General features: G+C 50.0%; 47 protein-coding genes, 1 tRNA gene and 3 pseudogenes (1 of these 51 running past the window's edge). 29 read left to right on the top strand and 22 right to left on the bottom strand.

From position 1 onward, the window contains the following. The 3 genes in view from NDA02_RS22795 to NDA02_RS22785 are tightly spaced (at most 38 nt apart) and all read left to right on the top strand, a layout consistent with a single transcriptional unit that may run on beyond the window. Positions 1-1070, top strand: the 3' portion of a protein-coding gene (locus NDA02_RS22795; protein WP_190792294.1) for an MFS transporter. The gene continues 1867 nt to the left of window position 1, outside the view; 1070 of the gene's 2937 nt are visible here — the last part of the coding sequence; its start codon lies beyond the left edge, outside the window; its stop codon occupies positions 1068-1070. A 33-nt stretch (positions 1071-1103) separates the two neighbouring features. After that, entirely contained in the window at positions 1104-1562 is a 459-nt protein-coding gene (locus NDA02_RS22790; RefSeq protein WP_190792295.1) for a cyclic nucleotide-binding domain-containing protein, read from the top strand. 38 nt (positions 1563-1600) lie between these two features. Beyond that, complete coding sequence (locus tag NDA02_RS22785) at positions 1601-2926, top strand: serine hydrolase (protein ID WP_190792296.1); 1326 nt, start codon at positions 1601-1603, stop codon at positions 2924-2926. A gap of 7 nt (positions 2927-2933) precedes the next feature. Here the strand turns inward: NDA02_RS22785 and NDA02_RS22780 are convergent, their stop codons facing one another. The 4 genes from NDA02_RS22780 to NDA02_RS22765 form a co-directional block, all read right to left on the bottom strand. After that, entirely contained in the window at positions 2934-4568 is a 1635-nt protein-coding gene (locus tag NDA02_RS22780) for a glycosyltransferase family 39 protein (RefSeq protein WP_190792297.1), read from the bottom strand. A 159-nt stretch (positions 4569-4727) separates the two neighbouring features. Further along, positions 4728-5429, bottom strand: a complete 702-nt coding sequence (locus NDA02_RS22775; protein ID WP_190792298.1) for a Crp/Fnr family transcriptional regulator — start codon at positions 5427-5429, stop codon at positions 4728-4730. A gap of 335 nt (positions 5430-5764) precedes the next feature. Continuing rightward, positions 5765-6205, bottom strand: a complete 441-nt coding sequence (locus NDA02_RS22770; RefSeq protein ID WP_190792299.1) for a pentapeptide repeat-containing protein — start codon at positions 6203-6205, stop codon at positions 5765-5767. A 338-nt stretch (positions 6206-6543) separates the two neighbouring features. Continuing rightward, a tRNA-Arg gene (locus NDA02_RS22765) sits at positions 6544-6617 on the bottom strand. Positions 6618-7056: 439 nt separating this feature from the next. Between NDA02_RS22765 and NDA02_RS22760 the strand changes: the two genes are divergently transcribed. The 3 genes from NDA02_RS22760 (at position 7057) to NDA02_RS22750 (ending at position 9997) form a co-directional block, all read left to right on the top strand. After that, positions 7057-7737: an Npun_F0813 family protein gene (locus NDA02_RS22760; RefSeq protein WP_190792300.1), complete on the top strand. Its 681-nt coding sequence runs from the start codon at positions 7057-7059 to the stop codon at positions 7735-7737. A 256-nt stretch (positions 7738-7993) separates the two neighbouring features. Then, on the top strand, positions 7994-8977 hold the full coding sequence (locus NDA02_RS22755; protein WP_190792301.1) for a hypothetical protein: 984 nt from the start codon (positions 7994-7996) through the stop codon (positions 8975-8977). A 39-nt stretch (positions 8978-9016) separates the two neighbouring features. Then, positions 9017-9997, top strand: a complete 981-nt coding sequence (locus NDA02_RS22750; RefSeq protein ID WP_348255977.1) for a hypothetical protein — start codon at positions 9017-9019, stop codon at positions 9995-9997. Between the two features lie 40 nt (positions 9998-10037). Here the strand turns inward: NDA02_RS22750 and NDA02_RS22745 are convergent, their stop codons facing one another. From NDA02_RS22745 to rsmI, 3 genes are all read right to left on the bottom strand, one after another. Then, positions 10038-10241 carry a DUF1049 domain-containing protein gene (locus NDA02_RS22745; RefSeq protein WP_190792303.1) on the bottom strand — a complete coding sequence of 68 codons (204 nt, stop codon included), beginning with the start codon at positions 10239-10241 and terminating at the stop codon, positions 10038-10040. Between the two features lie 27 nt (positions 10242-10268). Beyond that, entirely contained in the window at positions 10269-10994 is a 726-nt protein-coding gene (locus NDA02_RS22740; protein ID WP_348248652.1) for a hypothetical protein, read from the bottom strand. Between the two features lie 144 nt (positions 10995-11138). Then, positions 11139-12026: a 16S rRNA (cytidine(1402)-2'-O)-methyltransferase gene (gene rsmI, locus NDA02_RS22735; protein ID WP_190792305.1), complete on the bottom strand. Its 888-nt coding sequence runs from the start codon at positions 12024-12026 to the stop codon at positions 11139-11141. A 278-nt stretch (positions 12027-12304) separates the two neighbouring features. Between rsmI and NDA02_RS22730 the strand changes: the two genes are divergently transcribed. The 6 genes from NDA02_RS22730 (at position 12305) to NDA02_RS22705 (ending at position 17329) form a co-directional block, all read left to right on the top strand. Then, entirely contained in the window at positions 12305-12967 is a 663-nt protein-coding gene (locus NDA02_RS22730) for a sugar transferase (protein ID WP_190792306.1), read from the top strand. A 502-nt stretch (positions 12968-13469) separates the two neighbouring features. Next, positions 13470-14141: a global nitrogen regulator NtcA gene (ntcA, locus tag NDA02_RS22725; RefSeq protein ID WP_190792307.1), complete on the top strand. Its 672-nt coding sequence runs from the start codon at positions 13470-13472 to the stop codon at positions 14139-14141. Between the two features lie 320 nt (positions 14142-14461). After that, complete coding sequence (gene rseP / locus NDA02_RS22720) at positions 14462-15556, top strand: RIP metalloprotease RseP (protein WP_190792308.1); 1095 nt, start codon at positions 14462-14464, stop codon at positions 15554-15556. Positions 15557-15686: 130 nt separating this feature from the next. Then, on the top strand, positions 15687-16403 hold the full coding sequence (nth, locus tag NDA02_RS22715; protein ID WP_348255975.1) for an endonuclease III: 717 nt from the start codon (positions 15687-15689) through the stop codon (positions 16401-16403). 65 nt (positions 16404-16468) lie between these two features. Continuing rightward, positions 16469-16771: a 30S ribosomal protein S14 gene (gene rpsN / locus NDA02_RS22710; protein WP_190792309.1), complete on the top strand. Its 303-nt coding sequence runs from the start codon at positions 16469-16471 to the stop codon at positions 16769-16771. 186 nt (positions 16772-16957) lie between these two features. Then, positions 16958-17329 (top strand): hypothetical protein, encoded by a 372-nt coding sequence (locus NDA02_RS22705; protein ID WP_199296592.1) that lies wholly within the window; start codon positions 16958-16960, stop codon positions 17327-17329. Between the two features lie 255 nt (positions 17330-17584). Here NDA02_RS22705 and NDA02_RS22700 read toward each other — a convergent pair whose 3' ends face one another. Beyond that, the gene (locus tag NDA02_RS22700) at positions 17585-18949 is read right to left on the bottom strand and encodes an FAD-binding oxidoreductase (protein ID WP_190792311.1); all 1365 of its coding nucleotides are present in this window, start codon (positions 18947-18949) and stop codon (positions 17585-17587) included. A gap of 239 nt (positions 18950-19188) precedes the next feature. Here NDA02_RS22700 and bioF point away from each other — a divergent pair, with 239 nt between their 5' ends. The 5 genes from bioF to bioA are packed head-to-tail and all read left to right on the top strand — an operon-like array spanning position 19189 to position 23930. Beyond that, complete coding sequence (gene bioF, locus NDA02_RS22695; RefSeq protein ID WP_190791749.1) at positions 19189-20388, top strand: 8-amino-7-oxononanoate synthase; 1200 nt, start codon at positions 19189-19191, stop codon at positions 20386-20388. Positions 20389-20430: 42 nt separating this feature from the next. After that, positions 20431-21150 carry an alpha/beta hydrolase gene (locus NDA02_RS22690; protein ID WP_190791750.1) on the top strand — a complete coding sequence of 240 codons (720 nt, stop codon included), beginning with the start codon at positions 20431-20433 and terminating at the stop codon, positions 21148-21150. Further along, complete coding sequence (locus NDA02_RS22685) at positions 21150-21956, top strand: methyltransferase domain-containing protein (RefSeq protein ID WP_190791751.1); 807 nt, start codon at positions 21150-21152, stop codon at positions 21954-21956. The genes NDA02_RS22690 and NDA02_RS22685 overlap by 1 nt, the downstream gene beginning before the upstream one ends. 24 nt (positions 21957-21980) lie before the next feature. After that, entirely contained in the window at positions 21981-22616 is a 636-nt protein-coding gene (bioD, locus tag NDA02_RS22680) for a dethiobiotin synthase (protein ID WP_190791752.1), read from the top strand. Positions 22617-22643: 27 nt separating this feature from the next. Then, positions 22644-23930, top strand: coding sequence for an adenosylmethionine--8-amino-7-oxononanoate transaminase (gene bioA / locus NDA02_RS22675; protein WP_190791753.1), 1287 nt, complete (start codon positions 22644-22646; stop codon positions 23928-23930). A 128-nt stretch (positions 23931-24058) separates the two neighbouring features. On the opposite strand, the gene NDA02_RS22670 is transcribed toward bioA, so the two are convergent. The 4 genes from NDA02_RS22670 to NDA02_RS22655 all read right to left on the bottom strand — a co-directional run bounded on the left by NDA02_RS22670 (position 24059) and on the right by NDA02_RS22655 (position 27170). Beyond that, complete coding sequence (locus NDA02_RS22670; RefSeq protein ID WP_348255971.1) at positions 24059-24823, bottom strand: TIGR04283 family arsenosugar biosynthesis glycosyltransferase; 765 nt, start codon at positions 24821-24823, stop codon at positions 24059-24061. Between the two features lie 247 nt (positions 24824-25070). Next, complete coding sequence (locus NDA02_RS22665; RefSeq protein ID WP_348255969.1) at positions 25071-25721, bottom strand: LuxR C-terminal-related transcriptional regulator; 651 nt, start codon at positions 25719-25721, stop codon at positions 25071-25073. Between the two features lie 529 nt (positions 25722-26250). Continuing rightward, positions 26251-26814 carry a guanylate kinase gene (gene gmk / locus NDA02_RS22660; protein ID WP_190791755.1) on the bottom strand — a complete coding sequence of 188 codons (564 nt, stop codon included), beginning with the start codon at positions 26812-26814 and terminating at the stop codon, positions 26251-26253. 92 nt (positions 26815-26906) lie between these two features. Beyond that, positions 26907-27170, bottom strand: a complete 264-nt coding sequence (locus tag NDA02_RS22655) for a DUF370 domain-containing protein (RefSeq protein WP_190791756.1) — start codon at positions 27168-27170, stop codon at positions 26907-26909. Positions 27171-27423: 253 nt separating this feature from the next. On the opposite strand from NDA02_RS22655, the gene NDA02_RS22650 reads away from it, so the two are divergent. Further along, on the top strand, positions 27424-29172 hold the full coding sequence (locus NDA02_RS22650) for an NFACT RNA binding domain-containing protein (protein ID WP_348255967.1): 1749 nt from the start codon (positions 27424-27426) through the stop codon (positions 29170-29172). Here NDA02_RS22650 and NDA02_RS22645 read toward each other — a convergent pair. Continuing rightward, positions 29111-29950, bottom strand: coding sequence for a class I SAM-dependent methyltransferase (locus NDA02_RS22645; protein ID WP_190791548.1), 840 nt, complete (start codon positions 29948-29950; stop codon positions 29111-29113). The two genes, NDA02_RS22650 and NDA02_RS22645, sit on opposite strands and share 62 nt — an antisense overlap. A gap of 183 nt (positions 29951-30133) precedes the next feature. Here NDA02_RS22645 and sixA point away from each other — a divergent pair, with 183 nt between their 5' ends. The 5 genes from sixA to NDA02_RS22620 all read left to right on the top strand — a co-directional run bounded on the left by sixA (position 30134) and on the right by NDA02_RS22620 (position 33924). Next, entirely contained in the window at positions 30134-30664 is a 531-nt protein-coding gene (sixA, locus tag NDA02_RS22640; protein WP_190791541.1) for a phosphohistidine phosphatase SixA, read from the top strand. A 17-nt stretch (positions 30665-30681) separates the two neighbouring features. After that, positions 30682-32037, top strand: coding sequence for a Na+/H+ antiporter NhaC family protein (locus NDA02_RS22635; protein ID WP_190791542.1), 1356 nt, complete (start codon positions 30682-30684; stop codon positions 32035-32037). Positions 32038-32109: 72 nt separating this feature from the next. Beyond that, positions 32110-32481 (top strand): urease subunit beta, encoded by a 372-nt coding sequence (locus NDA02_RS22630; protein ID WP_190791543.1) that lies wholly within the window; start codon positions 32110-32112, stop codon positions 32479-32481. 14 nt (positions 32482-32495) lie between these two features. Further along, positions 32496-33170, top strand: a complete 675-nt coding sequence (locus NDA02_RS22625; protein WP_190791544.1) for a Coq4 family protein — start codon at positions 32496-32498, stop codon at positions 33168-33170. Between the two features lie 130 nt (positions 33171-33300). Continuing rightward, positions 33301-33924, top strand: coding sequence for a glutathione S-transferase family protein (locus tag NDA02_RS22620; RefSeq protein WP_190791545.1), 624 nt, complete (start codon positions 33301-33303; stop codon positions 33922-33924). On the opposite strand, the gene NDA02_RS22615 is transcribed toward NDA02_RS22620, so the two are convergent. Next, positions 33921-34700, bottom strand: a complete 780-nt coding sequence (locus NDA02_RS22615; RefSeq protein ID WP_190791546.1) for a glutathione S-transferase family protein — start codon at positions 34698-34700, stop codon at positions 33921-33923. The two genes, NDA02_RS22620 and NDA02_RS22615, sit on opposite strands and share 4 nt — an antisense overlap. A 379-nt stretch (positions 34701-35079) precedes the next feature. On the opposite strand from NDA02_RS22615, the gene ureC reads away from it, so the two are divergent. After that, positions 35080-36789 (top strand): urease subunit alpha, encoded by a 1710-nt coding sequence (ureC, locus tag NDA02_RS22610; RefSeq protein ID WP_190791547.1) that lies wholly within the window; start codon positions 35080-35082, stop codon positions 36787-36789. A 31-nt stretch (positions 36790-36820) separates the two neighbouring features. Here ureC and NDA02_RS22605 read toward each other — a convergent pair whose 3' ends face one another. The 3 genes from NDA02_RS22605 to NDA02_RS22595 form a co-directional block, all read right to left on the bottom strand. Next, positions 36821-38968, bottom strand: coding sequence for a glycosyltransferase 61 family protein (locus NDA02_RS22605; protein WP_348255963.1), 2148 nt, complete (start codon positions 38966-38968; stop codon positions 36821-36823). A 201-nt stretch (positions 38969-39169) separates the two neighbouring features. Then, complete coding sequence (locus NDA02_RS22600) at positions 39170-40807, bottom strand: acetolactate synthase large subunit (RefSeq protein WP_348255979.1); 1638 nt, start codon at positions 40805-40807, stop codon at positions 39170-39172. A gap of 41 nt (positions 40808-40848) precedes the next feature. Beyond that, positions 40849-42234, bottom strand: coding sequence for an NAD-dependent succinate-semialdehyde dehydrogenase (locus NDA02_RS22595; protein WP_348255961.1), 1386 nt, complete (start codon positions 42232-42234; stop codon positions 40849-40851). A 561-nt stretch (positions 42235-42795) separates the two neighbouring features. Here NDA02_RS22595 and NDA02_RS22590 point away from each other — a divergent pair. The 3 genes from NDA02_RS22590 to NDA02_RS22580 all read left to right on the top strand — a co-directional run bounded on the left by NDA02_RS22590 (position 42796) and on the right by NDA02_RS22580 (position 48755). Next, on the top strand, positions 42796-43272 hold the full coding sequence (locus NDA02_RS22590) for a tetratricopeptide repeat protein (RefSeq protein ID WP_348255959.1): 477 nt from the start codon (positions 42796-42798) through the stop codon (positions 43270-43272). A gap of 837 nt (positions 43273-44109) precedes the next feature. Further along, positions 44110-47484 (top strand): glycosyltransferase, encoded by a 3375-nt coding sequence (locus tag NDA02_RS22585; RefSeq protein WP_347277854.1) that lies wholly within the window; start codon positions 44110-44112, stop codon positions 47482-47484. A 131-nt stretch (positions 47485-47615) separates the two neighbouring features. Further along, complete coding sequence (locus tag NDA02_RS22580) at positions 47616-48755, top strand: FkbM family methyltransferase (protein WP_348255958.1); 1140 nt, start codon at positions 47616-47618, stop codon at positions 48753-48755. A gap of 26 nt (positions 48756-48781) precedes the next feature. Here NDA02_RS22580 and NDA02_RS22575 read toward each other — a convergent pair. The 4 genes and pseudogenes from NDA02_RS22575 to NDA02_RS22560 all read right to left on the bottom strand — a co-directional run bounded on the left by NDA02_RS22575 (position 48782) and on the right by NDA02_RS22560 (position 54039). Continuing rightward, positions 48782-49308: pseudogene (locus tag NDA02_RS22575) on the bottom strand (DUF29 family protein). 125 nt (positions 49309-49433) lie between these two features. Then, positions 49434-51737 carry an O-linked N-acetylglucosamine transferase, SPINDLY family protein gene (locus NDA02_RS22570; RefSeq protein WP_348255956.1) on the bottom strand — a complete coding sequence of 768 codons (2304 nt, stop codon included), beginning with the start codon at positions 51735-51737 and terminating at the stop codon, positions 49434-49436. A 301-nt stretch (positions 51738-52038) separates the two neighbouring features. Beyond that, entirely contained in the window at positions 52039-52530 is a 492-nt protein-coding gene (locus NDA02_RS22565) for a type IV pilin-like G/H family protein (protein ID WP_348255954.1), read from the bottom strand. Between the two features lie 132 nt (positions 52531-52662). After that, positions 52663-54039, bottom strand: a complete 1377-nt coding sequence (locus tag NDA02_RS22560) for a class I SAM-dependent methyltransferase (protein ID WP_348255952.1) — start codon at positions 54037-54039, stop codon at positions 52663-52665. A gap of 738 nt (positions 54040-54777) precedes the next feature. Between NDA02_RS22560 and NDA02_RS22555 the strand changes: the two are divergent. After that, a pseudogene (locus tag NDA02_RS22555) lies at positions 54778-55336 on the top strand (transposase). Between the two features lie 117 nt (positions 55337-55453). Beyond that, a pseudogene (locus tag NDA02_RS22550) lies at positions 55454-56820 on the top strand (IS701 family transposase). 136 nt (positions 56821-56956) lie between these two features. Here NDA02_RS22550 and NDA02_RS22545 read toward each other — a convergent pair. Continuing rightward, complete coding sequence (locus NDA02_RS22545) at positions 56957-57385, bottom strand: single-stranded DNA-binding protein (RefSeq protein ID WP_190793132.1); 429 nt, start codon at positions 57383-57385, stop codon at positions 56957-56959. Between the last annotated feature and the right edge of the window lie 286 nt (positions 57386-57671).

Genomic DNA, 57671 nt, shown 5'->3' with positions numbered 1-57671 from the left:
TGCGGCTCCATATTCGCTCACTGCTGCAAGATCGATCGCTGCGGGTGCGGTGTGCCATGATCGAGGCGATCGCCGCTACCCATTTAGAGGAATACTATCCCGTTCTGCTGCGCGGACTGCACTACAAATCCACCCGCGAGGCATCGATGCGGGCACTGGTGCGCTTGGAAGGTGAGGCACTGCCGCTGCTCATTAACGTCGCTGAAAACAGCTATAAGCCCGAGATTGTGCGAAGCCATGCCTGGAACGCGATCGGTCAAATCGGCACATCTGAAGCACTGGATATTCTCGTATCGCGACTCATGACTGCATGGGGGGCAACGCGGCAAACGATTCTCAAAATTTTGCTGAAACTGCCGCAGGAAAGGGGTATCGAAGCAGTCGCCGATCGACTGGGACGCAGCGGCATTGGGACTTTTATCGATCAGGAACTCCTGTTTTTAGCCCATCTTTATGCCAGCCTGCTTGATCTCAACGCCGATCGAGTTTCGGGAGAAGCTGCGACTCTGCTGCGCCGATCGTTGCGCGATGCTGAGCAAGACACCTTCGATCGCCTATTTCTGCTGATGCGGTTTCTCTACGATGGCAGCACGATTCAGGCAGCCGCTTCCAGCATTGACTTTGATACGCGAGACAGCGTTGCTAGAGGGCTAGAAATTCTCGATAATACGCTGGACTTGCCCAGCAAACGCGCCCTGCTTCAGGTGCTCGATCGCCAGTCCGACCCGGAAAAGCTCAAATCCCTTAGCGAGTTTCTGCCCCATCAGCCGATGTCTCCCAGTCAACGATTGCGCCATCTGGTCGAACTGCGCCATTTCTTGTCGGACTGGACGCTTGCCTGCTGTTTCCATCTCGCGCGTCAGCAGCGATGGAGCCTCACCGCCGAGCAAACCCTCTCTTGCTTGCGAGACCCTACCGGCTATGTGCGTGAAGCAGTGCTAGCATACCTGCAAACCGTTTCGCCCAAAACGCTGCACAACCTGCTGCCTCATCTTAAAGACGACCCCGATCGCCTGGTCAGATCCCAAATTCAAGACATCCTCACCCGTGGACTCACCCCCGAAAACTAGCTGTTTGCCGCCCGTATTTTTGGTGCTGAACCTATGCTCACAAGCGTCGATCGCCTACTGTTTGTTCGAAAAGTCCCTATCTTCCAGGAGTTGCGCGATGACTTCCTGATGCGGCTGGCGGCTTCAATGGAGGAGCTTTCTTTTCCGGCAAAGCAGTCTATCTTCCGGCAGGGCGAAGAAGGGCGATCGCTTTATGTGCTGGTGTCGGGTCGGGTGCGGGTGCATATCGGCGATCGCGAACTGGCGCGACTGGAGCAGGGAACCTGTTTTGGGGAAATGTCAGTGTTCGACGCAGAACCCCGATCGGCTTCGGTTACCACGCTGGAACCCTGCGACTGCCTCATGCTGAATCAGCAGCAGCTTTATGATGCGATCGAGGAAACGCCCGATATCGCGATTAATATTATTCGTTTGTTGTCGCGCCGCACTCGCGAATTGAACCAAAAGATCAATTTGTTGAGCCAACGAAACATAAGTGCTGCAAAGCGGTAGAAGTGCGATCGATTCCTCCTACTGATGGAGCCGAAATCATGACTCAACCTGTCCTATCTAATGCCGAGATCACGGCTATTTTGCAGCAGCGAATCGAACAGGAAAAACGAGGGGTTGGTATTGTCGTCGGAGTCATTGACCAAAACGGAAAGCGGATTATTTCATGGGGCAGCCTGGATCAAACCCAATCTTGTCCGGTTGATGAAAATACTCTGTTTGAAATTGGTTCGATTAGCAAAGCATTTACGGCTCTGGTACTAATGAACATGGCAGAGCGGGGGGATCTAAAACTGGACGATCCCATTTCCGTTTTTTTACCAAAGTCGGTGAAAACACCCACGCGAAACGGTCGGGAGATTTCCCTGCTCAATCTGGCAACGCATACGTCTGGGCTACCGAGATTACCCGATAACCTTGCTCCACAGGATAACCGTGATCCCTATGCAGATTACACTGTCGAAAATCTCTATTCCTTCCTATCCAGCTATGACCTACCACAAGACATTGGTAGCCAATACGAATACTCGAATCTCGGCACAGGCTTACTGGGACACATCCTCAGCCTTGAAGCAGGAATGGATTACGAAACCCTGGTCAAAACCCAGATTGCCCAGCCTTTGCAGATGAACGATACCTGTATTCACATCTCCCCAGAGCAGCAGACACGCTTTACAACCGGACATAATGCCTTGGGTGAACCCGTTTCCTACTGGAACATGCCAACCCTGGCAGGCGCAGGGGCACTACGATCAACCGCTAACGATCTCCTCAAGTTTCTGGCAGTCAACCTGCAAATTACGCCATCCCCGCTCACCCCAATCCTACAAAAAACCCACGAGGTGCAAGCGCAAACTGGTATTTCAGGAATCGCAATCGCGATCGGCTGGCACGTCCTGAATGACAACGGCACTGAAATTATCTTTCATGACGGCGGAACAGGCGGATTTCGCAGCTTTCTTGGTTTTGTGAAGCCGAAAGGTCTGGGCGTTGTGGTGCTCTCTAATTCAGAGAATGATGTGAACGACATTGGACTGCATTTGCTGAATCAGAGAATTCCCCTGACGAAATCTAGCCCACCCCAGCAGCGTCAGGCAATCTCGCTTGATCCTGCATTATTCAATGCTTACGTCGGGCAATATCAGATCGAGCCGGGCTTTCTTCTGACCATCACGAACGAGCAGGATCAGTTTTATGCTCAGGCAACGGGACAGCAAAAGTTCGAGCTATTTGCGGAAACAGAAATTCAGTTTTTCCCAAGAGAATTCGATGCTCTCATTACGTTTGTTCGAGATGAGCAGGGAAGGGTGACACACCTCGTTCTGCACCAGGGGGGGCAGGAAATAGCAGCCCAAAAATTGGACTGACAAACTGCTAAGAAGCAGATTTCGTCACAAGCTGCCAGCCTTCCGCAGTGCCCAGCACTTTTTCCGATCGCAGTTTCAATTCCTGTCGGGTCGCTTCATCTAACAATAAATAGGGCTGCCTTTCTCTGCGCCAGATGCGCTTCAGTCGGGGAGTGTCTACTGGGATGATTTGTCGATCGCTATAGAAATTGAGCGAGGGTCGATTGTAATCGTAGGACGTATAGAGTTTTTGGTTCGCGGGGGTAAACTGCTGAATCATGGCGGCAACGGGCTTCACCGGAAAGGAATTTGCCAGCTCCCAGTTCCAGTGATGGGAACCCATAAACAGCAGCAGCGCAACGTAGGTTCCCCAGCCTAAAACAGCTAAAAATTGTGCCTCTCCCCGTGCCATTAGCACCGCCACCGACAGCATCGTCATCCCGACTGCCGCAAACACCAGCAGCAAATCCAGGTCTGAGGGAGATTGCAGCATCCCAAACCAAACCGCACCTGCCCCAGCAACCAACCCCAGCAAAACAAATAGAATCATCCATTGACGCGAATAGGCAATCGGCTCGGACTGCAACACGCCCGGATGTCTGCCCTGTTCCCACCGTTCTGAGAGAGTTGCGCCGATCGCCAGAGCTAACGCCGGATAAAGCGGCAAAATGTACCAGGGTAGCTTGGTCACCATCAGGGAAATCGCTGCAAAGTAAACCCCGCCCCAAACGATCGCCAGCTTTGCCCAACCCAGATTTCGCTGATCCCAGGCAGTTCGATAGCCCAGCGGCAGAAATAGAATCCAGGGAACGCCGTATTTGAGCATTTCCAGTAGGTAATACCAGGGCGCACCGCGATTTTGCTCTACGTCTGTCCAGATGCGCTGAAGCGACTGATCGCCCAGATTATTGCTGAGAAACAACTGCCCGTAATGCACCCATTGCAGCCCATACCACAGCAAGGCGGGAATCATTCCCAGCAAAACGCCATACCACAAATAGCCCGATCGCAGCAGCCGTGGGGTATCCCAAGCCAAAAATCCCACACCGATCGCCCCCAGCAGCAACCCGATCATAATGCCTTTAGTGAGGCAAATTAGTCCCAGCCCAATCCCTACGCCCAGCGTATAGCTGTAGTTACGTCGCGATCGCAGCAGACAGAGCATCATCACGATCAGGAAGCAGAGAATTGCACCGTCCAGCATCGCTAAGCGACCTAGCCGCACGACCGGGAGGGAAGTCAGGTAAACCAGCGTGGCGCATACCGCAGGCGATCGGCGGTGAAACACTTCACGGCACAGCCTGTAAAACAGCGGCACCGACATTGCAGTTAGGAGTGCGCCTGGTAGCCGAGCTGTCCACTCATTCACCCCGGCGAGCGAATAGCTAAGGGCAATCAGCCAGTGAACCAGGGGCGGTTTATTGAGATAGGGTTCGCCCCACATCGTTGGATGCAGCCAGGTCAGGTCACTAGAAGGAGCCTGTGCAATTTCTCTTGCTACCTGAGCGACTAGCCCTTCGTCCCAGTCCCGCAGCGGCAATCCGCCCAAATCCCAGGTAAATAAAAGCAGGGCAGCAATCAAAAATCCGATAGTCCAAAAACGGTCGATCGGGCGTTTATCGCGCTGAAGCCAGAAGATAAAGTCGTCGAGTTTGCGGGTCATGCTGTCGCAGAGGCGATCGCTTCACTGTTCCCCAAAGGGGTAATCGTTCCCTTATGACTTTACGCCAAAAGCAGATGTTTCGCGTTGGGTGCAGCGTTGCTGAGTCCACTGCTTCTCCAAACATTCGCTCAGAGCAGGATGTGCCCCAGGCAGTGATGTCTAGATCAAGATTCGCTCCAGGGCAGTGATATCAGGGATCGACAGCGTATCGCGATCGCGATAAATTAATCCCTTCTTCTCCAGCTTGCTAAGAACGCGAGTCACCGTTTCTCGTGCCAATCCACTGAGGCTGCTCAGTTCACGATGAGGCAAATTGGGAATCTCGATCCCTTGATCGCCCTGCTTGCCTTGCCCATCTGCCAAAAACAGCAAAATATCCGCAACACGAGATACGCTGTCTGACTCTCGCAACCGCAGCCGTCGGTTGACCTGTCGCAGCCGTCGTGCCATGAGCTGAGCCAATCGCATTCCAGAAGCAGGCTCACTGCGAATCAAATCCACAAAATCTTGAGAAGGCATATTACCGATCAGCGTGGGAACCAGGGTAATCACGTCAGTCGATCGCGGCACTTCATCGAGCGGAGCCATTTCGCCAAACAGTTCTCCTTTGCCCAGAACGTTTAACGTCACCTCTTTGCCGTCAAGGTTATAAGTGCGAATTTTTACCCAGCCTTCCAGGATGAAATAAACCGAGGTGCCCCAGTCGTTTTCCAACAAAATTACTTGATTTGCAGGATGACTACGAACCACCACATGGGCAACGGCCTTTTCAACGATGTCTTCGGGGAGTCCTTCAAAAAAGGGGGTAGAGCGAATAAGTAACGCTTCGCGGGAGTCGCGTGGAGAAAACCGATCGTGCATGGAGCTACACTACTCTAACCAGTCTGTTAGAGGTCGAGGAAAGGAAAGGTATCAGAGGACTCGATCGTAGCCGAAAAGCCGATTATTTATCAGGTAACACACACAACAAACTCTTTGACTTTTGCCAATTCTGGCTTTTGCCAATATCGATTCGTCAAAGTTATCTAAATTAGCCTCGAAAGCATCCCTGATTCCATCCAACTCGGACAATCTGCGGAAACTAGAAAAATCCTAGCACGGGCACGTTCTGTCAGAATTTTGGTTTCAGCAAATCTACCGACCTAAGAGCGCAGCTTCTGTATTTTATACAAAACGCTCAGCAGGCCTCCACAAACTCATTCTCCACCAATACTGAGCCCGGTTCCCAATATTGCAGCATCTGTAAGATTAATATCTTGCATTAGTGCGCCTGATACATCAGCGTAGAACACTGTTGCACGGGTTAAATTGACATTGGTAAGGTTGGTGTCGTTGAGGCTGGCATTTGTGAGATACGCCTCGGTCAGGTCTGCGTCTTTCATGTTTGCGCTGGTCAGGTCAGCCCCTTCCAAATTTGCCTCGGTCAAATCTGCTCCCCGTAAATTAGCATCCCGGAGATCTGCACCAATCAAATGCGCCTGTCTCAGATCTGCCCCAGACAAATCACAGCCCTGACACACCCCTGTTTCTAAAAGCTGCCTGACCTGTGCCGGATCTGCTGCCTGAGCAGATAGACCTCCTCCTAGAACAGGTAGTGCGGTCAAGATTGCAGCGACCACAAAATATCGGGTTTGCATATCTTCCTCCCGGTTTAAGGCTAGTATCATTACAGCGAATCGAAGTCAGAAATCAACGATTTGCTTCCGCCGATTCTCCTGAGGGGAGAACTGCTTCACATCGCCAGTTGCTAATCACTACATTCGCGGTTCTTGCGATTTCGGAAAGAGCGGCAATTATTTTTGAATCTTTCTTCAGCAGTCCTGCTGCTGAGTTAAAGCCGCATCTAGCGGTGAAGCTCTCCACAAAGTTAATTACACGATAAGTCACACGAGCAGGCTTGACCTCACCCTTTTGGATCAGCTCATTGCCAGCCCAAGAGGTGATTCAGTTCTTTCATCTAACTTCATTCATTAAACGCCCCAGGCAGGACTCGAACCTGCGACCGATTGCTTAGAAGGCAATTGCTCTATCCAGCTGAGCTACTGGAGCCTATTGAGAAGCGGAAAGCTTCTTTTCTAAATCTTCCTAAGAAGTTACGTAATTCGTCAAGCCTGGGCAAACTAAAAACAGCTTGCTTCATGGGCTTGCTTCATGTCTGTTGAGCATCAATATAACATTCAATGCAGGAAGCGATCGATGCAGAGATCAGCCGGCTGGTGAATTCAGCAGTTTAATCGACCTGCATTTTTCTTTTCTAAGATTTCTAAACGCTTGCTAGCATTTCTGAACGTCACTATCCAGAGGTACACTTAGACCAATCTTTTCACGAATCAGCCCTTTCGCATAATCCACGGCGGCATTCGACGAACTCCAGTTCGCTTTCGATTGCAATGCGGAGCAGTTTCCTTAATAAGGTAATCGTGCCGCCTGCCGCAGGTTCATTACCTGGATTTCTGACCCCGACCTGTAGGAGTGCTCGAACTGCGTCATGTTTATCCTTAAGCGGCAGGATGTTGAAATTTCTAATATTCAGCACCCCAAGAAAGATCAGCAGATCCCGATTCTTCACTATCAAGGACAAACGTTTCGCTTAATCAGTGTCTTTAATGCGGCTCAGGAAGAGGACGCAAAAGCCTTTTGGCGCGATTTGACTGATAACCGGGGCAAAGCCTGTGTGTTGCTAGAAGAGCCAGAGCGATACAGCGTTTGGGGAAAAGTGCGGCTCGAACAACTTTCAGACGGAGCAGACGGGGCAGACGGGGCAGACGGGGCAGGATCAGAAACAGCACCAGCCTTAGTGCAAGCCAGCTTGCTGCTGCTGCAAGCTCTCTATATTGATATTGAGGATTTGCTGGGAGCACGTCAGGTCAACAATTTTCAAAAGGAGATTGCTGCCGTTTTTCAGCGAGGCAAGTTTCCCAAAACGGGTTCCCCCTCAGAAGTTCAGCAGTTGCTCACCGTTGATCCGCTACGGTTAGCCCTTCCTCCCTGGCAGGAAAATCATCTCAATTTGCTACTGCGGGAACTTTATCGCTTGGGAATGCAGTATTTTGGCAATACCAGCTTTACCGATCGCGTTCTGGATGCTCTGCAAGACATCCCCGACAAGGAGCGCAGTCAAGTTTTCAACTGGCTAAAACGATCGCCGGGCGGCAGGCTGTGGCAGTAAGCCATCTCAGATATCCCCTCAAGTCTACGGTCTACACGCCGCGGAGTTGAACTGAGACCATTGCCTGCCTACCAGTGACTTAATAACCAATGACCTTTGACCTTCTTCCCTTATATTGCTGCCCTCGGTTCATGATAACTACGCTGATATCGATCTGTAATTCATCTGCATCTTCATGCCAGAAGCTTAGTATGATCAAGTCCTCTTTCACTTTCTGCCTTCAATTGCCGTTCGCTATTGAGGAGCCGTTCCTTCCTTGAATACCAAAACTAAACTTGCGCTCTCGGCGCAAACTATCGTTCTCGCGGCGATCGCCTGGGCAGTCCTGGCACTTCTTTTCTTTCTGCTGTTTAGCGTTTCGCCCTCAGGAGAGGGACGCCCCGAATGGTACGGCGTGATCACCTATGTTTTTGAATCGCTTGCTTTTCTCGCAGCGGGCTTATTTTGCTTTCGCAACTGGCGCAGCCCTCAAATTGTGAGTGGTCGAACCGTCTGGCTGGCGATTGGGCTGGGCATGCTCACTTACTTCATCGGCAATTTGATTCTGGGCTACTGGGAAATCGGCTTGGGCAAATCGCCTGAAGTGTCTCCTGGAGATTTGTTTTATATTCTGACCTACCTCTTCCTGGGCTGGGGAATGCTGCGGGCAGTGCTCACTCGCCGCCTCAATCTCACTCCCATTCAGTGGGGCATCCTGGCAGCAATTACGATCGTGGGAATTACGATCGCGGCTTCCTTTGCTCCTTCCAGCACCACTGCTGCTGAATGGTCTGCTCCTGGCTCTGCTGAACAGCTCGTTGCTGCCGCACCCAGTCCAACCAATGCCAGCCCTACACCTACCGTTGATACGTTTCCTGCTATACCGAATCCGGCTTCTCCAGAAGTTGCAGATGTCCCAGCCTGGGCGATCGCAATGGAGTCGCAGCTTGAACCTCTTGCTGGAATCATTAGCTGGCTCTACATTATCGGCGATGTGATTTTGGTGGTGATGGCAACAATGCTGTTGCTTGCTTTCTGGGGTGGGCGGTTCTCGTTATCCTGGCGGTGTATTGCGGCGGCGGCTCTCTGCTTCTATATTGCAGACATCTGGTTTAACTATGCGGTGACCTATATTCCTGGGTATGAAACAGGGGCATTACCCGAAGTGTTCTGGGTTTTTAGCGGCTGCTTGTTTGCGATCGGGGCTGCTTTAGAATATGACCTATCGACTCGACGACAAACCCGACGACGACGCAGCTAAAATGAAAGACGCATCTCATTTTGGGTGAGAAAACCTGGCATGGCTCCGAAGAAACTGTCTGAATCTGACAAGCAGGATATTCTAAACCGCTATCGTCAATCCGAGGAGACGGCTGCGAGTTTGGCAACTCATTATGGGGTAAGTACCAGTACGGTGAGCCGTCTACTCAAGCAAAGCATTCCAGAACAGGAATATGAAGTTCTGGTGCAGCAAAAGCGATCGGGAGCCAGAACACTGGACACTAATGATTTGCCAGACCTGGAGGCAATCAGTGCCGCATTAGCCGTTGTGCTGAAAGCTGATCGTGCTGCACAAGACAAACCTGCAGAAGATTCCGCAGAAGCAGCAGAAACCCCAAAACCCGCGATTGAAATGCCTCGCCAGCGCAAGCGATCGCACTCGACTCTGACAGAGTCCGCTTCGGTGTCTATGCCAATTGTCGAAGCCCAGCTCGAGGTTCCGCTCACAATTCAGCAGGAACCAGAGTTCGACGACGAAGCTGAAGAAGCGGCAGTTATCCCGTCTGACGGTAGCCTGACGAGCCGACCGCTCAGTCCTGATACGCTCGACGAAGAGCTAGAAGACGACCTCGATGATGAGGACGATGACCTCGACGATCTCGATGATGACCTTGATGACGAAGACGACGATGAAGACGATGATCTGAGCGGTGATGTGCCGATCGAGATGGTTCACGTCCAGGGCAAGGGCATGGTAAATGTGTTGCCGCTCTCCGAGGCCCAGATTCCCCGCACTTGCTATGTAGTGGTCGATCGCTCCGCAGAGCTGATTACTCGTCCGCTCAAAGACTTTGCTGAGCTGGGACAAATTCCACCCGGAGAAGTTCAGGAGAAAACTCTACCTATTTTCGATAATCATCGCGTGGCGAAGCGGTTTCTCCGTCGAATGCAGCGTATTGTCAAAGTTCCAGACGGTCGAATGTTTCAAAAAGTGACCCCCTACCTTCAGGCAAAAGGCATTACGCGCCTGCTCATCGACGGGCAAATTTACTCAATCTAGTCTGTCCTACCCGCTCACTACTCACCCACCTACCGCTTCTCTAATCCCTGCCTCCCAACGGTAGAAAGAGGGCGGTCCCTGCCATGCCCAGAACAACGCTAAACGCCAGCACTAGTCCGATCGGAATTTGGATCGACTGAAAGCCCAAAAACTGAAAGGCGATCGGGGCTGCGTTTTGAATTGCAACAATCGCGATCACGCCAATCCAAACGGCGGTCAGCAGGGGAATCAGAACTTTTGCCATCGGGGCTCCAGAGAGTTATCAAGGGGGTCAGGGCGCAGAGCAGACATCGGTTAGACAGACCACCAGAACAGACTGAATCTTCGCATCCGGGCGAAAATTTCCGGTTTCATTGTATTCGCTGCTTGCAGCAGGATAAACTCCCGCAGTCTGCTGGTTGCCGTTCCCGGTCGCGAAGGAAATGTTGGGGACAGGCTGTCGCTCAAAGCGGGCATACTCTCTTGCTTCATTCTGCGTATTGTAAGACAGAGTTACTTTCCCATATGCCTGCTCTGCCTGGGCAATCGACGTTCCGGCTCCTACCCCTTCTGCGGTGCGGTATTTGGGATTGCGGGTGAGAATGCCCTGAATCAAATCGCTGTCCTTTAACGGTTGCTTTGCCAGATGCAGCAAGTAGAACTGCACCTCGCCGCCCTGGCTCACCTCGATCGCATCAAAATCCACCATAAACGGCGACTTTTCTGTAAACGTTGCGGTTGCTCCCAAGGTTTGCTTCAGTTCGCCCAGCCTGATTCCTAATTGAGCTGCCCCAACCCCTTTGTCAGAAATCGTTGTATTTTGAACCTCTCCGGTAGGAGCTACATCCGGGCTGGCACTGGCTGAAGGAGTTTCAGTTTGGGGAGAAGCAGCGATCGAAGGACTGGAATCGGGAGAGGCAGTAATCGATTGATTGCCAGAGCCATTACAGCTTGACACGAGCAGAACGGTGCTCAGCAGCACAAAGCCAAAGTTGAGCGGAGCAGAGCGGAAAGGCATAGGAATTCGAGACATTATCACTGGGTGAAACGACGGCATAGCATCAGGAACGAGGCATTTGGGGGAAGCGGTTTGCTGAGACAGAGTTACGATCGTCTTCATCCCCTTCCCGATCGGCGACCTCCCGAAAAGAGCTGCTTTCCATTATCGTGTCTTCTTCAAATCTTTTAGCGACATATCTTCCAGCGACACGTCTTCCAGCGACAGAGCAAGCTGATAGAGATCACGGCGAGGCAAATGGGTTTGACTGGCAAGCTGACGGCTCGCTTGAGAGCGAGACATTCCCTGCCGCAGCAGCTCTTGCAATTCAGTTTTAAGGGCACTTTCAGATAAAACCCGTGTGGCGGGCTGGCCTCCGGCAATCACCAGCGTAAATTCACCGTAGGCTTCCTGAGTCTGGTAGTGCTGCTCTGCCTCTGCCAGGGTTCCCCGCCAGAATTGCTCATGCAGTTTGGTAAGTTCTCTTGCCAGCACAATTTGCCGATCGCCTCCAAACTCTTCCCGCAAATCTTTCAAAGTCTGCCGCAGTCGGTGAGGAGCCTCGTAGCACACGATCGTGCGAGTTTCGCTCTGCAATGCGATGAGCCGCGCTTGACGCTCTGTGCCTTTTGTGGGCAAAAATCCTTCGAAGACAAAGCGATCGGTGGGAAGCCCAGCTGCGCTCAGGGCAGTGACCACAGCAGAAGCTCCCGGAATCGGTACGGCAGGGATTCCTTGCTCGATACAGGCTTTTACCAGCTCATAGCCGGGATCGGAAATGCCTGGCATTCCGGCATCGGTCACAAGCGCGATCGAATTGCCCTGTTGAAGGCGACGCAGTAGCTCATCCTGACGGCTACGGCGATTGTGGTCGTGATAGCTAATCTGCGGCGTTTTGATCTGGAAGTGCTGAAGCAGCTTTCCAGTGTGACGAGTGTCTTCTGCCGCAATAAAATCAACCTGACGTAAAACTTCGATCGCCCGGAAGGTCATGTCTTCCAGATTGCCGATCGGGGTTCCTACGATGTATAACGTTGCAGACTGAATCTCCATACCAGGATCTTAACCACGGAAGGCAAAACCTTGTGGAAATTGCCTGGTAATTTTCCCGGAGAAGCTCCCTATTTCTAAAGCTGTCCTTGAAGTGTTGATAAAGCGAAACCTTCGCTGTTGCTTGCCCCTGAATCAAAGCGCATTCTGGTTTCATCAGTTGCTTTTATCAGAGCGCAAAGCTGCCGAAATTGCGGTTTAAGGGCGCGCTCACTGCTCTGGTTCAATCAATTGTTCTTTGGTTTGCCTCTTTTGGGGCGTTGTCTAGAGGCTGCTGCGCTATGTCATTCACACATTCTGAATTTGTTACCCTACTGCCGTCATTTGCATCTGAGATTCATCCTTCGGTTCAGAGCAGAACTAAGCGATCGATCGATATTCTGGGCGCAGGGGTTGGCTTAACGCTGACCGCTCTGGTTTTGATCCCGATCGCAGTAGCAATCTATATCAGCGATCCCGGCCCCATTTTTTACAGCCAGGAGCGATGCGGGTTTCGCGGACAAACGTTCCGCATCTGGAAGTTTCGCTCGATGGTGGTGAATGCCGAGAAACTTCAGCATCAGGTTCAAAATCAGGCGCAAGGCTACATCTTTAAGAACGATTGCGATCCTCGTATTACGCGAGTAGGACGATTCCTGCGGCGTACTAGCCTAGACGAGCTGCCACAATTCTGGAACGTGCTACGCGGCGAGATGAGCCTGGTTGGAACCCGCCCGCCTACGCTAAATGAAGTGAGCCGCTACAAAGCTCACCACTGGCAGCGGCTAGAGGTAAAGCCAGGTATCACGGGAGAATGGCAGGCAAATGGTCGATCAACCGTAACCGATTTTGAGGAAATCGTGAAATTAGATTTGCGCTATCAGGAACGCTGGTCGATCGCTTATGATTTAGGGCTGATTTTCAAAACTATCCAGGTTGTGCTTAATCGTCGGGGAGCCTGTTAGCCAGGAGAAGACAACGTTTCGCCAGACAACAATGCGAAGCCGTTTCCCCTTCAGCAGAATCAATGGTGATATTTAATTGGGAAATAGAGCATTAGAAAACATCCTTCACAAAACTGGCACTGCTGACCCTCGCAAATCCAATTTTGGAAGCATTGTCTTGAGCTGCTGGAGCAATATCAGTCTCAGTCAGTCGGTTTTAACAGGAACTTTTTGCCCCTATTTCGCCTTAAAATCTGACTTTTTCAGCACTTAGACCAAGATTGGGCTAGATATGTATTACTTAATACAAAAAATCCGCTCAGAGTTAAGTTTAGTAATTTAAAGTCAGAAAGCTATCACAGAAGTTCCGATATCCCATTTGGCTTAACCCTACTTGCTCCACACCAGAGTGAAGGACAGGGGGTAAAAAGTCGGTTAGAACCAATTGGGCTAGAACGAATGATCTTATTGGTAGCAGGTGGCGGTAAGATGAAATCTTCAAAGGCGGGCTGGGGGAAGGGATATGGTAGCTGCACCAAATAAGCCATTGGCAAACGTCTTTCGTCAATTAAGCGGGAGTGCTTTTCCACCTGTTGTTGAAGCCTACGATCGTGGCAAAACAATCTTCTTTCCCGGCGACCCTGCCGAGCGAGTTTACTTCCTGCAAAAAGGGGCAGTCAAACTATCTCGCGTGTATGAAGCAGGTGAGGAAATTACGGTCGCGCTTCTCCGTGAAAACAGCGTGTTTGGCGTTCTGTCGCTCATCACCGGGCAACGTGCTGATCGCTTCTATCATGCCGTTGCCTTTACGCCCGTTGAGCTGCTGTCTGTGCCGATCGAGCAAGTCGAGAAAGCCCTGAAGGAAAACCCCGATCTCTGTATGCTGATGCTGCAAGGGTTATCCTCCCGAATTCTGCAAACCGAGATGATGATCGAAACGCTGGCGCATCGCGACATGGGATCACGTCTAGTCAGCTTCCTGCTGATTCTTTGCCGCGACTTCGGCATGCCCACCACCGAGGGCATTACGATCGACCTTAAACTATCTCATCAGGCAATTGCGGAAGCGATCGGCTCAACGCGGGTCACTGTGACTCGGCTGCTCGGCGATCTGCGTCAGGATCAAATGATTTCGATCCACAAGAAAAGAATTACCGTTCACAATCCAGTCACGCTCAGCCAGCAGTTCACTTAAAGTTAGCTGTGTCGCTGTTCAAAACACCCATGCCCCCAGAAGGACAGGAAGGACAAGGGATAGAACTTTCATTTCCCAAGTAACCTCATCCTAAGCGAATGCTTCTGGAGAAGAGGAACAGGAGGCTTGCGATCGGACGCGAACAAACGTTGCCGAACGGAGAAAGCTTGCGATTCCAACAAAACCTGAGTTAGCCAAATACACTGATAACCATTCACCCCTCATCTCCCCCTCCCCCACCCAACCCACAGGGTAGAAGTAGTAATCCTCACCGCCCTTTAGAATGGACTACAGATGGTTCTATTTATTAATCTGGGTCTATGTCAGTATTAGCGACAATCTCAGTTCTCGCCCTGTTAATTGTGGTTCACGAGCTGGGGCACTTTTTGGCAGCTCGTCTGCAAGGAATTCACGTCAATCGATTTTCGATCGGCTTTGGTCCGATTTTGCTGAAGTATCAGGGTGAGCGCACCGAATACGCGCTGCGAGCGATTCCGCTGGGTGGCTTTGTTGGCTTTCCCGACGATGACCCAGATAGTACAATTCCGCCCAACGATCCAAATCTGCTGAAAAACCGTCCGGTGCTCGATCGCGCCATTGTAATTAGTGCAGGCGTGATCGCCAATCTGATTTTTGCCTATCTGGTGTTTGTGGCGCAGTTCACAACGATCGGCATTCCTGAACAGTTTGATTATCAACCAGGCGTCGTAGTTCCAGAAATCATTTCTCAACAATCTCCGGCAGCACGGGCAGGGCTTCAGGCAGGAGACATTATCCTAGAAGTCAACGATCAGCCGCTGGGAGCCTCTCAGGACGCCGTTAAATCGCTAATGGAAACGATTCGCACCAGTCCGGATCAGCCTGTTGAATTTACCGTGCAGCGAGGCGATCAACAGCTTGATCTCAGCATTACCCCTAAAGCGGGAGAAGATGGCGTCGCAAAAATCGGCGTACAGCTTGCCCCCAATATCAATGCAACTCAGTATCGCCGCCCCAATGGCGTTTTTGAGGTGCTGGGACTGGCAGCAAAGCAGTTTCAGGGAATGTTTCTTGCCACTGTGAATGGATTTATTGGTCTAATCACCAACTTCTCCTCGATGGCAGGGCAGGTCGCCGGCCCCGTCAAAATTGTGGAGCAGGGCGCGGGCTTGGTTGCAGCGAACGCGGGAAGCCTGTTTCCCTTCACGGCAATCATCAGCATCAACCTAGCGATTATCAATATTCTGCCGCTTCCGGCTCTGGATGGCGGACAGCTTGTGTTTCTGTTGCTGGAAGGACTGCGCGGTAAGCCTTTGCCCAATCGGATTCAAGAGAACGTGATGCAAACCGGGCTGGTACTGCTGCTCGGATTAGGAATCTTCCTGATCGTTCGCGATACTACTCAGCTTGCGATTTTCCAGAGACTCTTCCAGTAGTCGCAGGGCAGCATGAACGTTAGGATGAGTTGGGCGTACAAGCTTGTCCAAGGGCTACGCGAACTGCCATCACTTTTGGTATGACGGTGTAGCCATCACCTCGTTTCCTTTTCTCTACTTCCTTTGTATCGTGAGACTTCGCAGCCTTTCTGCCCGAAAACAGCAGGCGTTAGAAATTCTGGTACGTCTGAAGCGGCTTTACCCGGAAGCTCCCTGCACGCTGGACTATGAGACGCCGGTGCAGCTTATGGTTGCTACGATTCTGTCTGCCCAATGTACCGATGAGCGGGTGAATCAGGTGACGCCTGCCCTTTTTCGCCGCCTTCCTGATGCTGAGGCGTTTGCCAATGCGGATGTTGCTGAAATTGAATCTTTGGTGCGATCGACTGGTTTTTATCGAAACAAAGCCAAAAATATCCAAGCTGCCTGCCGCCTGATCATGACCCAGTTTGGGGGTGAGGTTCCGCAACGGATGGAAGACCTGCTGACCCTGCCTGGCGTTGCCCGTAAAACGGCGAATGTAGTTTTAGCTCACGCCTTTGACATCCATGCAGGAGTCACAGTCGATACCCACGTTAAACGGCTGAGCGGACGACTGGGACTCACCAAAGAAACAGATCCGCTCAAGATCGAACGAGATTTGATGAAGCTGCTGCCCCAGCCCGACTGGGAAAACTGGTCGATTCGGCTGATTTATCATGGTCGTGCAGTTTGCAATGCCCGTAATCCTGCCTGTGATGTTTGTGCGTTAGCCGATTTGTGTCCCTCAGCCGATCGCTTCAAAATCACGCCGCCTCCTTTACCTGTTGTGGGGTTTGTGCCAGAAGGACGGATTGAGGTGAGGTAGTCAAGCTCTTACAACCTGCGGTAGTATAGTAAATGCTGTCTAAATAGGAACAACGTAATTCTTTCATGGCTAAGAAAGGCATGATCGAGCGTGAGAAAAAACGCCAAAAGCTCGTGGCGAAATACGCTCAAAAGCGCGAAGAACTGCTCGAACAATTTTCAAACACAACCTCTCAGCAGGAAAAGCTGGAAATCCATCGTCAGATTCAACAGCTTCCCCGCAACAGTGCGCCTGTGCGCCTCCACAATCGCTGCTGGCTCACAGGTCGTCCGAGAGGCTACTATCGAGATTTTGGTTTGTCTCGCCACGTTTTTCGGGAAATGGCGCATCAGGGCTTGCTTCCAGGTGTGGTCAAGTCAAGCTGGTAATCACTCCCAGAGTGTTCAGCCAGCCCAATTTAACCGATTTTATTTTGAGAGGAGGGCGATCGTGAAACACCGATCGCTCTTTTGCCATTTCTCAACTTTCGCAATTTTCCCGATCCTTTGCTACGCTATTAATCCAGAAAATGCCAGTGCAGTGTAGATTACAAGCCAGAAGCCTTAGCCTGTGAGATGATGCAGCATCCGTTTGAACATGGACAAATTTTTTACAGCTCCGGTGGACATTTCACCTACCGAGTGATTGGTCCCTGCTGTCGCCTGTTCGATCGTGAAGAGTTACCCTGGCCCTGCTGTCGGCTTCAGTGGCGCAGCAAGGAACCGAGCTGGCGGCGAATTGGCAAACGGTTTGTTCCTGATCTGGCAACAAAAAGTAGTCCATCCTACTCGGTTGAGGTGCTGGGGCAGGAGTATTCGGGGCGATCGATCATCACGCTCTATCCAGTAAAGCTGTCTCCTGAACTAAAGGAATGGTGGTACTCCAAACGAATTCAAGAAGAAAATACCCCCATCGATAGCCCGAAAGTGCTGACTGTAGAACCATAGGAGAACTGCAGGATCAGTGAGGCAAAGTATTAATTCTTAAAGCTCTGGGTCTAGCATCCCACTGCGCCAAGTCATCCTACAGTTTGCTCAATTAGGACAGCCATACCCGATAGGACAACCATATCCGTCCGAACAGGCAACAAAAAACGATCGCCGTGCAGGACGATCGTTGGCATGAATCAGGTTGCTCCTATTAAAAAAAATTGAATCCCGCTTTGTCACCCAACTTCATTCTTCAAAACAGAAAAATTACGTTTAGCCCTCTATCCGTTCATCCCAGGTTCGCATTTTGCCGGGATTTAATAGTCCGGCGGGATCAACCTGCTCTTTGAACTGAAGCTGCATGGGGTCGATCGTTTTTCTGCCACCGTCTTCAATGATGAAGGTATGGGGATTGGCAATAAATGCGCCGTGCTCCTCGTGGTAGCGCATGATTTCGTTGAGGCGATCGGGTGTAGTGTAGCGCACAAGCTGTAGAGCTGCCGGAACAACCGTGCCTTTGGCACGAATAAATTCTAAGTGCATCATCACCTCATCGCCGAAGTGGTGATACATGTGCTCCACCAGCTTCAGATCTTTGTCCGCGGGGAAGATGGTTTGCAGATAGGTAATCGATGAATCGATGCTGCGGGCATGTAACGTGGTGTGGTTCCACGTGAATTCTCCTAGAACGACGCCTTTAGTGGCTTCCTGCGCGGATTTTTGATAGACGATTGTTCCGCCAAACTCTTTCACGAGTTCGCCAAAGGATTCGAGGCAGGGTTCCGCAATCATCACAAACGCAGAGTGCTGTTCTGGCGTGAGGACGTTTCGCAGGGCGGCAAAATACTGAGGAATCGGAGCCGCGAAGATGGTGATTAGCTTTTTAATCATGCCGTCGGAGTCGCCCAGGGTCTGACCGAACCGGGCTGCCGTCATGAAGTCGGGGAAGGTGACAATCAGCTCTGACCAGGGATAAGCTGCCGTCAGGGGAATTTCCAGCTCTGTGATAATGCCGTTTGTGCCCCAGGCGTGGGCCACCTTGTACACATCGTCGCCCCGCAGCTCGATCACGCGCGGACTTTCTTCCATTGTTACCACCCGCAGAGCCAGCAAGTTTCCACGATCGGCAATCAACCCGTAGGTAATCGAGCCAATACCGCCACTGCCGCCACCAATGAATCCGCCGATCGAAGCTGTTCGATAAGTAGACGGAGCCATGCGAATTTCCCAGCCTGTTTCGCGGGTTTGTTTGTCGATCGCTGCCAGTTTTGCCCCCGCTTCAACGCAGGCGATTCCCGGTTTGACCCATTTCACCGCCTGCATTTTGGTCATGTCGAGAATCACCCCGCCCCGCATCGGCACACACTGACCATAGTTCCCCGTGCCTGCGCCCCGCACCGTGAGCGGAATCTGATGCTTGACACACAGGGCAGCCACCCGCATGACTTCTGCTTCATTTGCCGGACGAATTACAATTTCTCCAACCTTATTGTTAAGCTGCGCCTGGAGCAGGGGACTGTAGGTGTAATAGTCCTTGGAAAGCTTGGCAACCTGCACCGCGTCGCGAATGACCTCAATGCCCTCTAATTCAGCTACGATCGCATTCCAATCGATCGAACGTGCTTCCGCAACCGTCATGCTGGGATTCTCCGGGAGTAACGAAAAGTGTAACTGCCTTTCCCATATTAAAAACCGAATTTTCAATAATCCGTCAATCTGGATGCAGTCCAGGCTAAATTATCTGCCGCAAAGGGTGTTGGATAGCTTGGTCGTTAGTCATAAGGCAGTAGTCATGGGTAATGGTTCTCTTGCCTGCCCTTGGGGATGACCTATCTTGTTTAACGCTGTCCCCCCTGGCTCGTATGATGGAAAACGCTATGACAGTCAACAAAGCCAACAAATTTGATTTTATCGATCGCGCCCTGGCAGAACGGGTTGAGCAGCAGCGGTTGCGATCGCTTCAGCCGCTTGTTCCGGCTGCTTCGCCCTGTGGCGAGGGGGGGATGAATAGCGTATGGGTCCGGAAGCAGGGACGACCACTGCTCAACTTCAGCGCGAACGATTATCTGGGGCTGTCAAAGCATCCGGCACTGATCCAGGCAGCGCAAGACTATACAGGACGGTACGGGACAGGCGCAACGGCATCGCGGCTTGTAGCGGGCAACTACGACATTCATCATCAGCTTGAGGAAAAACTGGCAGCTGCCTGTGGACGAGAAGCTGCTTTGCTGTTTAACTCAGGCTTTCAAGCAAATATGACCCTGCTAGGGACACTGCTGACTGCTCAATCTTGTGTGCTGTGCGATCGGCTAATTCACAGCAGTTTGATTCAAGGCATTTTGGCAAGCGGGGCGAGGTTTTATCGCTATGCCCACAATGATTTGAATCAGCTTGAAACGCTGTGCAAAAAAGTCAGCTCGCAGTCCTACGATCGGCTCATGATTGTAACTGAAACTGTTTTTAGCATGGATGGCGATCGAAGCGATGTATCTGCCTTAATTCAGCTTGCAGATCAGTACAATACGATTTTATATCTAGATGATGCTCATGCGCTTGGTGTACTGGGAGAACAGGGAATGGGATTAGCTGCATTCCAGCCAGAAATTGATCTGGTCGTAGGGACATTGGGTAAAGCCTTCGGGGCGTTCGGGGCATTCGTTGCCTGCTCAAAAAAACTGCGCGACTATTTAATTAATTACTGCCCTGGATTTATTTATACGACGGCTCTGCCGCCCGGTATAATTGGGGCGATTGATGCTGCTCTGACATTAATTCCTGATCTTGATGATGAGCGACAGCATTTAATCAATCAGTCGAAGGAATTACGCGATCGGCTGCACAAAATAGGCTATAGCACACTCAATTCTGACTCTCAGATTGTTCCGATGATGGTGGGAGAGTCTGAAAAAACATTAGAGCTTTCACGGGCTTTAGAAACAGAAGGAATTTTAGCCGTTGCGATTCGTCCACCAACGGTTCCAGAAGGGTCTGCACGGATTCGGATCGCTCTTTCGAGTCAGCATCAGCCGGAGCATCTAGAAATGCTCATTCAAGCTTTATCAGCGATACCAGCGTGAATTTGAAGAAAAGAAATGTTTATAATAATCAAGTCGTGAGATATGTCCTACCTCAGCCCCCCAAATCCCCTAATCCTGGGGAACTTTAAGACTGAAGTAATTGCCTTTCACGGGTGGGGATTCGATCGCCAATGCTGGAAGTTTTGGCAGGAACAATTCACCCAGTTGGGCTGCAAGTTTCAGGCATTTGATCGCGGCTATTTTGGTAATTCGCTTCAGCCAAGCTTTACCAATTTTGATTCAAAAAAAATCATCCTCGTCCATTCCTACGGGCTGCATCTTTGCCCGCTCGAGTTACTGCAGCAAGCTGATTTTTTAATTGTGTTTAATAGTTTCCTCACGTTTCATCCTGAAGCGAGAGCAGAGAAAAGACGATCGCAGCTTGTATTGGGTGAAATGATTCGCCAATTTCAGGCAATGCCAGAAATTGTACTGCAAAACTTTTATCATCACTCTGGATATCCCCAACTTCAGCATGATTTTGACCACCTCAATCACTCGCTTCTGCTGCAAGATCTACATCAGTTAAATGATTCAAAGCTTGACGCATCTTATATGCAGTCGATCGCTAAAGTCCTTGTCTTTAGTAGCTCAAACGATCGCATCGTTGCTGCCTCCCAAACACAAGAATTTTTGATCGCCCTGCTCCATTCTTGTGAGTTGATTCGTATTCTGCGCGCCGGACACGCCCTTCCTTTTACTCACTTTGCTGAGTGCTGGTCGATACTGCAATCTGCTCTTTGCTTTTCTATAAATTTCTAATGTTGTCACCTCCTAGCTCCTTTGATAAATCTCAAATTGCCGATCGATTTGGTCGAGCCGCTGCGACTTATCATCAGTTTGCAACGGTACAGAAGGCAGGCGCAAGACATCTTATTGGCCTAACAGACGCAGATTGGTTTCAGCTTCCTGAAGGTGATGTTTTAGAAATTGGTTGCGGGACGGGATTTTTGACTCAAGAATTGGTAAATCGGTTGGGAGAGCGATCGATTCTAGCCACAGATTTATCGTTGGAAATGCTAGCGTTTTGTCAGTCTCATTTATGCCTTCCTTCAGAACAAAATCGAGTATTATTTCAGCAGCTTGACGGCGAACGGTTGCCTATTCCAGAAGAACCATACGCCATGATCGCCAGCGGATTTGCGTTGCAGTGGTTCGATCGTCCAATGCAGGCACTCGCTCGCTGGCTCAAAGCAGTCAAACCCGGTGGCTGGCTCTTAATTTCCTTTCCCACCGATCGCAGCTTTCCTGAATGGCGGCAAATCTGTCAGCAGTTCAATCTTCCTTTGACGCTGAATCCATTACCCAATACTGATGCTTTACTCGAAAAGGTTCAAACGCTTCCTGTTTGCTGTTTTACCCATGAGGTGGTGAGCCAGACAATCCATTTTGATGCGATCGATTTTCTCAGAAGTTTGAAGGCAATCGGAGCGGGTTTGAGTTTAACCCGAAAGCAGCTTTCGATCCAACAATTAAAACGGCTATCAGCCGCCTGGAAGTTGCAGAATTGTGACAAAATAATTGCCAGTCATTCGATCGCTTATTGGGCGATTCAGCGAATTGATTAATCATTATTGCAGTCAATCAAGCAAATGCCATTTCAATTTCCAGAACATTTTTTTGTGACCGGAACCGACACCAATGTTGGTAAAACTGTTACTTCTGCAATGCTCACGCTTGGCTTAGATGCCGCTTACTGGAAGCCGCTTCAGTCTGGTTTAGACACTATCACAGACACAGATTATGTTAAACAAGTGACTGGATTGAACGATGCTCATTTTCTGCCAGAACGGTTTCGATTAACAGAGCCACTTTCGCCTCATGCTTCTGCTGCGATCGACGGCCTTGAAATTCACCTTCATGATTTTGAGCTGCCTAAAACAATCGAGCAGCCTCATTTGATTGTTGAAGGAGCAGGCGGATTAATGGTTCCGATTAACGATCGCCACTACGTGATTGACCTGATTAAGCATTTAGAATTGCCCGTTTGTTTAGTGTCGAGAAGCGCATTGGGAACGATTAACCACACACTGCTATCGCTGGCACAACTTAGGCGGGAGAATATTCCAATTCTGGGGGTAATTATTAACGGTAAAAAGAATCCTGGTAATCGGGCGGCAATCGAGCATTATGGCCAGGTTCCAATTTTGGGTGAAGTTGATTTTCTGGAGGCGATCGATCCAGCAACGCTCAAAACTGCATACAATCAGCTTGAAATTCATGATTAAATCGCTCAACACTTAACAGTTTTATCAATGGCGCATCCTCATCTCTGGTATCCTTTCACGCAGGCAAAAACCGCACCCGAACCGCTGAAGGTAAAATCTGCCCAGGGGGTCTGGTTAGAGCTAGAAAACGGTCAGCGATTGCTCGACTGCATCTCAAGCTGGTGGGTAAATTTACACGGTCATGCTCATCCCAAAATTGCTGAAGCTATCTATCAGCAGGCGCAGCAGTTAGAGCAGGTGATTTTTGCAGGATTCACCCATGATCCGGCAGAGCAGATTGCAACGAAATTGATTGAAAAACTGCCTGCGAAATCAAACCGCGTCTTCTTTTCAGATAATGGCTCAACGGCGATCGAAGTTGCGCTGAAAATGGCGTATCAATACTGGACAAACCAACAGCAAAAGCGATCGACATTTATTGCCTTTGAGGGAGCCTATCATGGCGATACTTTTGGGGCAATGGCAGTCGGGACGCGATCGATTTTTACACAGCCGTTTGATGATTTGCTGTTTCGAGTGGAGTTTGTTTCCTATCCTGAAACTTATTGGGGAGACAATTCGATCGAGGAAAAAGAAGATGAGATTCTGTTTGCAATTCAGCAAAAACTTCAGCAGTCCGATCAATATGCCGGAATTTTAATCGAACCGCTGATTCAAGGCGCGGGCGGAATGCGGATGTGTCGATCGGTCTTTCTACAAAAACTAGCTCAACTGGCAAAAGATGCCAAAACCTTGCTCATTTTTGATGAGATTATGACTGGTTTTGGGCGCACGGGCGAATGGTTTAGCTGCGTCAAAGCAGGAGTGGAACCGGATCTTCTTTGTCTTTCAAAAGGCATTACCGGCGGTTTTTTGCCGCTCTCAGTGACGGTGAGTTCAGAAGCAATTTATCAGGCATTTTATAGTGATGATCTGACAAAAACCTTCTTCCACGGTCATAGCTATACTGCGAATCCTTTAGGCTGTGCAGCTGCTTTGGCTTCGCTGGAGTTGATGCAGGAAAATGAGTCAAAGTTTCGCGGGATGGAAGCCTTGCACTGGCAGAACCTGGAATCGTTGAAAGCATTGCCAAACGTGGAAAAGCTACGGGTTACAGGCACGATCGCTGCCTTTGACATTAAGACAAACGATCAGCCTGGATACTTAAATCAAATTGCGGGTAAAATTCGCACTCAGGCGATCGATCGAGGATTGCTGCTGCGTCCTTTGGGGAACGTTTTATACCTGATGCCGCCCTATTGTATTACCGAGGCAGAACTGGAGTGGGTTTATCAAAATCTGACAGCAATTTTAGCTGAGCTTCAGGGAATTTGAAAAGTGGCCAAGATCCTGCATTGTCCCTTAAATTCTCCAACACCGGGGAACTTTAAAGCGGGGAACTTTGAAGCCTGGAGAAAAAACCAGGTTTTCACAAATTTGGCATCTAGAAAGGCGGTTATTTTTTATCGCACATCCTCATAAAACTGCTTCAAGTAATCCGCAGAAACGCCAATGCCCCAGAGAAAACCGATGTAGAAATAAACCCAGTTCGCTTTCAAAAAACCCCATTTTGCCACCCGTCGATCGGAGGAAAACACAACTCGATCGACTAAACAAATTTGCCCGTAGCGCACCAGTTTCAAACATAAATCAGCTTCTTCCATAATGGGCAGCGCAGTATCAAATCCACCGCAGCGTTCAAAAACCAATCGCCTGCAAAACATCGCCTGATCCCCAAACAGCAACCGCAGTCCTTTGAAAAATAAATGGGGACGAAACAAGAGCGGGGCGTAGTAGGTTTTCAGATAGTTGTGCAGCGAAGTGAGCCAGCGCGTTTGGGTTTTGCCTGTCATCAGCGAAACAAATCCGCCGCCCACGATTTCTGGTTGAGCAAACGTCTCGTCGATCAGCGTGACCAAATCAGCAGGAACCAGCGTATCAGCATGAACAAAACAAAGCGCGTCTCCGGTCGCTGCCTCTGCCCCGTGATTCATCTGGATCGATCGCCCCGAAGTTGAGCATCGAATGACTGCAATCCCAGCCGCTTCTGCAATGGCAATCGTTCCATCCTGGCTGCCACCATCAACGACAAAAATTTCCCAGGCAGGCGGATCAAGTAACTCAAGGTGGCGCAGCGTTTGTTCTAGACAGGCAGACTCATTCAGAGTTGGAATAATTACCGAAACACGCATGGGCAAGGCAAAATCGAGCGGTTTGGCTTTTATCATAGACTTTGCGACAAAAGTTCTCTACTGCTTCCTGCCGCCCGCAAAAAAGGGAGGAAAACCTCCCAGGAGTGGAATGCTGTAATTGTGCGTGTAACTTTGTACGTGTAACTGTGCGCGTAACTGTTCGTCTAACTTGGGCCCGTGATTGGGTCTCTAACTGTGCATGTAATTATACGAAGCTGGCTTTTATTTCAGGTCGGTTGGTAATGGATTAGAGGGCTAAAGATGAATTGTTGCAATCATTCTTTTAGCTACTCAGACACTCGATCGCTTCCCGTCGAGCATAAATGTTTTTGATATGTTTCTTTACTGTGTCTTCTGCAATGTGCAGTTGGGCAGCAATTTGCTTATAAGTGCAGCCAATTCGCTTTAGCAGCCAGACTTCCGTTTCGCGGTTTGTGAGTCCGTATTTTAATGCTTCTGCGATCGCCCGATAGCGTGCCGACTCATACTGATCCTCCAGCGTAATCAGCAAACAGGGGCGAGTCACTTCTTGTAAATCCAGCCAGCGAACTCGCACACGAATAAGCGATTCATTCACATGCAGTTCTTCGTCTAGAATTACAGTACGCTGCGAAGCAGTTTCTTCTTCAGAGCAATCGGAAATAAAGTTTCGTTCTTTGATAAGTGCCTGGCAAATGCGCCAGATCGCGGGATGTAAAGTGAGCGTTGATCCAACATAGGAACCGATTCGGCAGCAAAGCTGCTGAGCATATCGATTCGCGTGAAGGACTTCACCCTGGTCAGTCGCAATGAGAATGCCATCTCCTAAACACTCTAAGATGCTCTGCAAAAGCGATAGCGGTTTAGCCGTCTGGGGCAAAGTATCAACGTGATTTACCGGGTTTTCTGATGAGCTAAGAAACAATCCAAACGAGTGACGACTTTTAGTATGCATATTGGGGTTCATTTTGGGGGCTATGAATGAACAACATAAGCCTCGAATGAAGATTCGTTTTTGAGTAAGTTTTTATGAATCCAACTGATTGAGGCTTGATTTAATCAAAAACGTCTGCTTCTCAATTCATGAGCTATGGTATGCCACTACAACAACTGCGACCCCCATTTCGGCCAGCCATCTAAGCCGGTCGTCCATCGTCAAGCATAAAAAAGCGACCAATTGATAAACTGGTCGAATCTAAACAAGTATTTAGACGGGCAATTTCTGGAGAAATCCGCTTCCTGCAAATACAGCTTAATTTTTGTGAATGATTCTCATCAGGCGAGCGATTAGGATTGGGGGGCTGAACAGGTGAGACTGCAACTGCTGCGCTTTTCCATCATTATCTTCCGTAATTACCTCTTCGCCCAATGAAGTGTTTGATCCGGATCTTTCTCAAATCAGACAAAACTTAGTCATTCCAATCTAAACGATCGCGTCAGAATCCCACATTGAAACTCAGAGCTTACATCAAGCATTGAATCAATTAAACGCCTGCCGGAGCAAAGAGAGCTGATTCAATCCGTTCCAGGGCTTTTTCCAGGTCGTCGTTAATCACTTGAATATCAAATTCATCTGCTGCGTTGATTTCCGATCGTGCCCGATCCAGTCGCCGGACGATCGCCTCTTCAGAATCCTGAGCGCGATGCCGCAGCCGATACTCCAGCTCAACCAGGGAAGGCGGCAGAATAAAGATTCGCAGGGCTTCGGGAAAGGTTTTGCGAATTTGCCGTGCGCCCTCTAGCTCAATTTCCAGGACAACCCATTTGCCCTGCCGAATTTTTTCTTCAACGGGGCGGCGAGGCGTGCCGTAATAGTTCCCCGCAAATTCTGCCCATTCCAGCAGTTCACCCTGAGCCACCATTCGCTCAAATTCGATGCGGCTGACGAACTGATAGTGTTGTCCGTCGATTTCGCCGGGGCGCGGTTGCCGAGTTGTAGCAGAAACAGACAGATAAAGGTCAGAATGCCGTTTGAGCAAGGCTCTCAGAAGTGTCCCTTTGCCGACACCGCTTGGTCCAGTTAGTACAATCAGTCTGCCAGTTCCCATGTCACTCACGCAGCTAGAGGATGATGATTAGTAAACTATCTTACTAAATCGCGAGGGTTTCATCAGGGAGGGTTGACCCTACTTAGCCTGATTTACGCTTCGAGCACTCCCTCTTTATGAATTACAAATCGATTGGCAACGGTTTCTGGCTGGATTGCCGAAAGCACGACATGACCATCATCCATAATGATCACAGCGCGAGTTCGCCGTCCATAGGTCGCATCCACCAGTTTGCCGCCGTCTTTCGCATCGCCAATGATTCGCTTAATGGGCGCAGATTCAGGACTGACGATCGCAATGACCCGGTTTGCAGAGACAATGTTGCCGAAGCCAATATTAATGAGCCGAATATCCATAATGAAAGTAGAAAGCTTGAACTTGACCAATATGATGCAAATTCACGAGACTGGATGCTAAAAATTCACCTACTACGGGAAAAACACTAAATTTCTGCTTGAATCTTGCTCTCGCGCAGGGTATTTCTATCTTAAGTCAGATGATTCAGTTCGAGTTAAAAAGTACCTCAGAATCGATCGCAACATAATAGCGTTAACCTGCACTTTAATGAAAGACCTAACCACTTTAGCCGAGCTTATATCCTAAACTGCTGTGCAACCTGTTGACTACACCACCTTTAAGGCGATCTGTGCTGAGTTGAGCAAAACCTGGCTTCCAGCGAGACTGGAGCAGGTCTATCAGCGCGACCGTCATACCATTGCCCTTGCCCTGCGAACCCTGAATCAGCGCGGCTGGCTTACCCTGTCCTGGCATCCTCAGGCAGCCCGAATGGGCATGGGTGAACCGCCGCCCCGTACTCCCGATACGTTTACCTTTAGCCAGCAATTGCGGCATCAGCTGGGCAATTTGGCACTGGTGGCGATCGAGCCGCTTTCCCCGTGGGAACGAGTAGCCGATTTGCAGTTTGCCCGTCGTCCGGGGGAGCCTGCCCTGTGGCATTTGTTCGTCGAGATTCAGGGAAACTACAGCAATGTAATTTTGACCAACCAGGACAAGATAATTGTGACGGCAGCGCATCAGGTAAGTTCCCAACAATCCAGCGTCCGTCCGATTCAAACGGGACAGCCTTACGAAGCACCGCCACCGCCCAACGGAGCAGTTCCTACGCAAGAGGAAGAATTCGATCGCTGGCAGGAACGGCTCAGCCTGATTCCCGATCCTTTACGGCGTGCATTGATTAAAACCTATCGTGGACTCAGTTCTGCCCTGGTGGTATCGATGCTTCAGACAGCCGACCTATCGCCGGATCAAACCACCGATACCCTCAGCTCCGAGCAGTGGGCGCGGCTATTTGATCGCTGGCAGGCATGGTTAAAAATATTGCAAACCGAGCAGTTTCAGCCGGGGTGGTTGGCGCAGGGCTATACGGTGCTGGGATGGGGAGCAGTACGTCCTGCCGAAAGCATGCAGCAGATGATCGATCGCTACTACACCGATCAGCTTAACCAGCAGGAGTTCGTTCAGCTTCGGCATCAGGTCAGCCAACGCATCAGCAATTTGCTCAAGAAACTGTCTCAAAAAGCGCAGGGATTTCGCGATCGATTGCAGCAGTCCGACCAGGCAGACGACTATCGGGAAAAAGCCGATTTATTAATGGCGCATCTGCACGAGTGGCAGCCCGGCATGAAGCAAATTCAGCTTGCCGACTTCCTCACCGGAAAACCTGTGACGATCGCCCTCGACCCCGAAAAGAATGCCGTTCAAAACGCTCAGGCACTCTATAAACGTCACCAAAAACTGAAACGATCGAGAGATGCGATCGAACCTTTGCTGGCAGAAGTGCAAACCGAAATTGACTATCTGGAACAGGTGGAAGTGGCGATCGCCCAGAGTGACTCCTACCGCACTGCTGATGACCTTGACTCGCTGGAGGAAATCCGCGAAGAGCTCATTCAGCAGGGCTATCTGGAAGATCCGGAGCAAAAGTATCGCAGCAGCTCGGCTCAAACCACCAACTTTCTGCGCTACCGCACCCCGAATCAGTTTGAAGTGCTGATCGGACGCAACAATCGTCAGAACGACCTGCTCACTTTCCGCACTGCTAACGACTACGATCTCTGGTTTCACACCCAGGAAATTCCTGGTAGCCATGTGCTGCTGCGCCTTGATCCCGGAGCCGTTCCCGATGAAGTCGATTTGCAGTTTACCGCCGATTTAGCTGCCTACTACAGCCGTGCCCGCCAGAGCGATCAGGCTCCCGTGGTTTACACCGAGCCGAGGCAGGTCTTCAAACCCAAAGGAGCAAAGCCGGGAATTGCAATTTATAAACAGGAGCGAATTATCTGGGGTCAGCCGCAGAAGGGGCGATCGATCGTAGAGCAGGCGGAGACGGCTTCTTAAAAATCATCAGGTGCTGCTGCGGCAAAAAGTCCTGCGTTTCCTGCCAGGTCAGGCCCACCGCCTGCATTTCTTTCCGCGCCTGTCGCTGACTCATTTTGTGCAGTCGCTTGATTGAAATAAACGGACTTTCGCCGCGATATTCCACTAGTGCGACTCGTCCCCCGGGTTTGAGCGATCGGACAATGCCCTGCATCATTTCATAGGGGTAGGCAAATTCGTGATAGGCATCGACCATCAGTGCCAGATCGATCGATTCTGGGGGCAAATGGGGGTCAGTTTCCTCGCCCAGCACCGGCTCCACGTTTTCTGCATCGTTTTCCTGCCTGAGGAATTCCAGCATGTCCAGCATTTCTGGCTGAATATCAACCGCATACACCTTGCCCTGCGGTACTTTTTCACTCAGGCGAAAGCTAAAATAGCCCGTTCCTGCCCCCACGTCTGCCACCACATCATCGGGTTTCAGGTTTAACGCTGCCACTACTGCGTTGGGCTGTTCTTCGATCAAGCGTCCGGGACGCTCCAACCATCCAGCTCCCTGATGCCCCATTACTTGAGCAATTTCCCGCTTGAAGTAAAACTTTCCGATACCGTCTGGGTCATGGATCAGTTTTTCCTGATAAATTTCTTCCTGAGCGATCGGAGACTGCTCAAAGGGATTATCCGCCCAGGCTGGATTGATCCCTAGGAGAACACCGCCCCAAACCCAAAATAGAGAAAAAGTCAGGCAAAATGCCAAACTCACGAGAAGAAGCCCAACGCCACGCCGCAGGTATCGCATCGATCGTATTCCGTGAACTGCTGTTTCTAAAGGCTGTTGAAGAAGTTGCAAATGCTTTGTAGCATCGTGATTCCTCAAACATCCTCTTAGAATATTGTGCTTTCAGTCTATGGTTTTAACCAGCAATCGACCGATGGTGTTACCGTGAGCAGATGGCATCTTGAAATCAGGTAGGTCTGCACCATGACTCAGCAGGCAATTGAACTCTATATCGTTCGGCATGGGCTGGCAGGAGAACACGGCAGCTATGCCAACGACAATGAGCGTCCGTTAACCGAAGAAGGGATTCGCAAAACACGCAAAGTGGCGAAACGACTGAAAGAACTGGGCTTGCAGTTTGATTTGATTCTGACGAGTCCTTTGGTGCGGGCAAAGCAAACCGCAGAAATTCTGCAATCGATCGGTTTAGGAAAATCGCTCGAAGAATCGACAGAACTTGCGCCCCAGGGTGATTTTCAGCAGTGGGTGAACTGGCTACAACAGTGGCAGCAGGAAAAGGGGCAGCAAGAAAAGCAGGGAAAATGTTTGGCGATCGTCGGGCATGAACCGGGATTGAGCGAGTGGGCGCAGCAACTGATTTGGGGTGAGGCACGGCAGCAAATTGTCCTGAAAAAAGCAGGCGTAATTGGGATTAATTTGCCTATAGAGGGTTCTCCGATCGGTCGCAGTGAGCTGTTCTGGCTGACCCCGCCCAAATTTTTAATTTCGGATTGAAATCCTGATTTGGTTTAATGGATATCTTGCTTGCGCTGGCTGGATCTTTTGCGCTGCTGGTGATCAGCGTGACGCACGGTGTTTTTGTTGCCTATCCGCTGCTGGCAACGCTGGGTTTGCTGATCGCCGTTCTGCATCGACGCGGGTTTTCGCTTCGCAGTCTGATGAAAATGTCGATCGCCGGAAGCCAAAAATCTTTTTCTGTAATTGGCATTTTGCTGATTATTGGAGCTGTCACTGCCGTTTGGATGGCTGCCGGAACCGTTCCAGCGATCGTTTATTACGGCATTCAGCTCATTAATCCCAATCTGTTTGTGCTCTGTGCTTTTTTGCTGACCAGCTTTGTTTCGTTTCTAATTGGCACGTCTTTTGGAGCTGCCAGCACGATCGGCACAGCCCTGATGATCATGGCGCGAGGGAGCAGCGTTGATCCGCATCTGGTGGCAGGCGCGATCATTGCCGGGGCATATTGGGGCGATCGATGTTCTCCGATGTCTTCCAGCGCAAATCTGGTTGCGATCGTCACTCAAACGGATTTGTACCAGAACATTAGAAATATGTTGACGACGGCATGGCTGCCGCTGGGGCTAAGCTGTTTGATTTATGGTGTCATTTCGTTCTTTTATCCTGTTCAAAATACGAGCAGTTCGCTCTCGATCGAATTAGCCAATTTATTTGATCTGAACCTGCTGACACTTTTGCCTGCGATCGTCATTCTCGTACTGGCATTGCTGAAGGTTGAAGTTAAACAAGCCATGTTGTGGAGTATTGCCGCAGGTGTTGTTTTATCCATTACGTTGCAACACGATACGATTCTACAAATTTTGCAATTTGCGTTTACCGGGTTTTATCTGGAGCAAGAGAGTCCTATTCGCTCGATTCTGGCGGGGGGTGGCATTGTTTCGATGATGCGAGTTTCTGCGATCGTAGTGATTTCGACGGCGATCGCGGGTGTGCTGACTGGAACAAACGCATTACAGCTTGTACAAAGATTTTTGCAATCGTTGCGGTCACAAAGTGGCTTGTTTGCAGGGACAACGCTAGTTAGCATTGCGGCTTCTGCGTTTGGCTGCACTCAGGCGATCGCGATTTTATTAACCGCAGAACTGGTCAAGCCGCAGTATGAAACCCACTATGAAGATAAGCAGATTTCTGCCGATCGGCTGGCGATCGATCTGGAAAATACAGCGGTTGTCATTGCGCCCCTGATTCCCTGGAATATCGCCGGACTGGTTCCTGCCACGGTTTTGATGAGCGATAGCGGCTTTATTCCGTTTGCGATTTATCTTTATCTAATTCCGCTTTGCTGCTGGCTGCTGCTGCGGTTTCGCGATCGACCCAGCGAGACGACTGAATTTCCTAAAAAATCCTAACAAACTATAAATGGAACCCAGCAGCACGAGTGAGTTGGGCTAGGATTCAGTCATTGTTACAGATGATTTATCATGATTCCCGGCGAAATTCTCACCGAAGCAGGCGAAATTGAACTGAATGCCGATCGTCCCACGGTTAGGCTCACGGTTGCGAATACGGGCGATCGGCCGATTCAAGTTGGCTCTCACTTTCATTTTTATGAGGTCAATCAGGCTTTATCCTTCGATCGAGAGCAAGCAAAGGGAATGCGGCTCGATATTCCAGCGGGAACGGCAGTGCGGTTTGAACCGGGAGACGAGCGAGAAGTTACGCTGGTTCCGTTTGTGGGCAGTCGTCAGGTTTATGGGTTTAATGGATTAGTGAACGGTGCATTAGATGGGGAAAAGCCGGAATCTAAGCACAAAGAAGCAAAGCATAAAAAAGATAAGAAAAAGAAAAAGTAGAAGGATTAGGCGATATGAAGCTGAAGGACTTGAATAAGCTGCAAGTGGACTGGCTCTCAACACTTAAAGGGGTAGCCAGTTTGCTGCGCGATCCGGGCAACACGGATTCGGTCTATGACGTTGAGGATGGCTTAAAAAATATCAAAGCGACTCAGCTTGCCGTGGATTTCGTCAAGTCTCAGCCGGGTGTCGCGGAGTTATTTGCAGAGCGTTATCTTGCTCCTTCGCCCGATCTGCAAGCCCTGCTGCAACTGCCGCCTGATTCCTTGGGCTACGCTTACGCCAAATACCTGACCGATTCAGGCTTTGACGCAGAGTTTTATCGCAAAGAAACCGTGAATAGTGACATTAACTACTTTTTCATGCGTGTTCGCCAAACTCACGACATCTGGCACATTCTCGGTGGATTTTCAACTGATCCGATCGGCGAACTTTCACTTAAAGCCTTTGAACTGGCTCAAATCCGTCGCCCGATCGCCGCAATTTTTGTTGCCGGAGGACTGCTGCAAACCCTTTTTAATACTCCGGAGCAGATGGGCAGGTTTTTAGAGCAAATGGCGATCGGTTATCGAATGGGCGCAAAAGCAAAGCCAATGCTGGCTCAAAGATGGGAAGAACAGTGGGAAAAGCCGTTGGCGCAGTGGCGATCGGAATTGAATGTGGAGCCGATGGCGGTTTATGTGCCTTAGTGAGTGTCGGGGAAGCCAGGGTTGCGACCTCTGAACTGCCCCCTGGATCCCCCATAGGTCGCTTACCGCTCCAAAGCAGCGGGAGGGACTTTGAAACGCTGATACAAAATATCGCCAGGGAAAAACGTGAATGTACAAGCTTTATGATTTTCTACCTTCTGGCAACGGCTACAAAGTGCGATTGCTGCTCACTCAGCTTGGCATTTCGTTTGAGCTGATTCTGCTGGATGTCCTCAAAAGTGAAACCCGCACGCCCGAATTTCTGGCAAAAAATCCCAACGGACGCATTCCGGTGCTAGAAATTACGCCTGGAGAGTTTCTGTCGGAGTCGAACGCGATTTTGATTTATCTCAGTCAGGGCACTGATTTCTTGCCGCTTTCCCCCCTCGAACATGCCAGAGTTATGCAGTGGCTCTTTTTTGAGCAGTATAGCCATGAACCGTTTATCGCTACGTCTCGCTTCTGGCTGCAGCACGACATGGCAGAAACGAAAAAGCAAGCCCTCGCCGAAAAACAGGCTCCCGGCTACGCGGCTCTAGGCGTCATGGAACAGCGACTTAAGGACCATCCATTTCTGGTGAACGATCGCTATACGATCGCTGACATTGCCCTCTTTGCCTACACTCACGTTGCTCACGAAGGTAATTTTGACTTGAGCAGCTTTCCGGGAATTTTGCAGTGGATCGATCGGGTTAAAAGCCAGCCGAATTATATTGAGATCACGGATGAGGCAATGCAAAGCAGTTCCGCCTAAGGGGTAATCAGTTTCTCCTGAACCGGACACCGCTCCTCTTCATAAAGGCGCAAAGCATATTTGCCTGCGATTGTTTCCCGCAGGATTTGAATTTGTTCCACCATTTCATCGGGAAGTTGGTTTAGTTCAGGAAAGCATCCACCATACTGAGGGGGAACCACGCTTGGAGCCGATAAACTAGCAAATGCCAAATCTGCTGCCGAAAAGCAATCTCCCACTAGATATCTCCGCCCATCTGAAAGACGATCGCTCACCCTTTCAAATATCCGTTGAATTTGACGATAGGCAGCAGATGCACTGTCACGATGAACGTTATAGCTGGAATGAATTAAACGGCACGTCAAGGGAAACATGATAGGAAACAGTAATTTCTCCCAGGTCGGTACTCCTTCGCACCAAAGTTCTTTCATCACACTTTGATTTTGCAGCGCATAGAAGTACCCCCACTGTCTTGTTAAAACACCCAGTTTGAGATTAAATTCCGCTTCTAACGCTTGAACTTCCTGCCGCAGCACGGGTAAATCTGGATACAGTTTTAGATGAGGGGGTGCTACTGTTTCTAGGTGTTTTAAGATGTCTGCTGAATCTTTCAATATCTCAGCTTTCGTCACGAGAACAGGAACACTGCTCCCACCAAGCGGAGTTGTTTTCAGCCGATGCAGCAGTGGCAAATGGCACTCTTCGACGTAGGGAAAACTGATGCGATCCAATGCCCATCGAACCTTCTCGCAGTAATGACTGATGCGAAATGTGATTAACCGAGACGTAAATTCCATCAATCCCCCGAAAATCTGCATCACATCATAACGCTACACCACGATGATAGCTAATTCAGCTTTTGTGGCTATTTTGTGTCTGACAGACTTCTGTCTAACAAACAACTTCCCCGCACAGTCCTAACCGACTGACTGCGCCAACCTGTCTTATGAAGCTTTGCAAAACTGATTATTTCGATCGCCAAACTCATATCATTAAGCTTCTCTTAAGTTTTATTCAGGAATCTAACAAACTATAATTCGATCGCTTCAAACCTTAATTTTTTAGCGGCTTCACTGCCGTTCAACGAACCAGCGTGGTACGCTTCACAATCAAGTAAAGGCTCTGGAAATCCGATTGAACCACCACTTCTTTGTCTAATTCCTGCGAGAGAGGCTTATGAGCTACAGAATGAATCGTCGTGCCTATGCTGAAACCTTTGGTCCCACCGTGGGCGATCGGGTGCGGCTGGCGGATACGAATCTGATTATTGAAGTCGAGCAGGATTTTACAACCTATGGCGATGAAGTGAAATTTGGCGGCGGCAAAGTGATTCGGGATGGCATGGGACAGTCGCCGATCAGTAATGAGAATGGGGCGGTCGATGCGGTGATTACCAATGCGCTGATTCTCGACTGGTGGGGCATTGTCAAAGCGGATATTGGCATCAAAGACGGCAAAATTGCGGCGATCGGCAAAGCGGGGAACCCCTACATTCAGGACAATGTAGATATCATCATTGGTCCGGGAACAGAAGCGATTGCCGGAGAAGGCATGATCCTGACCGCAGGCGGGATTGATACACACATTCACTTTATCTGTCCGCAGCAGATTGAAGTTGCCATTGCATCTGGGATTACCACGATGATCGGAGGCGGAACCGGGCCCGCCGCAGGCACAAATGCTACGACCTGCACTCCCGGACCCTGGAATATTTACCGGATGCTTCAGGCTGCTGATGCGTTTCCCATGAATCTGGGGTTTCTGGGCAAAGGGAACGCTTCCCAACCCGACGCACTCGAAGAACAGGTGGAAGCCGGGGCGATCGGCTTAAAGCTGCACGAAGACTGGGGCACAACTCCCGCCACGATCGATACCTGTCTTTCGGTTGCAGAAGACTACGATGTGCAGGTTGCCATCCACACCGACACACTCAACGAAGCCGGATTTGTCGAAGATACGATCGCGGCATTCAAAGGACGCTGCATTCACACCTATCACACCGAGGGCGCAGGCGGCGGACATGCACCGGACATCATCAAAGTGTGCGGCGAAGCGAACGTGTTGCCCTCTTCCACGAATCCTACCCGTCCCTACACGGTCAACACGCTCGAAGAACACCTGGATATGCTGATGGTCTGCCACCACCTCGATCGCAGTATTCCCGAAGATGTAGCCTTTGCCGAATCCCGAATTCGCCGGGAGACGATCGCCGCCGAGGATATTTTGCACGATTTGGGCGCGTTTAGTATGCTCTCTTCCGACTCGCAGGCGATGGGACGGATCGGGGAAGTGATCATTCGCACTTGGCAGACAGCGCACAAAATGAAAGACCAGCGCGGCAGTTTAACCGGAGATAGCGATCGCAACGACAATACCCGCGCCAAGCGATACGTGGCAAAGTACACGATCAACCCGGCGATCACTCACGGCATTGCCAACTATGTCGGTTCGATCGAAGTGGGCAAAATTGCCGACCTCTGCCTCTGGCGACCGGGACTCTTCGGCGTCAAGCCAGAACTGGTGCTGAAAGGCGGCATGATTGCCTGGGCACAAATGGGCGATGCCAACGCTAGCATTCCCACCCCACAGCCCGTCCACATGCGCCCCATGTTCGCCAGCTTCGGTGGAGCCAGACACGCGACTTCGCTCACGTTTGTGTCTCAGGCAGCTCTGAAACGGGAGATTGGCGATCGGCTCAAGCTTCAGCGTCCGGTCGTGGCAGTGTCCGAGATTCGGCAGCTTACTAAACGCGATATGAAGCTCAACGACGCGATGCCCCAAATGGAAGTTGATCCTGAAACCTACGAAGTTCGCGCCGACGGAGAACTGCTGACTTGTGAGCCTGCGACCGTGCTACCAATGGCGCAGCGATATTTTCTGTTCTAAGCACAATCAAAATGAATTATAGATTAGTAGATTAAAAAATCTCAGCCTGACACAGCAGTTGTTTTAGCTCATCTAAATCCACCACAATATCTTCTAACCGAGGATTTGGATAAAATAGCTGATGCAAAAACTCACCCTCAGAGATTTTACCCAGCAGATAGTAATATTCCAGGTTAACGGCATTGCTGATCAGCCAGTAACAGGGATAGACATACTTCGGTGAAAAGAATTCGATCACCTTTGTTTCGGGACGGCAGAAAACAAGATTGGTGAGTCCACCACCATGCGGAGAGATGACAACTTCTGCATTGGCTAATAAAGCCGCTTGCTCCAGAACCGAGAGAGATTCAAGCGTGACGATTTGAAAGCCGAACTGTCTTAAAAACTCAATGATTTCTGCTTCGTTGATTACTCTCCGACTCTCAGTTAAACGGCGACTAATATAAAGCCGATGACTCTGAGGAGAATTCTTTTGATCATTCGATCGCAAAAACGCTGGCAAAAACAACGATCGCAAAAACTCACAAGCCCATTGCGGCATCCAGGCAGGAACCGCCGGAAACGAAGGCACAATCAGGCGATCGGCTTGAAGATAAGCGTAATGCTGAGGGTCTAAAATTTTTGCGGCTGGCACACCCAAAAGCTGAAGCGTTTCTCGCTGAAAAGGCAGGTGATGACTCACCACAAATCCATCAATCTCGCTGAAATCAATGCCGCTCCGACGCAGTAAATCCAATCGCGGCAGCACATCAAACATCCAGTGAAAATACATTCCATTCGTGAGTCCTGCCAGGACTGCGATCGTCCCCTCTAGATGGCACACCGTTTGCGAAATATCTTGATTCAAAGGCTGCTGCTGATTCAAAGGCTGCTGCAAAAGAGAATGCCGATTGGGATGTTTATCAGGATGTCCGGGACTGAGCAGCGGAAATTCAGGCGATAAATCTCCAAGCAGTCTATTGTCTGCGGTTAAAATCGCACTGCTGCTTTCATCGGCATTTAACCAGAATTGTCCCTGCGGAATCTGCACCACAAACGTTTCAGGCATAGGTACGGCAGTGCCAAAGCGAAAGCTCCAGTGAACCGAACCATCCAGCGATCGAGGTGGGGTGAGCGGCAGCAAGCCAGCCGGATCGAGTGAGCTATACTCTGAGACTTCGCCCGTTCTGACTGCAGCCTGAGCCGTTTCATAGTATCCGGTGGGGCAGCAAACCAGAGGAACAGAGGCAGCAGAAGACGCAGGCACTGGCGGAGCTGGGAGGAGCGATCGAAGAGACTGGAGAATTTCGGCTTGTGGAGCCTGGATTTTTACCAGGTGAAGGAATTGGGCGCTGCGCTGGGAGCGGAGCTGTTTTGTTGGAAGCGTTGCCGCCCAGCCGCAGTATTGCTGAGCAAACCCGGAGTGCTGACAAACAGCAGCAAAAAAACAATCGATCGCGTCTTGCCACTGTCGCTCTTGCAGCAATGCTCCACCCAGATCGCCCCAGGCAGGAGCAAATCTAGGATTCAGCTCAACCGTTTGGCGAAATTGCTCAATTAGCGCAGAGTGCAACGTGGAAGGAACCCCCTCCTGCCATTGCCCCGCCTGCGACAAACAAAGTCCCAGCCTATAATGAATTTCCCACAGGTCTTCGCGTTCCGATCGCAGTTGCAGGGCATGACGATATGCCTCGATCGCGTCTGGAATCTGCCCCAACTTCTGCCAGATCTGCGCCAATTCAAGATAGGGATCAGCCCAGTCGGGTCGCGCTTGGACTGCCTGCTGCCAGAGTTCGATCGCCTCGTCGAGCCTGCCCTGTAGTGCGATCGCTCTACCCAAACCCAGATAAATGCCGCTCGGTTCAGGCGAAATCTCCAGCGCCTGAGTATAAATGCGTTCCTGTAAATCGGGCTTGCCGCTCTGTCGCTCTGCTTCCACAAACAGGATGCCAAGCAGTTGATTGATTGCCTGATCCGCCTCTTGCAGATCGATTGCAGTGATTGCCGAGATCCACGTTGCCTGAGCCTCTAGTTCAGAGCCTTGCAGCAGTTGCGCCAGCCCCAGATACCAGTAAGCCATCAGCAAACCGGAATCAATCTCAATTGCCTGAGTGCAAAGATTGATCGCCTTTGCATAGTCTTCTGTAGCAAGGGCATCCGCGGCAAGGGAAACGATCGTTTGTGGTTCAAAATCAGCCATCAGCAGTAGGAGGATGTTTGGAAAAGTAGCGAATTGCCTACACTGCCCTCTAAATTTCCCAAAGTTGGGGACTTTGAATTCCTTAAAGCGAGGTTCTCCCCAGGATGGGCTACAAAACCTCAAACCGCAGCAGAGCCGACCTGAGATCCTCTAAGGGGGCAGTTCGGCTCAGAGCGATTGTTTCTCAAACAGTCCTGATGGCTAAATCGAGCAGGTCAAATCGCCCGATCGCTTGCTGAACCGCAGATTTTCCCGATAGTCGATTGGCACGTCGATCACGGTGGGCACATTTTGTTCGAGGGCATCTTTCAGCATCGGCAGAAAATCAAGGCTCGACTCGACGCGGTAGCCTTTGAGTTCCATGCTTTCGGCGAGCTTCACAAAATCGGGATTGCCAAAGTGAACAAAAGCTGGTTCGCCAAATTGGTTAAGCTGCTTCCACTCAATCAAGCCGTAGCCGCCGTCATTAAAGATAATGGTGACAAAGGGTGTACCAACCCGCAGTGCTGTTTCTAGCTCCTGGCAGTTCATCATAAAGCCGCCGTCTCCGGTAACTGCAACAATTTTGCGCTGGGGTGCGACGAGCTTAGCAGCAATTGCGCCCGGAATTGCGATGCCCATTGCGGCGAATCCGTTGGAAATAATACAGGTATTGGGGCGATCGCAGTGATAGTGTCGCGCCATCCACATTTTATGGGCGCCCACATCGGAAATAACGATGTCTTCGGGTCCCATCACCTGCCGCAGATCGTAAATCAGCTTTTGCGGTTTAATCGGAAATCCATCATCTTTGGCATGTTCTTCGTAGTCTGCTTTGATGTCTGCCTTGAGTTCCGCCACATAGGATGCAGGCTTGCGGGAGCGATCGACCCGACGCGCAATCTCATTGAGCGAATCGCAAATATCACCCACGACCTCGGCCAGGGGAGTATAGCTGCTGTCTACTTCAGCAGGCTTCATGTCGATATGGACGATCAGCGTATTGCCTGTGGGGTTCCAGCGTTTGGGCGAATATTCCACCAGATCGTAGCCGACGCAGATCACCAGGTCGGTATAGTCGAAGCCGCAATTAATATAATCGCGCTGTTGAAGTCCGACTGACCAAAGTGCTAGCGGATGTTGATAAGGAATCACTCCTTTGCCCATAAAGGTATTGGCAACCGGAATATTGAGTTCGGAGGCAAATCGAGTTAATGCTTCGCTGGCATGGGCACGAATTGCGCCATTTCCCACCAGAATCAGCGGATTTTTTGCCTGATCGATCGCGGCGGCTGCCCGTTCGATGCTACTAAACGAAGCGTAGACCTTTTCCCGCGAATCGGGGCGCAGCGGTTTCCCATCTACGGGCATGGCGGCAATGTTTTCCGGCAGATCGATGTGAACCGCTCCCGGTTTTTCGGTTTGGGCAATCTTAAAGGCGCGACGCACCACTTCCGGCGTAATGCTGGGGCGCACAATCTGGGTATTCCATTTTGTCACCGGACTAAACATCGCCACCAGATCGAGGTACTGGTGAGATTCAATGTGCATTCGATCGGTTCCCACCTGTCCGGTAATGGCCACCAGGGGAGCGCGATCGAGGTTTGCATCCGCCACGCCCGTCATTAAATTCGTCGCACCCGGTCCCAGCGTCGAGAGGCATACCCCCGCTTTTCCGGTCAGCCGCCCATAGACATCCGCCATAAACGCAGCTCCCTGCTCGTGACGGGTCGTGATGAACTGAATCGAAGATTGCTTGAGTGCCTGCAAAACGTGCAAATTCTCCTCACCCGGTAGCCCAAACACATATTCAACGCCTTCGTTTTCCAGACATTGAACCAGCAGTTGGGCGGTCGTCATTTCAGTCATAAGTTACTCCTCATGTGACCCTTGCTTCACCCTTATTTGACCCAGACCGTTTTGATATTCACAAACTCACGGATGCCTTCTTCGCTCAGCTCTCGCCCATAGCCCGATCGCTTCGTTCCCCCAAACGGCAAACGTGGATCAGACTTAACCATGCTGTTGATAAATACCGATCCCGCTTCGATTTCGTTAATCAAGCGATCGATTTCCTGTGGATTTTGCGACCAGGCACTTGCTCCCAGTCCAAATGGGCTATGGTTGGCAAAACGAATCGCAGCATCCAGATCAGGAACTCGAAACACCATTGCCACCGGACCAAAGAACTCTTCCTGAGCGATCGAAGCATCGATTGATAAATCGCTCAGAATTGTGGGCGGAAAGAAATTGCCTCGCTTGAGGGATTCGTTTAATTTCAGCGAATCCGGCTCACCGCCATACCGCAGCGTTCCCCCTTGATCGACCACAGTTTGCACCTGATGGGCCAATTCATGCACAATACCGGGCGTTGCCAGCGGACCAATCTCAGTATTGGCATCCATTGGATCACCCACTTTGAGAGCCGCGTATCGAGCAACGAGCTTTTCCAGAAACACATCGGCAATCGACTCCTGCACGATAAATCGCTTCGCCGCAATGCAGGATTGTCCGTTGTTGATCATCCGTGCTGTGACTGCCGTAGCAACCGCCGTTTCCAGATCCGCACTTTCCATTACGACAAATGGATCGCTGCCGCCCAGTTCCAGCACAGTTTTTTTGATTTGCTTCCCGGCTCCGCTGGCAAGGCTAGCTCCCGCTCCTTCGCTTCCGGTCAGCGTGGCAGCTTTCACCCGATCGTCTGCAATAATTTGACTCACCTGATCTGCGCTAATCAGCAGCGTTTGAAACGCTCCTTTCGGAAATCCCGCTTCCAGCAAAATTTCTTCGATCGCCAAAGCCGATTGGGGCACATTCGAGGCGTGTTTCAAAATGCCCACATTTCCCGCCATCAGAGCCGGAGCCGCAAAGCGAAACACCTGCCAGAAGGGAAAATTCCACGGCATCACCGCCAGAATAATCCCCAACGGCTGATAGCGCACAAAGCTTTTGCCTGCATCGGTCGGAATGACTCGATCGCTCAAGAATTCAGCCGCATGGTCGGCGTAGTAGCGGCACACCAGCGCACATTTCTCAACTTCCGCAATCGCGGCCGCAAGGGGCTTCCCCATTTCCAGCGTCATCATCTTGCCGTACTGCTCTCGTTTATCGGTCAAAATTTGGGCAGCATGGTGTAACCACTGCGATCGCTGAGCCATCCCGGTGTCGCGATATTGTTCAAAAGTCTGCTGCGCTCGATCGATCGCGCCAGAAATTGCCGCATCGGATAGCGGCTCAAAGGTCTTGAGCGTTTCCCCCGTTGCCGGATTAATACTTGCAATACCCATTTAATTACTCCAATGAACGTCAGAAGGGCGACACCAAATTCCCCGAAGGGTTCAGCCCAACTTCCGGGTCGCTATTCTGCACAAATTCATGGCGTCACAAATTCATGGTCTGGGCTGTGTTTCTCGATCACCCCCAAGGGGAAACTGCTTCGCAATCAATTCACGAGAACACACAAGGCAAATTCCTCTAATCACCGCAAGCGGCAATCTCTACGTAGCGTCAGCCTTCCCAGTCAATCTGAATAGCTGCCCTGCCCCATTCTAGATCCTCAATCCGTAAGGCCTTCTGATTTAGCAACATCTAGAAATAATTACGATCGGTCTAGAAGGGGATTGACACTGCAGATCTGAGAGTTAGCGATGCTCGCAATCTTACAACCCCTAACCAGTCCAACCCCTAACCAGTCCAAACTGTTTACTTCGGAAAGAAACGTGGGCATATTGAGGCTGTTCCCATCATTTGTCGCTCCCCTAGCCTAAACACTGCTTTGATCAGCAGGCATTCCAACTGGGGCAGGCTAAACAAAAGATTCATCTGCCAAAACACGGAGCCAGGTTGATATGACCCAAACCGACAGAAATTTAAAGCGTCGATTCACCTCTGCCATGACGACTGCTGCTTTTATGCTGGCTTCGAGTTTCAGCCTGGGGAAACGCAATTACGAAAAGCGATCGAAGAAAAAAACCAAGTTACAGCAGTTGATTATCATCATCGCAATCTATGGTTTTTTGCTTTCAACGATCTACCACACCGCGCAAATCCTGAGTGAAGCTTCAGTTAAATCGACGCCCGCTGCACAACCCCAACCCGACACCATTCAGGAAGCCCTTGCAGCCCAAGTACGCGGCTACGAACTCGTCCTCAAGCGCGAACCCAATAATCTCACTGCGCTGGAAGGTCTGGCAGTCACAAAGCTCCAGCTCAAGGATTATGCAGGAGCGATCGAGATTCTGCAAGATTTGGTAAAACGGCATCCTGAGCGATCGGACTACGGCGCACTGCTGGCTAAGGCAAAGCAAAAAGCCAATCAAAAATAGCATTGATCAACGAGTGTCTTCTAAAAATCAGGTAGTAGAACAATGCAGTGCAAAATATGTGAAGCAAAATCTCATTCTTTCTCGGTGGCAAAGCTGCTCAATAAGTACAATGTTGAGTACTTTCAGTGTGAAGAGTGCAAATTTGTTCAGACTGAGGAACCGTACTGGCTAGAGGAAGCTTACTCCGAAGCAATTGCAATTAGCGATGTAGGAATCGTTCAGAGGAACACGATGTTCTCTGATATTTCTGCTCGAACTGTGCTTAATTTTTTCAATCATGACGCAAAATTTATTGACTATGGCGGAGGTTATGGCTTATTCGTTCGCATGATGCGAGACTTAGGATTCGACTTTTATTGGTATGACAAATTCTGTCAGAATATATTTGCTAAAGGATTTGAAGCGGATACAAGTGGCCTGAAGAATTATGAGCTTGCGACAGCGTTTGAAGTTTTTGAACACCTTACAAATCCGGTCGTAGATATATCTGAGATATTAAAATGCTCCAGCAGTATATTATTTAGCACAGAACTGTTACCCCCCAGCAACCCTAAACCGGATGAGTGGTGGTATTACGCTCTAGGAGAGGGGCAGCATATTTCAATCTATACCTATCATTCCCTACTGCAATTAGCTGAGCAATTTAATCTCAATCTGTATTCTAATGGTCGTTCGATTCATCTTTTAACCCAAGAGAAAATATCAGCTCATCAATTTCAAAGCATCTGCCGTTATTCAAGTCGCTCAGTTGGCAAAAGGTCTTTAATTGAAAAAGATTATGCTGCTGCTGTCAGTTCTCTAGCCAAAGGTTTTAGTGAATCCACTGAGCCGAATCAAGTGTCGTGCATCAACAGTGACATTAAACCTTCTCAGCAGGTTGAGCAAATTGGGACAGATCTTCCTGAAACGTCTCGCATTGTCATTGACGGCGTATTTTTTCAAATTGTGCAGACTGGAATTGCGCGCGTTTGGCGATCGCTGCTGGAAGAATGGGCAGTCAGCGGCTTTGCTCGTTATCTCACGGTGCTCGATCGAAACGGTACAGCCCCTCAGATTCCTGGAATTCGATATGTCACTATTCCTCGCTACGAATCTAAAAATGCAGTAGCCGATCGCGAACTGCTTCAGCAAATCTGCGACGAAGAACAGGCGAGTTTATTTATTTCGACCTACTACACGACCCCGCTCAAGACACCTGCGGCATTCATGGCATACGACATGATTCCCGAAGTGCAGCAGGCAGATCTCAGCCTTTCGATGTGGCGAGAAAAGCATCACAGCATTCGCTATGCCGATCGCTATCTGGCGATTTCAGAAAATACGGCGCGGGATCTGGTCAAATTCTTCCCAGAAATTTCGAGCGATCAAGTGACGGTGGCTTACTGCGGCGTCGATCCCACATTTCAACCTGCGGTGGCGGCAGAAGTAGAAGCGTTTCGGGCAAAGCACGGCATCGCACAGCCCTATTTCCTGCTGGTGGGAATGCGAAATCAGTTTAAGAACTCGCGGCTATTTTTCCAGGCCTTTGCGCGACTGGCAAATAAAGCGAATGCCAGCATTGTCTGCGTTGGACCCACTCCTTTTCTGGAGGAGGAGTATCAGCCCTATGTCACGGACAGCCAGGTTCACTTGCTGTCGCTCACCGATGCAGAGTTGCGGTTAGCCTATGCGGGTGCTTTGGCGTTTGTCTACCCTTCGCGCTATGAGGGGTTTGGCTTACCGCTCTTGGAAGCAATGGCTTGCGGTTGTCCGGTGATTACCTGCCACAATTCCTCGATCCCAGAAGTGGCAGGCAATGCAGCACTGTACGTGAACGAAGACGATCCGGCTGAACTGGCGGAGGCAATGTTCCAGATCCAGCAGCCCGAACTGCGCGATCGTCTAATTCAGTCAGGATTCGATCGTATCTCCTTATTCTCCTGGGAGCGGATGGCGGCGATCGTCGGTCAAACCCTGGCAGAAGCCGCAAATCTACCCATGCAGGAAGAAGCCGCAGGTTTGCCCCGCCTCTGGGTTTCAGTACCGCGACTGCTAGAGCAATATGTCGCGAATCCATCTAATCCCCAGGTAATCGCTCAACTGCGACAGGCAAGACAGCAGTGGCTTCAAGCATGGTTGTCAGTTTCGCCAGAAGACCTGGCAGACGCAGACGCAGGCGAACTAGGACAAATTCGGCGATCGCTCCTCCGAAGTTCGTTTTGTCAGGTCGCATTAACCGATGCAGAAGCACAAGATCTCCAGCAACTTACAGACACCCTGACCGCAGGCTTCGATCACCCTCAGGCAATTCAGTTTTTGCTGGCAATGCTGCTGTACCGTCCGGTGTATCAGCTTTCCCTGCCCCACAATCTACTGACCGTTCCGGCGGACTGGCGAGAGGAATATCTGAGTTATCTGCTGCGGCTGCCGCCCTACTTTCAGGAAGAAGGTGAGGTAGATGCTTACTGTCGCTATCTCCAGGGCTTAACCGATATTCTACACAACAATATTACCCAGCATCCCGACGACCCAGATTGGCAGCAGGCGGCTCAAATCTTTACCGATCGCGCTAATTTTCTATTGCCCTATTTCGCCCAGCAGAACCTAAAAGACCTCTACCGCAAACGGGCAGAAATTATGGAATGCGCCCTTATACAGCAGGGTTACGAACTGGATTACACCTTCCCAACTCGGACAACTGCGCCCGCCAAACTTCGGGTCGGGGTGCTGTCATCGCACTTTAGCCCGCAAACCGAAACCTTTGCAACGCTGCCCGTCTTTGAGCAGTTGAACCGCGATCGATTTGAAACGATCCTGTTTACGCCCCAGCCCACCGGACATCGCCTAGAACGTTACTGCCTGGGTCACGTCGACCATTTTGTCCCCTTGCCGCAAATCCTGGCTGAGCAGGTGCAAATGATTCGCGATGCCGACCTAGATATTCTGTTTATCGCCAGCAATCTCACCGTCGCCGCTAAAGGCATTACACTGCTGGCACTCCATCGCCTGGCACGGGTGCAGATCACCGGAATGAATTCCCCTGTTACCACCGGAATGCGGCATATAGACTATTACCTGACCAGCCGCCTGATTGAACCCGAGCAGAACCTACAGGCACACTACTGTGAAACATTGATTCCGCTGGACGGCGCAGCCCAATGCTTTGATTTTGCCACCGAGTCTGAACCGCCCCTCACTGCCGCTCTGACGCGATCGGATTTGAACTTGGCTGACACTGCGATCGTCTACAGCTCTGGTGCAAATTTCTACAAAATCACGCCGGAAGTCATGAACGCTTGGGCGCAAATTATCGCCCAGGTTCCCGATTCGGTGCTGATGCTGTATCCGTTTAATAAAAACTGGACATCGAGCTATCCGATCCATAGTTTTCACGATCGCCTCAAAGCCACATTTGCCCGGTATGGCATGAGCGAGGATCGCTATCGCATCTTACCTGCCGCCCCAACCCGATCGGACGTGAAAGAGCGATTAAAGCTCACAGACGTTTACCTGGATTCCTATCCGTTTTCCGGGATGACTTCGCTGATTGATCCATTAGAATTAGGCATTCCGGCGATCGTGATGGAGGTAGACTCTGCCTGTTCGCTGGCGCGAAGTGGAGCTTTTTTGCGCGAGTTGCAGATTGCGGAGTTAATTGCGTTTGACGAAGCTGCGTATGTGCAAAAGGCGATCGAGCTAGGTCAGAATCCGGCTTTCCGGCAGCAGAAGCGGCAGCATATTCGGGAAGCCATGAAACATTGTCCCAGTTTCCTCGATTGCCGTCGCTATAGCGCACAAATGGGAGCGGTCTTCACCCAAATTGCCCAGCAGCACCAAGACCAAGCATTGCAACAGGCATTTCGTTTACGGAAAATCAATTGGCTTGCCTTCCCAGGCTGGAATCAGCCTGAAGACGACCTGTTTGAGAGCTTAGTGGATCTGCTGCGGTTTGCTCTAACTCATCCTGATCGACAAATCATGAGCGTTCTAATGTCGATCGGTGACTGGGACGAAGCGGATGCAAATGATGCGATCTCTAGTGTGCTGCTCTATTTGCTCAGTGAAGAAGGACTCGACGCAGAAGACGGCGCAGAAGTCGTTTTATTAAAACCGCAAGACATTTCCCTGCTGCTGTTGGCTCAAATTCGAGGTCGTGTTTTACTCACGCTAGAAGATACAGAAGCGATCGCTGCCGCAAAAGCCGAATGTTTACCTTCAGTTGCGATGACATGATTCGCGTTGATGCTGCGAAGAAACAAAAATTGTAAAGTGGGCATGCTTACCTCAATCGCAAGTCGAACTAGACAGGCTTTAGCATTGACATTTTTCCAGAATTAAACCGTAAATCCGAGCAGGAGAAAAAAGTGACACAGCCAGGAATACACAGAGGCACAATGCGCGGCGGTTTGCTACAAATTCGTCAATGCGGATTGTTGCCTGGAACGGTGATTGATGTAGGCACAGCGTTAGGTACGTTTGCGCTTTATAGTGCGTTTCCCGAGTGCAAGCACTTTATGATCGAGCCGATCGCCGAAAATGAACCCTATCTGGCAAAGCTCTGTCAGAAATTGGGCAATGCAGACTACATCATTGCTGCTGCTAGCGATCAGTCTGGCACAATGAACCTGCACGTTAATTCGAATCTAGTGCATTCCTCCACAGTAACCGATGCCGACCAGCCCGTTGCCCCCTCATTTGAACAGCGAACGATTCCCACGGTAACGCTTGACCAACTCTGCCAGGAAAAACAGCTTCCGCCTCCCTATTTGATCAAGATTGACGTAGACGGAAACGAAGCCGAGGTGCTAAAAGGAGCAGTCAACATCCTGCCGCGAACTGAATATCTGATCATCGAATCGACGCTGTTTGGACAGATCTATGACGTGATCGACTTCATGCGATCGCACGATTTCGTCATGTACGACATTCTCGATCCGAGTTGGCGACCGGGCGATCGGGCACTCTGGCAGGTCGACTTAGCATTTGTCAAAGTAGATAGTCCGTTTCGAACGCAAACATTCTACATCGAGGCAGCCTTAGAACCCCGTCTGGCAAAACAGATGGAAGACTATCGGCAAGCTTACATTCAACAAATCGAAGACTTTCCCGATCTGAAGCAAACCTCTGAATCGCTGAGTTTAATCGCCTTTCCCAATTGGCATCAGCCTGAAGAAAACCTGTTCGCCATCTTAGCCGATCTGCTACGGTTTGCACTAACTCACGCACAGCGCGATACACTGAGTCTCTTGATTCATTCGGGAACCTGGAACAGCGAAGATGCAAACGAGGCAATTTCTAGCGTATTGCTGTACCTGATGAGTGAAGAGGGTATTGAAGCCGGAGAAAGTCCCGAAATTGTGCTAATTGAACCGTTTAACCTCACGCCACTTCTGATCACGCAGTTGTCTGGTCGAGTTGCGCTTGCCGCAGAGAATCATGTCGCCATTCAAGCTTCTGGGGCTGCCCATCTCCCCGTCTATTCAATTCAGGCGGTTTCTGCTTAGTTTTGTCGTACCCGCAAAGTCTCAGCCTACAAATCCGCTTGCCTGCCAAGCCTCCAGTCCTCACCGCCCGGAAGCTGCACCAGATAGTCTTTCACGATTCCGGGCAGTGCTTTTGCAGGATGCTGATAAGTGAAAGCAAGCAACGTTGTGCTCATTTCCATGAGTTGAGCTCGATCGACGATCGCCCCAAGCTGAAACGGGCTAAACTCTCCCTGCCGCACTTCTACACTTGCCCCATCAATTGCTGCCTCGATCGCCTCCTCCAGCAAATCCTCCCACTCGTTCTGCACAACATAGTAAGACACCGATTGTCTTTCAGATTGAGCTTTTGAATTTGCCGAACCGAATCTGTAATTGATGCTGCCCAGGAATTAGTAGAACGCTGTTCGACCTGATTTTTGATCAGGTGAATCAGAAGGCGCACCAAAAACAACTCAACATTTCGCAGAATCGCCTGTCTGCTTATGCCTTCAAGCTCATCTATGATCGCCAGCGCATCAGCATAGCGTCCTTCTAAAATGCTGTTTCTGAGGTCAAGGAGTTCTTGGGTCATGACAGTTTCTATCCATCCCGTCGATCTCCTGAATAATCTGATGCTTCAAACGATTTGTGGACTCAGGAACAATTGAAGTCATAGAAATCGAAGGATTGGCGATCGAGCTGTCTGCTTTCAGGCTATCACGTCCAGCCGAAGCGCCCCTGTTGCAAGTATAGATCCCACATCTGCTCGTAGGCTTGTTCGACTTCGCGGGCAAATTTTTCAGCATCCCAGAGTGGGGACGTCTGGCGGGACTGTTTGAGTCTCAGGGCAATTTGCTCTCGCAGTTGGGCATCTTCTCCCAGGCGAATGCCCCAGGCAATGTATTCTTCGTCAGTCTGGGCAATGCCTTCACTGATCCCTGCATTGGTCATCATGGCATAGCTGTTGCGGGCTGCCCACTGCTGTCCGACCTTGGTGACGATCGGCACACCCATCCATAGCGTTTCCATCGTCGTCGTCGCGCCATTGTAGGGAAAAGTATCCAGGACCACGTCTGCAATTGCGATATTTGCCCGATGGGTTTCTTCATCTGGGTCGCGAGGCAGGAACCGCAGGCGATCGAGCGAAACTCCTTCTTCTTCTGCAAGCTGGTTAAATAGGCTTTGCAGCATTCCCTCGTCTGCCAAACCGCGCACCAGCAGATAGCTATTGGGCACATTTTTCAGGACACGCAACTGAAGCCGAACTGTATCAGGGTGGCGTTTCTGTCCGTTCTGAGCAGTGAGATAAATGACCGCATCTTGAGGAATGCCCAATCGATCGCGCCGCAGCGTCGGAACACCAACTTCAAAGCCATCGATCGCCAGATAGGTCTGGGGCAATCGCCAAATTTTTTCGCTGTAGTAATCCTGAGCCGATTCGGGCAGCACGTAGGGATCTGCTAGATAGTAATCGATCGCCGGAATGCCTGATGCATCTAATCCCAGCCACGTCACCTGGATTGGAGCGGGTCGAAGTGCCATCACGCTACAAGTTTTATAAGAGGTGAGACTATCCAGGTCTACTAGAATGTCGATCTGGTCATGCTCGCAGATATGTTTGGCAATACCGATGTTGTTTCCGTCGTCGAATCGCGCTGAAGCATAGCCATTGTTACGCTCAGGCAGCCGGGAGGAAGCTTTAACAAACCACTCGTTCGTAAAATCAGTAACGTGCTTACAGTCGATGTGGTAGGTATAAATGTCGTACCGATCGCGATCGTGATATTTCATTAGCCATCGCGCCAAAAAACCGACCGGATGCTGACGCATAAAGCGAGCAATATAGGCGATTTTAAGCTTGCGCTGGGTGCGAGCAGATTGAATGACGGGGGCAGAGAACCGCTGCTGGTATGGCTCTGCTTCAAGCAATTCTTTAACAGAACCGCGTAAACTCTCCTGGATCAAAGCAGCGGCCTGATTTTGCAGTGGTCGAAGCTCAGCCGGATTGTCCTCTAGAAAATAGCCGTAGAAAAATCCCTGACTCAGCAGAAGCGGCTGCAAATCTCGATCCTCCTGCGGCTGCTCAAAAAGCTGCTTCAAATAGCCCTTAGATTCCGCAAACAGAGCCACTGCCTCTTCCCAGCAATACCCGGCACGCAGCAGTCTGCCGCCCAATAACCCATTGGCGGCGATCTTGTCCTCTAGCAAAATACTGGCGTCGCGGAATCGTCTGGCATAGTCGATCGCCTCACTATATTTCTTGATCTGAGTGTGAGCTGCTGCCAGGAGCCGGAGCGTGTCGGGATGAGATTCGTTATATGGCAGACAGAGCTTTCCGTAAAAAGCCACTAGCTCCATCGCGCCCTTTGTTTCGTAATGGTACAGTTGATAGGCGTGTTCTAGCAAAATGTCGAAAACGGCTGTGGCATCATGGATGTGCTGCATGGCAGCTTCGGCAAAGGCGATCGTCTGCGAATCGGGATAGCCAAAATCGACTACCTGATGAACTGCTTGCAGAAGTTGTGCTTCGTCCAGGTCTAGCCCAGGAGACGAGCGCAGCAGATCGACAATTTTGAGATTGAGAATGTATTCATCGTTTAGCAGTTCCAGGTTAATGCCCAGCCGCAGCAGATAGAGCAAGTTGGGTATATTCTCAGGCGCGATCTCGCGGATATGCTGCCGCACCAGCCAGGACTGCTGCCAGGATTTCTCGGCTTCAAACTGCTCTGCCTGCCCCTGCAACACCTGCATCAGGTCAGCAGTGAGCTGATCAACCTGTTCCGCTTCAACTTCTGCCAGCGGCATCATCCAAATGAGCTGCGCTTCGGCTTCCGCACCCGACAACAAATGAGCCAGCCCCAGCATCCAGAAATAGTGAACTCGATCGGGTTCCTGTTCGGCGAGCTGCTCGTAGAGTAAAGCTGCGCTGGCATAATTGCCTTCGCTAAAAGCACTCTGGGCAAATTGATGTAGTTCGGAATTCAAGACTTCTGGAGGTTGGGGGAGGGTTAATTGGCTCATGAGTCGATTGCTCTAATTCTAGGAAGAGAGTGCCCTTGTGGGGCGATCGATCGAACAGGAGTGATCCTTTATGAATTTGACTCCTTAACGGACAGTAAAAAGCTACCCATTGCTTTGCAGCCAGGTAGCCATCAGAACCGAAAAAATAAATTTTCAATTCAGAAAATGAGAATAGAAAAAGCTGACCGAACCGCAAAATTACTAAAGCAGCGGTAGCGAAGTCAGCTTTTGAAATCATTCGGTTACTGAAGGATTGCCGCTGACACACTGTTGCAGCGCAGTAATACTTCAGCGCACTCAATTAGGGAGTAGCACAGTTCGTCGTAGGGTCTAGAACCTCTTTACAAACGCGTGCCTTTGAGGTGACACCTTCTCCTGCCACGTTTTCTAAGTAGACAATACCGCTGTACTCCTTCACACTACCTTTTGTCTTTGTAGCTTTGGAGATTGCATCAGCCTCCGTACTACTCGCTGCACCACCTGCAACCGCTGTGGTGTAATTGTAGTAGCCGGTTGATTCAGGAATTCCCAGTTCAAGAGAGGTGAGAGCTTCTGCAAACTGGTTGTTTTGCAGGTAGTAGGCTTGCTGTCCCCGGTTCATGGAGCCAACGTAGGTGGTCGCTTCCGACTGACGGGCGCGGTTTGCCTGGTTCAGGAACGAGGGGAGAGCGATTGCTGCCAGAATACCAATGATGATGATCACCACCAGCAGTTCGATCAGGGTGAAACCTTCGTCATTCTTTTTCTTGTTGAGCAGGTGTTGCAGGAATTTTGCTTTCAGTTCGGTTTTCATTGAGTTATCACTCCTAGAGTTGCGGGATACGAATTTCTAACTCCTGGCTATAACTTGCCCACGTCGATCGAATTTCATATCACCTTGAGCAAAAATCTTGCTTGTATTTTTTAATACATTAGAAGTTACGTGCTAACACTCCAGCAGAACATACAGGAACGGCTCCAGCCGATCAAGGAGCTGCTTCACGCTGTCAAAAGCATCCGTAATCGTGAGCGGTTCCAGAGTAGCAGGATTAACAGGGCGCATCTGCAAAAACCGTTCTGCCAGGGCTTGAATGGGTTGAGCAGATTCCCAAAGCGGCAGCAGGCAGGCGGCTGAAGTACTCTCGAGATAAATCGGCTTTAGGGCAGGCAGAGGAATAAAGCGGCTAATTTCAAACGGAGCCATGCGGTTAATGCAGTCCAGCAGCTTCTCCTTAACCGCCTCGATCCGGAGCTGAGGATGAAGATGAACGATCGCCCCTTGCCAGTCGGTATTGCTCCAGTCTTCGATGCGAAGCAGTTCCCCTGTCGAGGGAATTGTTTCGGCAGACTCACTCGGATGTCCGCACCAGAAATCCATCAATCGGTGCATCGGGTTCAGCAGTTCATAAAGGCGCAGTTTTTCCTCGATCGTCGCGCGCTCTAAGCCCATTGCCCACAGTGCAGGCAAATCATCCGGCTTTTGAAACAGTTCCGTCACGTCCCACTGTCGCCAGTTCACCATGCTCACCAGTTCCAACTTAGACTGATGCAGCAGCGCAAACATATCGGGAATCGTAAAGCCTTTGTCGCCAACTAGCAGATGATTGGAGTAAAGCAGTTCTTTGCGCCTATCTTCGGTCATTTCGCTGCTGTTGTATTCGCTTCCCCAAGCTTCCTGACGAAGCTTAACTCCAGGCTTCAGTGATTTCATCGTTTCAAACACCGCTTCTTCTTCCATTTCCTGCGGTATGTTGTCCATCAAGCCCATCAGCTTGAACAGGTTTTGCGCTCGATAAAACATACTGCGCTGATAGGCATTGTGCAGATTGGTGCGAATCAGTCCTTCGGGCTTCAGGACCGCTTTCATGGCTTGCAGCCCAGCCAATGGGTCAGGCAGCAAATACAGCACTTCATCACAGTTAATATAGTCAAACTGCAAATTCAGCTGCGGCAGATCGTAAATAGACATCGCATAAAAAACGGCATTGTCAAATCCGTGATGCTTCAGTCGCTTTTCTGCCAGTTCTACCGATTTTTCAGACAGGTCAATCCCCACAATCTTCGCGCCCGGATTAGCTTCTGCCAGAATCAAAGATTTGTAGCCTGACCCACAGCCTGCATCTAAAATGACCTTGCCAGTCGTTTCTGTAACACGCCGATGCTTCAGGTAATAGGACGTGACCAGGCTATGGATATACAGCGTGTCATAGTCATCTTTAGGAGACGTTTCGAGCGCGATACGCGGATAGGGAGAATGATCAAACTGCTGACGAATTTTCTCTAGTGCGTCCTGATCTAACGGCTGCTTTCGTTCAGTATTCATAACGGTCTAATCTCCCTTCTATCTCCGGTGTTTCCTCGATCGCGCCAAACGGTCTAGCTTAAATCGAGAGTGCCCATCGGAAACCAAAATCGATCGATCGCCCTACAATTCTTTCGTTCCTGCCTACACGAAGCTTTCGTTGCCCACACTCCTGCCTGTATTCCCGGTAACCTCTTTTTTGAGCTTACGGTCGAGGCATTCCAGAATAGGTTGGTCGTAGAGGATGCTTTACTCCTCTATTAGCTGCGTTGCCGCGTTTCTAATTCTTTCCAGACTAACGCCAATTAGTTAGATTTTACATAAATGATTTTGCATAGATTCCGTAAGAATAAAACACTCTTTGATGAAAGAACCTTTGTAGGGTCTAAAAAAACAAAATCTAGCTCTGGACACCAGTAGACCACTCCACATGGGGCATCTTGAATTGGACTTTAGGCAACCATAGTGCTGAAACGTTTGCCTTGTTATGAGCGATCGTCAAACTATCAGGGGGCTACTTCTATATTGTGGATGGTTGCACTATTTATCCTGGTTTTGTTCCAGAGGGTAATCAAATTATGAGCAAAACCCACATAAGAGCTGATTTATAAAGAAAAACCGAAGTAGTTCTGGTTCAGCCTTGAGCAGATTTTAGACAGGAGAAGCCGAGGGGTAGCCTTACGAAGGTCTCGTCTGTCTGAAATTGCTCATCCAACACGCTAACCCTATCCCAGTGACTTAAGTAATGCGAAGTGGGAGATTCTCAAACCCCTACTGCCCAAAGCTAAAGGATTTGGACATCCCGTGGAAGTGGATTTCAGGGAAATCGAGTGTTGCGATTGCGGATTCCCAATCCGTGAAAACAACGGAAAAAAGGGGGCAGTCTACGGTTTCGATGGTGGCAAAAAGGTTAAAGAACGCACATCGCCATATCATTGCCGATTCGCGAAGGTTGTTGATGGGAGTCCTCGTCAGTGAAGCGAATGCTTCAGAGCGGTCAGGAGCAATCGTTGTTCTAGACGAGGCAAAGGAGAAGTTATCTAGATTAGAGGCCGTATGGGTAGACCAGGGATATTCAGGCAAGAAGCTTGGCCATGCAGTCAAGCAAGTGTGTGGAGAATAGGTTTGGGTAGAGGTGATTGAGCGCACTTCAGCAACATTCGCGCAACTTCCGAAGCGGTGGATTGTGGAGCGTACTTTTGGATGGCTTAATCAATTCCGTCGCTTAAACAAGGATTATGAGGTGTATTTAGAGGTGAGTGAAGTGATGATTTATGGTTCCTTAATTTGTCTGATGATGCGGCGATTGGCTGCTTAAGATTTACTTTATGAATTAGTTCTAACGCAAGTTGAATCTGAGAATATACGCTTGCGGCAATAACGCTCTTCTATCGGCCTGGATGCGTAATAATAGGAGCAGAGCTGTGAAAGCGAGGTGCAGCTAATAGTTGAACCGCGACCCGCTACAGCGAACGTCCAATTCATTGATGAATATTGCCAGTGGTATCAAGTGCTGTTTCCTGAAGTTAGGAACTTCGAGCCATTTAAACAGTTGCATTTGGGACTCATAAGTGAAGCCAAACGCAAAATGCTACCTACAATAGCCCAGGTAGCGAAATTAGACAACGCTCAATCATTGCATCATCTTCTAATAGAATCGCCCTGGCAAACTTCAGCTTTTCGTCAACAGTGCTTGCGGTTAATCCTCCAAAACAGTGGTAAGCGTGAAATTGTGCTGGTCATTGATGACACAGGCGACCGAAAGAAGGGACAACATCCTGATTATGTTAAACGCCAATACGTCGGCAACTTAGGCAAGATTGAGAATGGCATTGTGGCTGTGATAGCCTAGGGGTGGTAGACAATATCACCTTGCCCTTGCTGTTTCAAGTTTATAAACCGAAAGAACGCCTCAAGCCCGATGAGGTCTACCGCAGTAAGCTAGAGATAGTTGCCCAGATGATCCTCGATCTTTAAGGTATGGGCTTTCAGTTCAAGCTCGTGCTAGCTGATAGCTTGTATGGTGAAAGTGGCTGCGGTTTCATCGATGTGTTGTATTAGTTGAAGCTGGAGTTCGTCGCGGCAATTCGTACTAATTATGCTGTCTAGTTGCCGCGTGAGCAAACAGTTCGTTTCAATCGCTGGCGCAAGTTTGAGCGTATCTTTAGTGATAGTAAACCTGAGACTCGATACATTCGAGAAATTATTTATGGTAAGCGCCGTGCCAAACAATATTGGGAACTCACCACTGGACCCTCAAACGTTACCCAAGAATGCAACCTAGTATGTGATGACGCACTATGGGATGACGCACATTGAGAACCTCAAGTATGACCAAGTTGGTAATTTGTATGGCTTGAGAAACTAGGTTGAGTATGGCTTGAAGCAGAGTAAGAACGAGTTGGGATGGGCAAATTTTTGGCTGACCCCCTACAATCAGATTAAGTGCTGGTGGGAGATGGTGATGAGTGCGTAATTGCTGATGAGTCTGCATACTAACGCTTCACAGCAACCACAAGTACAACCTTCGATCCAACAGAATGCTCAAGCGCAAGTAATCACCCTTCATCTCACCCAACATCCAGTTGGAAGCAGGCAAACAGGTGGAAGCAGACACTCAACAATCTGCGTCTGGTAATTGAGCCGAGCATAATTCTAAATTTGCTCGAACCCTGGTTAAATCTATTTCCAATTCCACGCTTAGCGGCCGGGTTAGAGTGTTTGGTTGCACTGATGAATCAGTTTTCTAGCAGTCTGCCACACTCTGATCTATCCCAAAATTTCCGCTTTTATTTTGCCTAGCGTGACACAGGAGCATTAGTTTTTGCTTTAGAGTCAGTTGATACCAAGCCTCTAACCCTAACAATGCTACTGACCTACCCCTAACATTTGTTTGAGCCTTGCGGGTTGCTCATACTCCCCTACATCTGACACTCGGCTAAACAGGCGCCCCAACCGCAGAGCCTCCAGTCTCCTCAACATGTTGGTTTGGCAACACCGCTTCTGCACTAACAGACTCCCCCTCAAATCCCCGCACAATGTCTAGATCAATATCTAGAACCGTCATTTCCAATCCCGCTTTGGGCAAATTACCACTGCTTGTAATATAAGGATTCGGTTCAAGGCTGCCGGTACAAATAATTAAAGACCCCTTCTTCAAGTAGGGCAATTTTCGCCAAGCCAACGATTTATCCCAAATTCTTAACTTAACTGTAAAAGCATCATCCCGACCGCGCAACCTTCGTACATACAGAGTTGCTTCTGCAAGCGTCGCTTGTTCTCCATTGCGTAATTCGATTGCTTTGATTTGAGCATCAGCTGCCAGATTACCGCTTACAATCCACTTATTTAATCCCACACTTGCCATAATCGTCGTATTGCCTGAAAGTAAACGCCGCTATCACAATATTCAACACAAGTTTGAATATCCTTAAAGCATAACTTTCCCAGTTTTGCCATTAAACTAACGGTAACTTCAAGCCTCAAATCGAGCGAAACAAAATCTCCCCCAAGCATAATCACAAGGGGGAGATTTCAGAAAATTACCCTGGCATCGAGCTATTGTTGCAGGAAGCAACCCTCCAACTATCGTCGCCGTTTCAGCGTTTCACACCTGAGTTCGGGATGGGTCAGGGTGGGTCCACCGTACCATA

The organism is Leptolyngbya sp. ST-U4 (assembly GCF_039962215.1).
Classification (GTDB): Bacteria; Cyanobacteriota; Cyanobacteriia; order Elainellales; family Elainellaceae; genus Leptolyngbya_A.
This window is presented reverse-complemented; position numbering and strand designations above follow the sequence as displayed.

Coding starts and splice junctions, on each gene's coding strand:
- NDA02_RS22790 (WP_190792295.1), top strand. CDS start 1,104: ATGCTCACAAGCGTCGATCGCCTACTGTTTGTTCGAAAAGTCCCTATC.
- NDA02_RS22785 (WP_190792296.1), top strand. CDS start 1,601: ATGACTCAACCTGTCCTATCTAATGCCGAGATCACGGCTATTTTGCAG.
- NDA02_RS22780 (WP_190792297.1), bottom strand. CDS start 4,568: ATGACCCGCAAACTCGACGACTTTATCTTCTGGCTTCAGCGCGATAAA.
- NDA02_RS22775 (WP_190792298.1), bottom strand. CDS start 5,429: ATGCACGATCGGTTTTCTCCACGCGACTCCCGCGAAGCGTTACTTATT.
- NDA02_RS22770 (WP_190792299.1), bottom strand. CDS start 6,205: ATGCAAACCCGATATTTTGTGGTCGCTGCAATCTTGACCGCACTACCT.
- NDA02_RS22760 (WP_190792300.1), top strand. CDS start 7,057: ATGTTTATCCTTAAGCGGCAGGATGTTGAAATTTCTAATATTCAGCAC.
- NDA02_RS22750 (WP_348255977.1), top strand. CDS start 9,017: ATGGCTCCGAAGAAACTGTCTGAATCTGACAAGCAGGATATTCTAAAC.
- NDA02_RS22745 (WP_190792303.1), bottom strand. CDS start 10,241: ATGGCAAAAGTTCTGATTCCCCTGCTGACCGCCGTTTGGATTGGCGTG.
- NDA02_RS22740 (WP_348248652.1), bottom strand. CDS start 10,994: ATGCCTTTCCGCTCTGCTCCGCTCAACTTTGGCTTTGTGCTGCTGAGC.
- rsmI (WP_190792305.1), bottom strand. CDS start 12,026: ATGGAGATTCAGTCTGCAACGTTATACATCGTAGGAACCCCGATCGGC.
- NDA02_RS22730 (WP_190792306.1), top strand. CDS start 12,305: ATGTCATTCACACATTCTGAATTTGTTACCCTACTGCCGTCATTTGCA.
- ntcA (WP_190792307.1), top strand. CDS start 13,470: ATGGTAGCTGCACCAAATAAGCCATTGGCAAACGTCTTTCGTCAATTA.
- rseP (WP_190792308.1), top strand. CDS start 14,462: ATGTCAGTATTAGCGACAATCTCAGTTCTCGCCCTGTTAATTGTGGTT.
- rpsN (WP_190792309.1), top strand. CDS start 16,469: ATGGCTAAGAAAGGCATGATCGAGCGTGAGAAAAAACGCCAAAAGCTC.
- NDA02_RS22705 (WP_199296592.1), top strand. CDS start 16,958: ATGATGCAGCATCCGTTTGAACATGGACAAATTTTTTACAGCTCCGGT.
- NDA02_RS22700 (WP_190792311.1), bottom strand. CDS start 18,949: ATGACGGTTGCGGAAGCACGTTCGATCGATTGGAATGCGATCGTAGCT.
- bioF (WP_190791749.1), top strand. CDS start 19,189: ATGACAGTCAACAAAGCCAACAAATTTGATTTTATCGATCGCGCCCTG.
- NDA02_RS22690 (WP_190791750.1), top strand. CDS start 20,431: ATGTCCTACCTCAGCCCCCCAAATCCCCTAATCCTGGGGAACTTTAAG.
- NDA02_RS22685 (WP_190791751.1), top strand. CDS start 21,150: ATGTTGTCACCTCCTAGCTCCTTTGATAAATCTCAAATTGCCGATCGA.
- bioD (WP_190791752.1), top strand. CDS start 21,981: ATGCCATTTCAATTTCCAGAACATTTTTTTGTGACCGGAACCGACACC.
- bioA (WP_190791753.1), top strand. CDS start 22,644: ATGGCGCATCCTCATCTCTGGTATCCTTTCACGCAGGCAAAAACCGCA.
- NDA02_RS22670 (WP_348255971.1), bottom strand. CDS start 24,823: ATGATAAAAGCCAAACCGCTCGATTTTGCCTTGCCCATGCGTGTTTCG.
- NDA02_RS22665 (WP_348255969.1), bottom strand. CDS start 25,721: ATGCATACTAAAAGTCGTCACTCGTTTGGATTGTTTCTTAGCTCATCA.
- gmk (WP_190791755.1), bottom strand. CDS start 26,814: ATGGGAACTGGCAGACTGATTGTACTAACTGGACCAAGCGGTGTCGGC.
- NDA02_RS22655 (WP_190791756.1), bottom strand. CDS start 27,170: ATGGATATTCGGCTCATTAATATTGGCTTCGGCAACATTGTCTCTGCA.
- NDA02_RS22645 (WP_190791548.1), bottom strand. CDS start 29,950: ATGCGATACCTGCGGCGTGGCGTTGGGCTTCTTCTCGTGAGTTTGGCA.
- sixA (WP_190791541.1), top strand. CDS start 30,134: ATGACTCAGCAGGCAATTGAACTCTATATCGTTCGGCATGGGCTGGCA.
- NDA02_RS22635 (WP_190791542.1), top strand. CDS start 30,682: ATGGATATCTTGCTTGCGCTGGCTGGATCTTTTGCGCTGCTGGTGATC.
- NDA02_RS22630 (WP_190791543.1), top strand. CDS start 32,110: ATGATTCCCGGCGAAATTCTCACCGAAGCAGGCGAAATTGAACTGAAT.
- NDA02_RS22625 (WP_190791544.1), top strand. CDS start 32,496: ATGAAGCTGAAGGACTTGAATAAGCTGCAAGTGGACTGGCTCTCAACA.
- NDA02_RS22620 (WP_190791545.1), top strand. CDS start 33,301: ATGTACAAGCTTTATGATTTTCTACCTTCTGGCAACGGCTACAAAGTG.
- NDA02_RS22615 (WP_190791546.1), bottom strand. CDS start 34,700: ATGGAATTTACGTCTCGGTTAATCACATTTCGCATCAGTCATTACTGC.
- ureC (WP_190791547.1), top strand. CDS start 35,080: ATGAGCTACAGAATGAATCGTCGTGCCTATGCTGAAACCTTTGGTCCC.
- NDA02_RS22605 (WP_348255963.1), bottom strand. CDS start 38,968: ATGGCTGATTTTGAACCACAAACGATCGTTTCCCTTGCCGCGGATGCC.
- NDA02_RS22600 (WP_348255979.1), bottom strand. CDS start 40,807: ATGACGACCGCCCAACTGCTGGTTCAATGTCTGGAAAACGAAGGCGTT.
- NDA02_RS22595 (WP_348255961.1), bottom strand. CDS start 42,234: ATGGGTATTGCAAGTATTAATCCGGCAACGGGGGAAACGCTCAAGACC.
- NDA02_RS22590 (WP_348255959.1), top strand. CDS start 42,796: ATGACCCAAACCGACAGAAATTTAAAGCGTCGATTCACCTCTGCCATG.
- NDA02_RS22570 (WP_348255956.1), bottom strand. CDS start 51,737: ATGAGCCAATTAACCCTCCCCCAACCTCCAGAAGTCTTGAATTCCGAA.
- NDA02_RS22565 (WP_348255954.1), bottom strand. CDS start 52,530: ATGAAAACCGAACTGAAAGCAAAATTCCTGCAACACCTGCTCAACAAG.
- NDA02_RS22560 (WP_348255952.1), bottom strand. CDS start 54,039: ATGAATACTGAACGAAAGCAGCCGTTAGATCAGGACGCACTAGAGAAA.
- NDA02_RS22545 (WP_190793132.1), bottom strand. CDS start 57,385: ATGGCAAGTGTGGGATTAAATAAGTGGATTGTAAGCGGTAATCTGGCA.